The organism is Marinobacter sp. NSM (assembly GCF_052380025.1).
In the GTDB taxonomy this organism is placed as follows: domain Bacteria; phylum Pseudomonadota; class Gammaproteobacteria; order Pseudomonadales; family Oleiphilaceae; genus Marinobacter.
The window spans coordinates 396550-453037 of the sequence record NZ_JBQTCK010000002.1 but is presented as its reverse complement, the minus strand read 5'-3'; the positions used below and the strand labels follow the sequence as shown (position 1 = coordinate 453037).

53 protein-coding genes, 1 tRNA gene and 1 riboswitch (2 of these 55 running past the window's edge) are annotated in these 56488 nt (G+C 58.0%); of the genes, 30 read left to right on the top strand and 24 right to left on the bottom strand.

Annotation, left to right across the window (positions count from 1 at the left end; genetic code table 11):
• Together ACTZWX_RS06175 and ACTZWX_RS06170 are read right to left on the bottom strand one after the other, a co-directional pair.
• A protein-coding gene (locus tag ACTZWX_RS06175) for a D-arabinono-1,4-lactone oxidase (RefSeq protein WP_444713182.1) crosses the window boundary here: on the bottom strand, positions 1-762 show its 5' portion. The gene continues 657 nt to the left of window position 1, outside the view; 762 of the gene's 1419 nt are visible here — the first part of the coding sequence; it begins with the start codon at positions 760-762; the stop codon falls past the left edge of the window.
• Positions 763-774: 12 nt separating this feature from the next.
• Complete coding sequence (locus ACTZWX_RS06170; RefSeq protein ID WP_444713181.1) at positions 775-1158, bottom strand: c-type cytochrome; 384 nt, start codon at positions 1156-1158, stop codon at positions 775-777.
• A gap of 135 nt (positions 1159-1293) precedes the next feature.
• Here ACTZWX_RS06170 and ACTZWX_RS06165 point away from each other — a divergent pair, with 135 nt between their 5' ends.
• The 3 genes from ACTZWX_RS06165 to ACTZWX_RS06155 all read left to right on the top strand — a co-directional run bounded on the left by ACTZWX_RS06165 (position 1294) and on the right by ACTZWX_RS06155 (position 4210).
• Positions 1294-2517, top strand: a complete 1224-nt coding sequence (locus ACTZWX_RS06165; protein WP_444713180.1) for a diguanylate cyclase — start codon at positions 1294-1296, stop codon at positions 2515-2517.
• Positions 2518-2588: 71 nt separating this feature from the next.
• Entirely contained in the window at positions 2589-3875 is a 1287-nt protein-coding gene (locus tag ACTZWX_RS06160; RefSeq protein ID WP_230713238.1) for a serine hydrolase domain-containing protein, read from the top strand.
• 107 nt (positions 3876-3982) lie between these two features.
• Positions 3983-4210 carry a hypothetical protein gene (locus ACTZWX_RS06155; protein WP_444713179.1) on the top strand — a complete coding sequence of 76 codons (228 nt, stop codon included), beginning with the start codon at positions 3983-3985 and terminating at the stop codon, positions 4208-4210.
• Positions 4211-4212: 2 nt separating this feature from the next.
• Here ACTZWX_RS06155 and ACTZWX_RS06150 read toward each other — a convergent pair whose 3' ends face one another.
• A complete protein-coding gene (locus ACTZWX_RS06150; RefSeq protein ID WP_444713178.1) occupies positions 4213-5226 on the bottom strand; it encodes a hypothetical protein in 1014 nt (337 codons plus the stop codon).
• Positions 5227-5390: 164 nt separating this feature from the next.
• Between ACTZWX_RS06150 and ACTZWX_RS06145 the strand changes: the two genes are divergently transcribed.
• From ACTZWX_RS06145 to ACTZWX_RS06135, 3 genes are read left to right on the top strand one after another with little or no spacing between them, the layout of a single operon-like run.
• Positions 5391-8933, top strand: coding sequence for a 7TM diverse intracellular signaling domain-containing protein (locus tag ACTZWX_RS06145; protein ID WP_444713177.1), 3543 nt, complete (start codon positions 5391-5393; stop codon positions 8931-8933).
• Positions 8926-9471 (top strand): hypothetical protein, encoded by a 546-nt coding sequence (locus ACTZWX_RS06140; RefSeq protein ID WP_444713176.1) that lies wholly within the window; start codon positions 8926-8928, stop codon positions 9469-9471. The genes ACTZWX_RS06145 and ACTZWX_RS06140 overlap by 8 nt, the downstream gene beginning before the upstream one ends.
• A 28-nt stretch (positions 9472-9499) precedes the next feature.
• The gene (locus tag ACTZWX_RS06135; RefSeq protein WP_058092895.1) at positions 9500-9913 is read left to right on the top strand and encodes a response regulator; all 414 of its coding nucleotides are present in this window, start codon (positions 9500-9502) and stop codon (positions 9911-9913) included.
• Positions 9914-9938: 25 nt separating this feature from the next.
• Here the strand turns inward: ACTZWX_RS06135 and ACTZWX_RS06130 are convergent, their stop codons facing one another.
• Positions 9939-10211, bottom strand: a complete 273-nt coding sequence (locus tag ACTZWX_RS06130) for a hypothetical protein (protein WP_058092894.1) — start codon at positions 10209-10211, stop codon at positions 9939-9941.
• A gap of 570 nt (positions 10212-10781) precedes the next feature.
• Between ACTZWX_RS06130 and ACTZWX_RS06125 the strand changes: the two genes are divergently transcribed.
• The gene (locus ACTZWX_RS06125) at positions 10782-11018 is read left to right on the top strand and encodes a hypothetical protein (RefSeq protein WP_058092893.1); all 237 of its coding nucleotides are present in this window, start codon (positions 10782-10784) and stop codon (positions 11016-11018) included.
• Here the strand turns inward: ACTZWX_RS06125 and ACTZWX_RS06120 are convergent.
• Positions 10987-11499, bottom strand: coding sequence for a 3'-5' exonuclease (locus ACTZWX_RS06120; protein ID WP_072675793.1), 513 nt, complete (start codon positions 11497-11499; stop codon positions 10987-10989). The genes ACTZWX_RS06125 and ACTZWX_RS06120 overlap by 32 nt on opposite strands.
• 150 nt (positions 11500-11649) lie before the next feature.
• Between ACTZWX_RS06120 and queC the strand changes: the two genes are divergently transcribed.
• On the top strand, positions 11650-12315 hold the full coding sequence (gene queC / locus ACTZWX_RS06115) for a 7-cyano-7-deazaguanine synthase QueC (RefSeq protein WP_444713175.1): 666 nt from the start codon (positions 11650-11652) through the stop codon (positions 12313-12315).
• Positions 12315-12971 carry a 7-carboxy-7-deazaguanine synthase gene (gene queE / locus ACTZWX_RS06110; RefSeq protein WP_444713174.1) on the top strand — a complete coding sequence of 219 codons (657 nt, stop codon included), beginning with the start codon at positions 12315-12317 and terminating at the stop codon, positions 12969-12971. The genes queC and queE overlap by 1 nt, the downstream gene beginning before the upstream one ends.
• 43 nt (positions 12972-13014) lie before the next feature.
• Here queE and ACTZWX_RS06105 read toward each other — a convergent pair whose 3' ends face one another.
• From ACTZWX_RS06105 to ACTZWX_RS06090, 4 genes are all read right to left on the bottom strand, one after another.
• Positions 13015-14058, bottom strand: a complete 1044-nt coding sequence (locus ACTZWX_RS06105; protein WP_061331343.1) for an AraC family transcriptional regulator — start codon at positions 14056-14058, stop codon at positions 13015-13017.
• A gap of 144 nt (positions 14059-14202) precedes the next feature.
• On the bottom strand, positions 14203-15090 hold the full coding sequence (locus ACTZWX_RS06100; protein WP_444713173.1) for an alpha/beta fold hydrolase: 888 nt from the start codon (positions 15088-15090) through the stop codon (positions 14203-14205).
• Between the two features lie 106 nt (positions 15091-15196).
• Positions 15197-16963 (bottom strand): ExeM/NucH family extracellular endonuclease, encoded by a 1767-nt coding sequence (locus ACTZWX_RS06095; protein ID WP_444713172.1) that lies wholly within the window; start codon positions 16961-16963, stop codon positions 15197-15199.
• A gap of 9 nt (positions 16964-16972) precedes the next feature.
• Complete coding sequence (locus ACTZWX_RS06090; protein ID WP_444713171.1) at positions 16973-17875, bottom strand: helix-turn-helix transcriptional regulator; 903 nt, start codon at positions 17873-17875, stop codon at positions 16973-16975.
• Between the two features lie 249 nt (positions 17876-18124).
• On the opposite strand from ACTZWX_RS06090, the gene ACTZWX_RS06085 reads away from it, so the two are divergent.
• The 8 genes from ACTZWX_RS06085 to ACTZWX_RS06050 all read left to right on the top strand — a co-directional run bounded on the left by ACTZWX_RS06085 (position 18125) and on the right by ACTZWX_RS06050 (position 26408).
• Positions 18125-19408, top strand: coding sequence for an MFS transporter (locus ACTZWX_RS06085; protein ID WP_444713170.1), 1284 nt, complete (start codon positions 18125-18127; stop codon positions 19406-19408).
• Between the two features lie 162 nt (positions 19409-19570).
• A complete protein-coding gene (locus ACTZWX_RS06080) occupies positions 19571-19996 on the top strand; it encodes a MarR family transcriptional regulator (protein ID WP_058092884.1) in 426 nt (141 codons plus the stop codon).
• Between the two features lie 3 nt (positions 19997-19999).
• On the top strand, positions 20000-21391 hold the full coding sequence (locus ACTZWX_RS06075; protein WP_444713169.1) for an MDR family MFS transporter: 1392 nt from the start codon (positions 20000-20002) through the stop codon (positions 21389-21391).
• A gap of 46 nt (positions 21392-21437) precedes the next feature.
• A riboswitch (yybP-ykoY riboswitch) is annotated at positions 21438-21543 on the top strand.
• 84 nt (positions 21544-21627) lie between these two features.
• Positions 21628-22197 (top strand): TMEM165/GDT1 family protein, encoded by a 570-nt coding sequence (locus ACTZWX_RS06070; protein ID WP_444713168.1) that lies wholly within the window; start codon positions 21628-21630, stop codon positions 22195-22197.
• Between the two features lie 60 nt (positions 22198-22257).
• Entirely contained in the window at positions 22258-23298 is a 1041-nt protein-coding gene (locus ACTZWX_RS06065) for a L,D-transpeptidase family protein (RefSeq protein WP_444713167.1), read from the top strand.
• Between the two features lie 43 nt (positions 23299-23341).
• Positions 23342-24094 carry an SDR family oxidoreductase gene (locus ACTZWX_RS06060; protein ID WP_444713166.1) on the top strand — a complete coding sequence of 251 codons (753 nt, stop codon included), beginning with the start codon at positions 23342-23344 and terminating at the stop codon, positions 24092-24094.
• 37 nt (positions 24095-24131) lie between these two features.
• Positions 24132-25577 carry an NfeD family protein gene (locus ACTZWX_RS06055; protein WP_444713422.1) on the top strand — a complete coding sequence of 482 codons (1446 nt, stop codon included), beginning with the start codon at positions 24132-24134 and terminating at the stop codon, positions 25575-25577.
• Between the two features lie 42 nt (positions 25578-25619).
• Positions 25620-26408: a slipin family protein gene (locus ACTZWX_RS06050; RefSeq protein ID WP_152436995.1), complete on the top strand. Its 789-nt coding sequence runs from the start codon at positions 25620-25622 to the stop codon at positions 26406-26408.
• Between the two features lie 66 nt (positions 26409-26474).
• Here ACTZWX_RS06050 and ACTZWX_RS06045 read toward each other — a convergent pair whose 3' ends face one another.
• The 3 genes from ACTZWX_RS06045 to ACTZWX_RS06035 form a co-directional block, all read right to left on the bottom strand.
• On the bottom strand, positions 26475-26756 hold the full coding sequence (locus ACTZWX_RS06045; RefSeq protein WP_061331332.1) for an Lpp/OprI family alanine-zipper lipoprotein: 282 nt from the start codon (positions 26754-26756) through the stop codon (positions 26475-26477).
• Between the two features lie 209 nt (positions 26757-26965).
• Complete coding sequence (locus ACTZWX_RS06040; RefSeq protein ID WP_444713165.1) at positions 26966-27520, bottom strand: L,D-transpeptidase family protein; 555 nt, start codon at positions 27518-27520, stop codon at positions 26966-26968.
• 123 nt (positions 27521-27643) lie between these two features.
• Positions 27644-29356, bottom strand: a complete 1713-nt coding sequence (locus ACTZWX_RS06035; RefSeq protein ID WP_444713164.1) for a potassium/proton antiporter — start codon at positions 29354-29356, stop codon at positions 27644-27646.
• Positions 29357-29427: 71 nt separating this feature from the next.
• On the opposite strand from ACTZWX_RS06035, the gene ACTZWX_RS06030 reads away from it, so the two are divergent.
• A tRNA-Gly gene (locus tag ACTZWX_RS06030) sits at positions 29428-29501 on the top strand.
• A 189-nt stretch (positions 29502-29690) separates the two neighbouring features.
• Here the strand turns inward: ACTZWX_RS06030 and ACTZWX_RS06025 are convergent.
• Together ACTZWX_RS06025 and ACTZWX_RS06020 are read right to left on the bottom strand one after the other, a co-directional pair.
• Complete coding sequence (locus ACTZWX_RS06025) at positions 29691-32249, bottom strand: hypothetical protein (RefSeq protein WP_444713163.1); 2559 nt, start codon at positions 32247-32249, stop codon at positions 29691-29693.
• Positions 32250-32488: 239 nt separating this feature from the next.
• Positions 32489-33799, bottom strand: a complete 1311-nt coding sequence (locus ACTZWX_RS06020; RefSeq protein ID WP_106694192.1) for an NAD(P)/FAD-dependent oxidoreductase — start codon at positions 33797-33799, stop codon at positions 32489-32491.
• Between the two features lie 327 nt (positions 33800-34126).
• Here ACTZWX_RS06020 and ACTZWX_RS06015 point away from each other — a divergent pair, with 327 nt between their 5' ends.
• The 3 genes from ACTZWX_RS06015 (at position 34127) to ACTZWX_RS06005 (ending at position 36265) form a co-directional block, all read left to right on the top strand.
• Positions 34127-34750: a YbhB/YbcL family Raf kinase inhibitor-like protein gene (locus ACTZWX_RS06015; RefSeq protein WP_061331327.1), complete on the top strand. Its 624-nt coding sequence runs from the start codon at positions 34127-34129 to the stop codon at positions 34748-34750.
• Positions 34751-34885: 135 nt separating this feature from the next.
• Positions 34886-35737, top strand: coding sequence for a UDP-2,3-diacylglucosamine diphosphatase (locus ACTZWX_RS06010; RefSeq protein WP_444713162.1), 852 nt, complete (start codon positions 34886-34888; stop codon positions 35735-35737).
• Between the two features lie 78 nt (positions 35738-35815).
• The gene (locus tag ACTZWX_RS06005; protein WP_444713161.1) at positions 35816-36265 is read left to right on the top strand and encodes a DUF302 domain-containing protein; all 450 of its coding nucleotides are present in this window, start codon (positions 35816-35818) and stop codon (positions 36263-36265) included.
• On the opposite strand, the gene ACTZWX_RS06000 is transcribed toward ACTZWX_RS06005, so the two are convergent.
• The 5 genes from ACTZWX_RS06000 to ACTZWX_RS05980 form a co-directional block, all read right to left on the bottom strand.
• Positions 36262-36867, bottom strand: a complete 606-nt coding sequence (locus ACTZWX_RS06000) for a TetR/AcrR family transcriptional regulator (protein WP_444713160.1) — start codon at positions 36865-36867, stop codon at positions 36262-36264. The genes ACTZWX_RS06005 and ACTZWX_RS06000 overlap by 4 nt on opposite strands.
• A 173-nt stretch (positions 36868-37040) precedes the next feature.
• A complete protein-coding gene (locus tag ACTZWX_RS05995; RefSeq protein ID WP_444713159.1) occupies positions 37041-38222 on the bottom strand; it encodes an ADP-ribosylglycohydrolase family protein in 1182 nt (393 codons plus the stop codon).
• Positions 38223-38252: 30 nt separating this feature from the next.
• On the bottom strand, positions 38253-38924 hold the full coding sequence (locus ACTZWX_RS05990; RefSeq protein ID WP_444713158.1) for a TVP38/TMEM64 family protein: 672 nt from the start codon (positions 38922-38924) through the stop codon (positions 38253-38255).
• A 104-nt stretch (positions 38925-39028) separates the two neighbouring features.
• Positions 39029-39298, bottom strand: a complete 270-nt coding sequence (locus ACTZWX_RS05985) for a zf-HC2 domain-containing protein (RefSeq protein ID WP_444713157.1) — start codon at positions 39296-39298, stop codon at positions 39029-39031.
• On the bottom strand, positions 39292-39912 hold the full coding sequence (locus ACTZWX_RS05980; protein WP_444713156.1) for an RNA polymerase sigma factor: 621 nt from the start codon (positions 39910-39912) through the stop codon (positions 39292-39294). The genes ACTZWX_RS05985 and ACTZWX_RS05980 overlap by 7 nt, the downstream gene beginning before the upstream one ends.
• Positions 39913-40101: 189 nt before the next feature.
• Here ACTZWX_RS05980 and ACTZWX_RS05975 point away from each other — a divergent pair, with 189 nt between their 5' ends.
• The 8 genes from ACTZWX_RS05975 to ACTZWX_RS05940 all read left to right on the top strand — a co-directional run bounded on the left by ACTZWX_RS05975 (position 40102) and on the right by ACTZWX_RS05940 (position 50768).
• A complete protein-coding gene (locus tag ACTZWX_RS05975) occupies positions 40102-42291 on the top strand; it encodes an FAD-dependent oxidoreductase (RefSeq protein WP_444713155.1) in 2190 nt (729 codons plus the stop codon).
• Complete coding sequence (locus tag ACTZWX_RS05970; protein ID WP_444713154.1) at positions 42278-43249, top strand: radical SAM protein; 972 nt, start codon at positions 42278-42280, stop codon at positions 43247-43249. The genes ACTZWX_RS05975 and ACTZWX_RS05970 overlap by 14 nt, the downstream gene beginning before the upstream one ends.
• A gap of 287 nt (positions 43250-43536) precedes the next feature.
• Positions 43537-44940 (top strand): sodium:solute symporter family transporter, encoded by a 1404-nt coding sequence (locus ACTZWX_RS05965; protein WP_444713153.1) that lies wholly within the window; start codon positions 43537-43539, stop codon positions 44938-44940.
• 21 nt (positions 44941-44961) lie between these two features.
• The gene (locus ACTZWX_RS05960; protein ID WP_444713152.1) at positions 44962-45918 is read left to right on the top strand and encodes a hypothetical protein; all 957 of its coding nucleotides are present in this window, start codon (positions 44962-44964) and stop codon (positions 45916-45918) included.
• A 148-nt stretch (positions 45919-46066) separates the two neighbouring features.
• Positions 46067-46582: a diaminobutyrate acetyltransferase gene (ectA, locus tag ACTZWX_RS05955; RefSeq protein ID WP_444713151.1), complete on the top strand. Its 516-nt coding sequence runs from the start codon at positions 46067-46069 to the stop codon at positions 46580-46582.
• Between the two features lie 180 nt (positions 46583-46762).
• Positions 46763-48031, top strand: coding sequence for a diaminobutyrate--2-oxoglutarate transaminase (gene ectB / locus ACTZWX_RS05950; RefSeq protein ID WP_342631590.1), 1269 nt, complete (start codon positions 46763-46765; stop codon positions 48029-48031).
• Positions 48032-48081: 50 nt separating this feature from the next.
• Positions 48082-49533 (top strand): aspartate kinase, encoded by a 1452-nt coding sequence (locus tag ACTZWX_RS05945; protein ID WP_058092860.1) that lies wholly within the window; start codon positions 48082-48084, stop codon positions 49531-49533.
• A 242-nt stretch (positions 49534-49775) separates the two neighbouring features.
• Complete coding sequence (locus ACTZWX_RS05940) at positions 49776-50768, top strand: sigma-70 family RNA polymerase sigma factor (protein WP_444713150.1); 993 nt, start codon at positions 49776-49778, stop codon at positions 50766-50768.
• Between the two features lie 2 nt (positions 50769-50770).
• On the opposite strand, the gene ACTZWX_RS05935 is transcribed toward ACTZWX_RS05940, so the two are convergent.
• From ACTZWX_RS05935 to pdxH, 5 genes are read right to left on the bottom strand one after another with little or no spacing between them, the layout of a single operon-like run.
• Positions 50771-51226, bottom strand: a complete 456-nt coding sequence (locus tag ACTZWX_RS05935) for a DUF3429 domain-containing protein (RefSeq protein WP_444713149.1) — start codon at positions 51224-51226, stop codon at positions 50771-50773.
• Positions 51223-51528 carry a DUF6482 family protein gene (locus ACTZWX_RS05930; RefSeq protein ID WP_444713148.1) on the bottom strand — a complete coding sequence of 102 codons (306 nt, stop codon included), beginning with the start codon at positions 51526-51528 and terminating at the stop codon, positions 51223-51225. The genes ACTZWX_RS05935 and ACTZWX_RS05930 overlap by 4 nt, the downstream gene beginning before the upstream one ends.
• A gap of 57 nt (positions 51529-51585) precedes the next feature.
• Positions 51586-52170 carry a DNA-3-methyladenine glycosylase I gene (locus ACTZWX_RS05925; protein WP_444713147.1) on the bottom strand — a complete coding sequence of 195 codons (585 nt, stop codon included), beginning with the start codon at positions 52168-52170 and terminating at the stop codon, positions 51586-51588.
• A gap of 15 nt (positions 52171-52185) precedes the next feature.
• Positions 52186-52947 carry a 4'-phosphopantetheinyl transferase family protein gene (locus ACTZWX_RS05920; protein WP_444713146.1) on the bottom strand — a complete coding sequence of 254 codons (762 nt, stop codon included), beginning with the start codon at positions 52945-52947 and terminating at the stop codon, positions 52186-52188.
• The gene (gene pdxH, locus ACTZWX_RS05915; RefSeq protein WP_444713145.1) at positions 52916-53551 is read right to left on the bottom strand and encodes a pyridoxamine 5'-phosphate oxidase; all 636 of its coding nucleotides are present in this window, start codon (positions 53549-53551) and stop codon (positions 52916-52918) included. Before pdxH ends, ACTZWX_RS05920 begins: the two co-directional genes overlap by 32 nt.
• A gap of 177 nt (positions 53552-53728) precedes the next feature.
• On the opposite strand from pdxH, the gene ACTZWX_RS05910 reads away from it, so the two are divergent.
• Positions 53729-56488 carry the 5' portion of a DUF748 domain-containing protein gene (locus tag ACTZWX_RS05910; protein ID WP_444713144.1) on the top strand. Its footprint extends 63 nt past the window's final position, so 2760 of the gene's 2823 nt are visible here — the first part of the coding sequence; it begins with the start codon at positions 53729-53731; its stop codon lies beyond the right edge, outside the window.

Here is a 56488-nt window from a genome sequence, read left to right as displayed (position 1 = left end):
ATAAAACTCATGGTTGCGATGGCGGTCCGCGAGGGTATCCGCCGTTGCCAGAATGTCTTCCAGGGCCAGCCATTCGGTGGTTTTCCGGAGCCGGTACGGGCGGGTATTCTGCAGGGTAACGTCAGTCACAATGCCCAGGCAGCCCAGCCCCACCCTGGCTGCCTGGAACAGGTCCGGATGCCGGTCCTGGCTGCACTCGATCATCTCGCCATTGGCGGTGACCAGTGTCAGCGCCGTCACGTAGCCAGACAAGCACATCAGCTTGCTACCAGTGCCATGGGTTGCAGTGGCCAGAAGCCCCGCCAGGGATTGCTGGTCTATATCGGGCATGTTGAACAGGGCCTGGTCAATCGCATCCAGAGGTTGGCCCAGTTGCCCGAGCAGGGTGCCGGCGGCCACCTTGGCCTGGCACCGGCTGTCATCATGCTCCAGAACGCCGCTCAGGCGAGCCATGGACACCAGAATGCCGTCGGTGGGTACCAGGGCGGAGAACGAATGGCCAGACCCAACGGGGCGAACGGGCAGGTGTCGATGGCCTGGAGCGGCAAGGAGTTCCTGCAGCTCGGCGACGCTCCGGGGGGCAACACGCATGGCAGGAACCGACTGCTGGGAACCAGACCAGTTGCGCCAGGGCAAAGGGGACTTGCTGCCCCCGGCGTTGCTTTGTGCCTGTGCCGGCGCCTGCTGTGTTGCCTCCAGCGACAGGGAATGCCCGGCGATGGCGGTACTGACCAGCAATTGCAGAAAATGCCGTCGTTCCATATGACACCTACCTCAGGTTTCTGCCGGCCGCGCCATGAATTCGATGAGCGCCTGAAATTCTGCGGTGTCGCAGTCCATGCACAAGCCGTAGGGCGGCATACCACCCATGCCCGCCACCACGTTGTCCACCAGCCGGTGCATGCCTTTCTTCAGGCGGCTGTTCCAGGCTTCGCCGTCACCAGTCAGGGGGGCATCCGAAGTGCCCCGGCTGTGACAGGCCATGCAGGAGCGCTGATAGATGCCGGAAAGTTCAGGGTCTTGAGGACGGGCCGTTTCGGCATAGTCCCGGATGGCCTGTTCAGAGGGGCCGGAGGGTGAACAACCGGCAATGATCAAGGCAAGGCTGGTATTGACCAGCAGCCTGGCGTGAATAGGGTGCAGAGGGTGTTGAATCATTGTTTTTGCCCAAAACGAAACTATGTGTCACGTTTAGTTTTGTGGAAATGCCTGGAAAATGCAACCTTGCCTCGACTGAACGTGTGAAACTGTCTACTTTTCCTATAGGAAAGCCTCCAAGGCAAAAGGAAGAATATGCAGCCTGAACAACCAGAGCGAGGGAAAGAAACCGGCTGGAGTAGCAGTCAAAGCCCTATGCGCCGAGCCCTGTCGGCCACCCTTGTGTACCTGGTGGCAGGTATCATCTGGATTACGTTTTCCGACCGGATGGTGGAGATCTGGTTTGCGGATCCCCGGTCCCTGTCAGCCATTCAAACCTGGAAAGGGTTTCTGTTTGTCGTGGTCACCGCGCTGGTGTTATTCACCGTTATGCTGCGCTTGCTCAGCAAGGATCGTTTGTTGCTGTCGCTCCAGCTGGACCAGCGGCGGGCGCTGCGCCAGAGGGAGCAGCAACTGCGGGTATTGATGGATAACCTCCCGGGCATGGCCTATCGTTGCCGGAACGACGACAGCTGGACCATGTTGTTCGTGTCTGGCGGGTGTGAGCCGCTGACCGGTTATCTGCCCGACGACCTGATCAACAACAAGCTCGTCAGCTATGCCAGCCTGATGGACCCGGATGCAATCGAACAGGTGTCTGAAGAGGTCGCCATTGCGATGCGCAAAGGCCGGACTTTTTCCCTGGAGTACGCCATTACCCGCAAAGACGGCCGTAAGGTGTGGGTCTGGGAGCGTGGCTGCGGTGTCGAGCACGACGACGGCAGTGTTTTCCTGGAGGGGATAGTGCTGGATATCTCCGACCGCAAACAGCTGGAAACCGAACTGGAGGAGATGGCCACCCGGGATCCTCTGACCGGCCTGCTCAATCGGCGGGAGTTCTCCAGGGTGCTGGAGGAGGAGTTGGAGCGCGCCCGCCGCTATGAACGCCCGATGGCGCTGTTGTGGATTGATTTTGATCACTTCAAGGACATCAATGACAGCTGGGGCCACGTCGCCGGTGATACCGTGCTCTGTGCGGTGAGTGAGATCCTCACCGACCGGGTAAGAAGTGTCGATTCGGTCGGTCGGTTTGGTGGCGAGGAATTCGTTATTGTGCTGCCTGAAATGGATGTGGAGGGTGCCCGGGATACCGCCGAGCGTTTGCGCCAGCGGGTAGGTAACGCGCCTATACCGCTGGAGTCTGGCCACTCGGTGCCATTAACCATCAGCGTGGGTGTTGCGGTATATCCTGTTCATGGTCATACAGTGGACACACTTTGCCGTGCAGCGGACAAGGCGATGTATCAGGCCAAAATGCAGGGTCGCAACTGTGTGGCCATGGCGCAGCCGATCGAGCCGGTTCATAATGAAACCCGATAAAGGCTGAAATTTCGGCCCCAGCAAGTGTCCCGGGAGGGGCCAGTTCTCAATAACGATAAAAGGCGTCCGTTATGCATTCACTCGCCCGCCGTGCCCTGCACACCTGCGATATTCCGGAAGACCTGACCTCGGTCACGTTCCGCAATCGTGACACCGAACACCCGGATCGGGTTGGTTTACCGCAGGACGCCGTGGAATCAGTTTGGCGCAGTGTGGAGGGCTTGTACCGGACCGGTGTGCACCCGGGAATCCAGCTGTCGCTTCGTTACCGGGGCGAGCAGGTGCTGCATGGCGCCATGGGCCATACCCGGGGCAACGGTCCCCATGATCCCGCCGCTCTGCCCAGGCTGCCGATGACCACGGAGACCCCGATCTGCTATTTCTCCGCCTCCAAGGCGGTGACGGCGCTGTTGATGCACATGCTCGCAGAGCAGGGCCTGGTTAACCTGATGGACCCGGTTTCCTACTATTGCCCGGAGTTTGCCAAGAACGGAAAGCGCACCATCACCGTGCACCAGATCCTCTCGCACCGGGGCGGTATTCCGGCGATTCCCCGTGAGACCCCCATAGACGTGCTCTGGGAGCGTGACGAAATCTGGCGCCTGCTGTGCGCTGCCAAACCGGTCGAGGTGGACGGCGCGAAGGTGGCTTACCATGCTATTACCGGTGGTTTTGTGTTGCAGCGGGTGTTGGAGAAGGTTACTGGCGATACCATCGAAAATTACCTGGACCGGTATCTGCGCAAACCCATGGGTATGAAGTGGTTCACTTACGGAATCGCTCCGGAGAAGCTGCACGAACTGGCTACCAATTATGCAACCGGCCCGACCCCGATGTTCCCGCTGTCGTGGATCGTCAGCCGGGCCCTGGGCGGCGACATTCGCACGGTGGAGAAAGTCACCAACGACCCGCGCTTCCAAGAGGCAGTTATACCCGCCGGTAATCTCTGTGGCACCGCGGAGGAAATGGGCCGGTTCTTCCAGATGATGCTCAATGGCGGGGTCTGGAATGGTCAGCGAATTTGCAGTGAATTAACCGTCCGCCGTGCCATCCATCAGTTCGGTTCATTGCAGATAGACCGCACCATGATGATCCCCATGCGCTTCAGCGCTGGCATGATGCTGGGCGGTAACCCGGTAGGACTCTGGGGGCAGCAGAGCCGTTATGCCTTTGGCCATGTAGGTCTGATCAACAAGTTGTGTTGGGCGGACCCGGCCCGGGATATTTCCGTGAGCCTGCTCAACACCGGGTTTCCGATAGTGGGTCATCATTTACCGGCCCTGGCCAGATTTGTCTATACTGTGTGCAGGCAGTTCCCGGTGTTGCCGGAAAACAAGCGAAGGCTGGTGGCTGCCTGAGTCAGTAAAAGTGAAACCTTGTTCATTCTAATTGCACTTTGTCTGACAGTTCTGCAAAATCGGCATTCTGAAACGGATTATTCACCAGACTCAAAGGATGAGGCACCATGGAAAAGCCGGAACTCCCCCCGCCTGAACTTCAGCGCGTCAAGCTGGACCAGCACGACAGCGTACGCAGCCATGTGCAACAGCAGGTCTGCGACGAGGTCCAGCGCCTTGAGCGCCGTATCGAAACCCTTCGCCTGACCAAAGCCCCCCATGCGGCCATCATGATCTCCACCTACGAGCGTATGATCAGCCGGAAGAAAGGCTTTCTGCAGAACTGGGATCTGTGAGCCTATTTGCGGGTTGAGGCCGACGCCGCGCTCCAGTTGGCGATGGCCAGATCTTCGCTCTGGTTGACGCAGTTTTTGGGATTCTGCTTCGTTGCGTCGTCCTCTTCTGCACTGTCGTCCGGTACGCGGGCAGGCTCGCCATCCGAGGTGTAGATATGCACGGTATCCATGGCGTAGTTGATCTCCACCCGCAGGCAGTCTGGCGTCGTGTTATCGGCACCGTAACGGCTCAGGTCTATGACCGTCTGCTCGGTATTCTTGATGAACAGTGTGTCGAGTTGGGCGTCGGTTACAAAGGTTTGGCGTAGCTCGACGCCCCCGTGATTCCGGCTGACGTAGTCGGCGGTGGCGTATTCTGGCTGGTTGTAGCCATCGGCAACGAACTGCAAGGCGTCAAAGCGGGAACCGGCCAGCACACTCAGCAGCTCCGGCTGCTCTTCCCTGACGTCATCGGTGACGCTCCGGGCCACATACTGAATGGTCCGATAGACCTTTTCGGTAAGCTCACTGCCTTCGGGGCCCTCGGGCAGATATCGCCAATCGAGGGTCTGGTAGTTCCATTCGTAGTCGTTCAGGGGCTGGAGACTGAAGGACGCTGCCTGGTCGGTAAACCGGATACGGGCGCCGGCACTGCGGGTGTTGTAGTTGCCGGCCTGGGACAGTGCGATACGATCCCGGATATAGCGCCGGCCTTCATCAAAGTTGGTAATACCGCCCACGCTGATCACCTGGTTCATCAGGTCCAGCGGGTTACGCACCCGGGTATAGTCCTGGCCAGTGTCGTCTGGCTGTGCTCCGATAAAGATATCGATATGCCGCCGGACTTCTTCCACCGTAGCCAGATGGTCTTCGTTGTCGGCGTCATCGCCAGTGGGTTGTATGCCCTGGTAGAAATCGCTGAACCGGGTGAAGCTGAGGGTATCCGGTGCCTGCTCGGTGTTGGTCAGGTCAAAGGTTGAGAACACCAGGTCAACATTGGTTGCCGGGTTGAACGCGGAGGAACCGGTGCTTTCCATCCGACACCCCGACAGGGTAAGGACGGACAGGGAAACAGCAACAAAAAGGCAGGAATGTCTCATTTCAGGTGGCCCCGGGGTGCGAAAAAACGGGTGAAAGGCTAAAGTGACTTGTGCTGACAATAAACGATAAAGCACGCAGCTACCCGCGCGGAGATCACATTTTGCAGCAACGGTTTTCCGAAACGCTCAACCGGGTGCTCGTCGCCCTGTTGATGCTGGTTGTTGTTTCCCTGCCATCTCTGGTGCAGGCGAAAAGCGCCTGTCCTGCCGGGGCGGTGGTGCTGGATAGTACGACCAGCAGTGTGCGTAATCTCGATGGCTGTATCTGGTATCTGGAAGATGCCGGTCATGAACTGGTCATTGACGACATCCTGGCCATGCCGAAGGAGCAGTTCAGCCTGCACCGGGGGGGCGTGCTTAATTTCGGTTACACCGACTCGGCCTACTGGACCCGTTTTGATCTGACCACCCGCGGCAGCCAGGTTGCCAGCAACTGGATACTCGAGCTGGCGCTGCCACTGGTGGATGAAGTCTGGCTGTATGTGGTGCGTGACGGTCGGGTGGTTGAGCAGCGCCGTGCGGGCTACCTCGACAACTGGGACGACCGGGATCTGGCCGTGCCCAACCCGACCTTCCGCCTGCAGTTGGTGCCCGATGCCACCACCACCGTGTATCTGCGAACCACCACCACCAATACCTTCAGGTTGCCGGTAACACTCTGGCACCCGGACAGTTACATTGAGAAAGTGTCCATCGATGAAGCGGTCAGGGGGGTGCTGTTGGGAGCCATCCTTGCCATCCTCGCCTATAACCTGTTTGTTGCTGTGTCGGTCCGGGAACGAAGTAACATCTATTATGTGCTGTACCTGATTTGCGCGGCGGTGTTTATTGCCACCGAACAGGTGCACGGGGTTCAGTTGCTGGACAACCGGCCACCGATTCTGGACAAGGCCTATCTGCATTTTCAGATCATCCTGACCTGGTTCTTCGGGTTGCTGATGGCTCGTTCGCTGCTCGAGACCCAACAGCGTTCCCTGGACCTGGACCAGGTTATCCGCCTGTGTCTGTATTCGGTGGCGGCCACCTTCGTGTTGTCGTTCTTCATGCCCTACTCGGTGGCTATGGAATGGATTGTGGTGGGGTCCATTCTGTTGAGCCTGATCCTGATTGTGGTCAGTTACCTGTCGTGGCGCTATTACAACCCGGCGGCCCGGTCCTACTTCTTTGCCTGGACCATGGCGCTGATCGGTTTTGGGATCTATGCGCTGACGGTCATGGGGTATCTGCCCCTGAACACCTTCACTACCTATGCACCCCAGTTTGGGTTAGTGGCCCAGATCATTCTGTTTTCCTTTGCCCTTGCCGATCGCATCAAGCAGGTTCAGGGCGAAGCGCTGGCCTGGAACCAAAGGGCACTGGCCAATCTCCAGCGCTACCAGTCGCTGTTTGATAATGCCATTGAAGGGGTGTTCCAGATGTCGCCAGACCGCCGCTTTGTCACCGCCAATCCGGCGATGGCCGAGTTGTTGGGGTACAGCAGCAGCCGCGAATTGCTACAGGACAACCCGGACGTTCTGGAAACCTGCATCGCCGATGACCGGCTGCGGCGCCTGGTGGTAGAGCAACTGGAAGTCCGGGGCATGGTCAAGGGTATTGAGGCCCGCTATTTCACCCGCAGTGGTGTTGAACGTTGGGCCACCATCTCGTTGCATACGGCCTACGATCTGGATGGCGAGCCCCTGCACCTTGAAGGTACCTGCATTGATGCGACCGAGAGTCGCCAGCGCCAGCGAATCGAGCGGGAGCGTGAGCAGGAGCGCCTGGAGAAAGAGTTGGCCCGACACTCAGCCCAGGCCAAGAGCCAGTTTTTGGCCAACATGAGCCATGAAATCCGGACACCGCTGGCGGCCATTATCGGGTATGGCGAAACCCTGCTGGCCCCAGACCTTGATGAGCGGGAGAAACGCAGCAGCGCCGAGACCGTCGTACGCAGTGGCCGGCATCTGCTGGAGTTGATCAACGACATCCTTGACCACTCGAAGATCGATGCCAACAAGCTCGATGTCGATGTGGTACCGGTCATGCTGCCGGATTTGCTGGATGAGATTCGCGCCTTTTTCGAACCCCGGGCCCGGGAAAAGGGCCTGGAATTCACCATTATCTGCGACTTTCCCCTGCCCGAGCAGATTCTGACCGACCCAACCCGGTTTCGGCAGATCATCATTAACCTGTGTGGAAATGCGCTTAAATTCACCGAAAAAGGCACAATTTCTCTGATTTTGCGCTGTGACCGAAAAGCCGAAACCCTCTGTGCCCGGGTTGTGGACACCGGCATTGGCATGAAGCCGGAGCAACTGGAGCGGCTGTTTGATCCCTTCGCCCAGGGCAGCACGGCTATCTCCCGGCAATATGGCGGAACGGGGTTGGGACTCAGCATTTCCCGCCGGCTGGCCGAGTTGCTTGGCGGCAGTATCCGGGTATCCAGTACCTACGGTGAGGGCAGTGAGTTTGACGTCTGCATTCGCACCGGCGACCTTGCCGACGTTCATTTTCTGCGTGACGCCTCGGAGTTGAACCAGCGCCGACGGGGTATCGCCACGGTGTTGGCCCCCAGGCTCAAGGGCCGGATTCTGTGTGCTGAAGATAACGACGTGAATCGGCGCCTGGTATCCATGCTGGTAGACAGAACCGGTGCCGAACTGGTGCACGTCAGTAACGGGGCCGAAGCGCTGGAATTGGCTAGCCGGGAGCGTTTTGACCTGATTCTGATGGACATCCAGATGCCGGTGATGAACGGCCGGGATGCCACCCAGGCATTGAGAGAAGCCGGGGTAAATACCCCAATCATCGCCCTGACAGCCAACGTAATGACGGAAGACATTGCCGAGTACCGGCTGGCGGGCTGTAATGAGCATCTGGCCAAGCCCATCGACAAACAACGCTTCTACGAGGTGCTGGCGCGGTACCTGACGGTTTGCCCTGAAGACTATCAGGGCGATACTCGCCAGTACTCGGGTAAGGTGCTGGTTGCCGAAGACAACGACGACAATCGTTTACTGGTTGAGAGGATGTTGCGGCGCTTTGGTGTTGAGCCAGTTCCGGTCGCCAGTGGCGATCTGGCCGTCCGGCTTGCGCTGGCCGACACCGTGCATCTGGTCCTGATGGATCGCCATATGCCGGAAATGGACGGTGTAGCCGCCACCCGCCTGCTGCGCCAGGCCGGGTTCCGCCGCCCGATCATTGCCTTCACGGCCGGGGATCAGACAGAGAACGATGCTCTGCTGGCGGCGGGCTGTGATGGGGTGCTGAACAAACCGATCGACCAGTCGCATTTGCAGGCCATTCTGGAACGGTACCTGGTGGCGTCACCGGCCTCAGCGGTCACTTCCGATGATCTGGCACACCTGGTGCCCCGTTTTCTGGGCGGGCTTGAGGGTCGGCGGGAACGCATGCGTTTGGCATTCCGGGCCAGGGATGCGAGCGCACTGCAGATGGAAAGCCACCAGATCAAAGGCACGGCCGGTGCCATGGGCTACCCCTTGATGACGCGCCAGGCGACCAGCCTGGAAAACCGATTGAGGGAAAATCCGCCGGATTGGGCGCGAATCGGCAAGGAGCTGAGAACTCTGGACGAGATGATTGAACGGGCGCTGCAGGGAGCGCCAGATGAGCGGGAAACAACACAGGAACAGGCCAATGACTGAAAACCGACAGCAACAGGAACAGTATTCCCTCAGCATGATGTATGGTACTTACGCCGACGTTCTGTTCGTGCTGTTTCCGTTTCTGGTGATTGCCATGCAGCGGTTGTGGGATGGCAATCTTTACCAGACGCTGATGCGCCCGGACCTGAGCATCGCGGCAGCGATACTGGCGGGTCTGGCCATTGGCAAATTTGTGCTTGGCCTGGTGACCAATCGAGAGCTTGGGCGTTACAAAGAGCGTATTGTGTTCTTTATTGCCTTGACGTTGTTGGTGGTGCTGGGCCCGGCGATTATCCTGATACTGAGTATCACAGCCAACGCAAAGGTCCCGGGATTTGTGGCGTTTGTGCAGCCGGTCTTGTTGATTGTGGCCATTTCGCTCTACACCACGGCGGTGAGTATCGCCAATATTCTGGTGCGTACCAACCAGGGGCAGTCAGGGGCGGAGGTGTCTGAAGCCACGTCGCAGTCGAAAGATGGTCGTCCCCGGCCCGCGCCCCTGGATTTGCCCAGACGAACCGGCAACGATGGCTACTGATCGGTGCGGATAATACAGGAGACAAGGGATGACGGATCTGAGAATACTGGTAGTGGAAGATGAGCCCGTGATGCGGGAACGGCTCGCGGAAATGCTCTACAAGGCGGGCGCCACACAAGTGGCTGAATGCCCCGATGCGGCCTCGGCCCGGGCGGCTTTCGATGCCAGCGAGTACCATATTGTTCTGCTGGATCTGGGTTTGCCAGATGGGGATGGCCATGAGCTAATGACGCGGTTCAAGCAGATTCGGGAGGATCAGCATATCGTGCTGGTCACCGCCGATGACTCCATTGAGAGCATTCAGCGGGCAATCAGTGCCGGCGCCAATGGCTATGTGGTCAAGCCCTACTCCCAGGAAAAAATTCACGATGTGGTGAATAACTACGCCATCGTGCATGGCGGCGATATGGCGATGATGCAGGGGCTGAACCGGCGCCACTGACCGGTTCAGCGCATCGTCAATGCAATCAGGCGACCTGGCGGGCAATCCAGGAGTTATAACGGGTGGCCAGGGCACGCACGTAACGCGCTTCGGATCCATCCAGATTGCTCAGAACCCCTTTGAAAATCCAGCCTCGTTCATACAGGCCCAGCACCCGCTGTTCGTCATCCAGATTGACACGCTGATTCAGTTTCTTGCAAATCGCATCCAGCAGCGGCAGCTTTTCCGGGCGCTTGATCGGAGCCTGACGATTGCTGATCGGCTGATTGGCTGCACGGGTTGTCGGATGTCTTCTCATGATGTTCTCCTTGTCGTTCTGCGGCTGCAAAAACAAAAAACCCCGGGGCCTGAGGCAACCGGGGTTTGGCAGAGAAGCTGCCCCGGTCGCCGCAATGGCTCCCGGGACTGACCGAAAGCCGTTAGATGTCTTTCACCATGGCACGCACAGACTGCCCCTGACGGCAACCGGTGGCGGAGTAAGCGGTGGTCTTGGTAATCATCCTGGTCATATCAGCTCTTTGGATTCGGTTCACTTACCAGTGTATAGGCAATTGGCCGGTTTGCAATAGCCCCGGTGATTCGGCAAACCCGTACAGACGTGGCGAAGGCCGATCAGGATAATTCGCAGCGTCACGTGTTTTACGTTGTGCAATCCGCGGTATCTCCGTATCAGGTATCGAATGGATCTCTCCTTTCTACGCAGCCGAATTGGCTGCGTTTTTTTTGCCCGGAGATTGGCTGGCCAGAGTGGTTTCGGTTAGTTCGTAGCCGGTAGTCCGTACAGCCTCTTGAGGTCATTTTTGCGATAATTCGTACGCTAACTTAATGCCCTGAATTATCTGAAACCCAGAGGTTGAAACCGAAGAAAATGCCCGACGAACCCGGATCTGCCCGTAACAAATTCCGTTCCGATTTCATGGTTGAGCTTGCGTTGATTGTCGCTGTGGCCGTTTATCTGATGATGGCCCAGGGGCAGGCAGTTGGAGAAAATCTGTCGTTCACCGTGGTGGGTGCGGCTCTGATGGCCCTGGCCACCTACTGGACGCTTCACACCGTCCGTGACGGCCTGGAAGTTATTGCACTGCGGCTTCGCCCTGGCAAATAACCCGCTCCCAGGTTTTGTGCAGGATCAGCGCGTCGTTGGCGGCTCGGTGAACCGGAAGTCCCAGGTCGGCAATGACTTGCTGGCGGGTGCCCGACCACTGCCGCACCTGGGCCGGGTTCAGCAGCATGGACACCGATTCCAGCTGGAACTCCGGGGTTTCGCCGGCGGCCCGGAACAGCCGGTGCAGCCAGAAGCTGTCAAACGTCCAAGCGTCGCAGAAGATCTGCTCCGGCAACAGCCTGTTCAGCGCCCGGGCCACTTCCCCTACCGGTGTGCCTTCTTGCTCCAGCCGTGCACGGGAAATGCCGTGTATGGTTTCCGCGCTCTCAGACCAGTCCTGCCAAAGCACGTGCGGCCGAATCAGCCAGCTGTGCAAGCTGCCATCGGGCATGCACACGCCAACTTCGATCGGATAACTTGCGATCAGATCGAGACTGGATGCTTCGAAGTCGATGAATGCCGGGCTGCTGTCTGAGTTCATTGAATCGTTGCTGGCTGTTTGTCGTTTTCCATCGAGTTTACCCCTGATCTTCCCATGACGCGAACCCAAGCGGCTCTGGCGCTGTTACAATATAGCCATGGTTTGTAAAAGCCCAATGACAAATCCCCTTCTATTCCTGGTGAATACCCCATGACTGACACCGTTGTCGTTATCTATTCCGGGGGCATGGACTCCTTTACCCTGCTCCATCTTGCCCGGGCCCGTGGCTATAAAGTGCATGCACTGTCGTTTAATTACGGTCAGCGCCATGTACGGGAGTTGGAGGCGGCCGCTGCGGTGTGTCAGGCGGAGGCGATTCCCCACAAGGTGATTGATATCCGCGCCATGAGTGAGGTGATGGCGGGGTCCTCACTGACCTCAGACATTGCCGTGCCGGAGGGGCACTATCAGGAAGACAGCATGAAGTCGACGGTGGTACCCAACCGCAACATGATCCTGCTGTCGCTGGCCACCGGCTATGCCGTCACGGCCGGTGCACAGGCGGTCTGGTTTGGTGCCCATGGCGGCGATCATGCTATTTACCCGGACTGCCGGCCGGAATTTATCGGAAAAATGGATGCGGTGTGCCGGGTGGCCAATTACCAGCCGGTGGCGGTTGAGGCACCTTTTATGGCGCTGGACAAGGGCGAGATTCTGGGCGAGGGGTTGAAGCTGGGCCTGGACTACAGCCAGACCTGGACCTGTTACAACGGCCGGGAGCTGTCCTGCGGCCGCTGCGGTTCCTGCGTTGAACGCCTCGAGGCGTTTGCCGCTCATGGCCTGAAAGACCCCCTGGCTTATGAGAGTCACGCCTGATGTACCGGGTAAAGGAAGCGTTTTACACCCTGCAGGGGGAAGGTGCCCAGGCGGGCCGGGCAGCGGTATTCTGCCGGTTCAGTAAATGCAATCTGTGGACCGGACGGGAGAAGGATCGGGCGGCGGCTGTCTGTCACTTCTGCGATACCGATTTTGTCGGTACCGACGGCCAGAATGGCGGGCGTTTCGAGACTGCCGTGGAGCTGGCTGAACATATTCGTAAGCTTTGGCCCGACGCCCCGGGCCGGCCCTACGTGGTCTGCACCGGTGGGGAACCCCTGCTGCAGTTGGACAAACCATTGATTGATGCCTTCCACGCGGCGGGTTTCGAGGTGGGGGTGGAAACCAACGGTACCCTGCCGGCGCCGGAGGGAATCGACTGGCTGTGTGTCAGCCCGAAGGCCGACGCCGAGGTGGTTATTACCCAATGTGATGAGCTGAAACTGGTGTATCCCCAGCCTCTGGCCCAGCCGGAACGGTTTTTGGGAATTCGGGCCAGGCACTATTTCCTGTCACCAATGGCCTCGCCGTCTGTACCGGATCAGGGGGATGACCCGGTCAAACGCAGCAACACCCAAAAAGCCACCGAGTATTGCCTCGCGCATCCGCGATGGCGCCTGACCCTGCAAATGCACAAGATTCTGGGCATTGACTGACAGACTGCCCGGGTGAACCCCGCAGGCACTCTCCGGTTATTCTTCAGGCCGTTCGGCGCAGGGCCGTTTCACGGGTGCGGAAATGGCTGGGGCTCAGGCCGGTCCAACGCTTGAAGGCCCGGGTAAAGTTGGCTGCATCGGCATAGCCAAGAGCATCCGCAATCTGGCTCAGGTTCATGCCGGTGTTCTCCAGAAGTTCCTTGGCCCGTTCAAGGCGAACCTGATCCACCAGTTGCTGGAAGCTGGCCTCTTCTTCCTGAAGGCGGCGTTTCAGGGTGCGCTCGGACACAAACAGAGTAGCGGCTACCCGCGCCAGTTTTGGAGGAAACGGATGACTGGTCTCGATGACCCGTCGAACCCGGCAGGCAAAGCCGGCATCTTCCTTCAATTGTTTGAGGGCTTCTTCGCATTGCGCCCGTGAACTGGCGGCAAGCTGGTCGTCGCTGAATCGCACCGGCAGGCAAAGCTGGCTGACGGGCACGATAAGCGCGTTCTCGGTTGCGCCATACTCCACCGGCACCCCGATACGATTGCGAAAGCGGTGGAAGTGGTTGGGCTCTGGCCCGCGCCGAAGCACCCGTGTGCCGGGTACCAGGGTGCCGGTCAACTGAGCGCCCATGGTTACGCAGCCAAACAGAACCGCATCCAGCACAAATCCCTGCAGTGGCCCCAGTTCGATGTCGCAGGTCACGTTGTACCAGGCGTTCTGCCCGGATACCCGTTTCTGAACTTTCAGGTGGGGCGCTCGCAGCGTCAGGTAGCGGGTCATCAGCTCCAGTGCCTCTTCCAGGGTTCGGCTGCTCATGACCGCCGTTCCCAGGGCGCCGTGCAGGGGGAGCTTGAGCTCCCGGGCGAGCATGATGCCAAGGCCCGGCTCACCACTCTCAATAATGGCGCGGGTGACAAACTCGCTGGCCTGGGCCTGGCTGACTCTTACTTCCGTTGAGTTCAGGCGGGTGGGGTCAAGACCGACCCGAAGAATGAGATCCCTTTCGTCCACTCCAATGGTATGCAGCAATTCGGCCAGGGTATGCAGGTAGATGGCCGGCATGCCCAGATCCTGTGCAGTAGAAACTGAGACGCGCATGGGTTTCCTCGTCAGCGACTGTTCTTGTTATGTAAGGGTGTTCAGTATTGCTGATTATGACCGTTTGCCCGGGCCAGCCCCATGACTTGATTGACGGGTCAATGGGCCAGAGAGGCCAATTCGGTACCTCTCCGGTCAGTCATTTCAATGGCTATGGCGCCGGATGAAGGTTTCCAGAACCTTGGCGGAACGGCCAGGATTTTCCAGCATGGGCAGGTGGCCGACGCCCCGGAATACATGCACATCGGCGTCTGGTGTGGCAGTTCTGAACCAGTTTACGCAACGGGTCGGGGTGATAACGTCTTTCTCGCCCCACTGCACCTGCAGCGGTGGTGTGCCCGGGCCGAGATACCGGGCCGGGGCAAGGGCGTCAGCGAGCATGTCGTTGAATATGTGTCTCAGCGCTTGTCGGCGGTTCAGAAGGTCCGGGCCCAGTAATCCGGCCATGGCGAGCCCGGGTAACGTTGGTTTGCCGGTGCCCACACTGTTGAACATCCGGTAGACCCCGGCCCAGTCCTGGGGAATCAGGATGGCATCGCGATCAGACTCAAAGGGAGCATCAATATCCACATCCGCATGTTCCGGGATGCCGGCACTGTTAAGCAGTGTCAGTGACCGGGGAGGCTGTTCCAGCTTATGGGCCAGAATCGACGCAATGGCGCCTCCCATGGAGCTGCCGGCAATGTGAAGGTTATCTGTTGCGTAGCCGGATAGCCACTCACTCAGCCGTTGGGCTTGGCTTTCGTAGCGGTAGCAGGCGTCAGCATGGTACTGGCTCTCACCCAGTCCGGGTACGTCTGGAACCAGCAGGTGCCAGTCTACAGGGAGTTTCTGCATCCAGAAGGCCCAGTTTTCCTTCATCGCTGCAAAGCCATGTATCAACACCAGGGTTGGTCGCCCGGGTGCCGGTTTGCCACGTTCCAGAAACACCATGCGATGGCCGTCTACAATGGCTTCCTGCCGTTGTGCGCGCAGCAGCCAGCGTTGTCCGGTGCGGGCGACCGGCCATAGGTTCGGGGTCGGGACTTTCATGGATACGACAACCTCTTGATGGTAAATCCGAATTCCAGTTTACCGCCCCTGTTGTGGGGTGCTATTGCCTGCCCGCCCCGATCTGGCGTCGGTGCGGCAACCGGGTTCAAGGCGATGGCAGCCGGATATCCGTAATCACCGGGTTGTGATCCGACGAGCGCCAGGGGCCGCTGACCGGTATCCGAGGTGGCTGGTCGTAGCCCAGGGCCCCGGGTTCATCGGCGTTGATGTTCCACGTTTGGGCGTGGGTGACATGGGGCATCAGGCTGGCTGACGCCAGGGCGTAATCCAGTGTGCCTTTTTCTCCCCGGTATCGATAACTGTGGTTTGGACAGTGGTCCGGTTGGCAGGGATGGAAATGGTGCACCAGGCTGGTAAAGCCCTGCCGATAAAGCACCTGCACCGGGTCTTCCTGGGCGTAGCTGTTGAGGTCGCCGGTGATCAAGGTGCCGGCGAGTGTGGCCGGTGCCGGAAGTGAGCCAAGCCAGTCGAGCATGGTTTCGGTAGCCTGGCTGCGGCGATGATTGAAACAGCCCTGGCCGTCTTTCTGATCGGAATCTTTGCCGCTGGCATTCCGACAGGACTTCGATTTCAGGTGCGTCACTACGATGCGAACAACCTGGTCGCCATGCCGGGCCTGGAACATCTGGGCCAGGGGCGGCCTGCCCATGGGCTCTGACGGCTGTCGACTGGCTTCGCCAACAGGGGTTGCCCGGTCTGTCCGGTATAACAGGGCGCTGCGAATGGCGTCGGAGCCGTCATCGCCGGGTGTCGCCACAAAACGCCACTCGGCGCCAAGCTGCGCGGCCAGTTCAGCAACGGCACTGTCTGGGCCATAACCGTCGTTTTCAAGTTCGGTGACTGCCAGTATGTCCGGGTCTGGTAAGGTGAGAGCTGCCACCAGCCGCTGGCTCTGGTCCTGGAAGGCGGCCAGACTCTCTGCCCCCCGGGCAGTCGGAAAGCCTGCACCCTGGCCGTTACCGTTGAAGTAGTTCTCCAGGTTCAGGGTGACGACCCGCAGGTGGACGCCATCGGACCTTCCGGGTGGTTGCGGGCGCTCGTTGCTGGCTTTGAAGACAGGTTGCCTGTCTGGCTGGACGCGCCACTGGCCAAAGCGAAAATCGAGAACGCCCTGCAGTTGCGAGACGGTATCGCCGGCGCGTACCGTATTCCGCCCATCAAGCCCGCCCGGTGGCCATGGCACGGGATCAGGATTGCGCACGGCCAGGCCATCGTCCAGAAACACACGGTGTTGATGGTTGTTGCGGGCCTGCCTGACGGCTGCTGGCCCCGGTGCCAGATATTCCGTCGGGATGACTTGATCCTCGGCGGCCAGAGTAAGTTCGCCGTAAAGGGCAAGGTTGTAGTGATCAATAACCGTCAGCGGGGCGGCAAAGCGAACCCGCATGTTCTCAAGACTTTCCGGTGGTTGTGACCAGGGCAGTGACACCTCGATGGGCCGGGGCATCTTGCCCTCGCCGCAGACTGTCAGCTTGCCGACATCCACCAGTTCCGTCAGACCATGATATTCCTTGACGATCCCTGTCAGTCGCAGGCGCTGGCCGGGCTTGCCCGCTGCCTGGCGTGTGTAGATGAACAGGGCTTCGGAGGTGGCCGGGTTCTGGTCCGTTTCAGCGTCAGCCTGTTGCAGGTAGAAACCACCAAAACCACCTTTGTGGCGACTGTCCTGGGTGAGGATGCCTTCGACGGTGACGGTTTGCCCGACCATGAGCGAAGCGGAGCCGCTACCCTGAATGGTGTGGATGGCAGTGGCCGGCGCGCCACATGCCTCGGCCACTGCCTGCGTCGGGACGCAGAGCGTGGTAGCCAGGCCGAGGGCGGCGTTGAGCAGAAGTCTGGAAAGTGTCGTCACCGGGCCAGTCTAGCAGAGACCGGCCACCGCTTTGAGTGCCCGTTCGCGCTTGCTGCCAAAGCCAAGCTGGTCCGGATTGGCCAGTTCCAGCTGCTGCACCAGTGGGTCCGGGTGGCTATTGTCAAAGGTAATTCCGAGCCGGGACAGGACATAAGGCGCCAACGCTGCGCGGGTTTCAATGCTGAGGCAGCCCTGTTCCATACCGTAGTCGTTGGCAATGATCTGTTGTTGCGCCTCGGTCAGGCGCTGATCAGGTGCGACCTCCAGGGTGACCAGGCGTTGCCAGTCTTCATCCTGCTGTGCGGCGTGCCTGGATTTCTGCCTGAGTGCCTCCGGCTGGCCCTGAAAACGGCTCAGGGCGAAATCCCGGAATTCCCGGTTGGCATTGCACCAGGCCCGCACATGCCAGCTGTTACCCGTGCATACCAGTGAATGCGGCTCCAGCACGCTGTCGGCGGCTTCCGGTCGGCTCAGGGACACGTAACTGGCCTTGAGTTGGCGGTGATAACGGGTAGCGTTAACCACGGCCCGCATGGTTTCCGGGGCGATGCGCCGGGACGGTTCCGGGATGACGGCGTTGCCCGGCAGACCAAGCTCCAGGTCAGAAAACGTGTCGCTCAGGCTCTGTTGCCGTGCAAGCAGGTCTTGATACTCGCTAACCTGGCCCCGGGTCACCACCGGTTTGAAACCGGCTGCCGGCACATAGCCCTTCAGGTGCCGGTCGTAAACCAGGTTGCCGGGAGCCAGTTCCCGCAAGTAGGTGTTGATATCCTTTGATGCCTGCTGGCGACCAATGCCGAAACTGTGGCAGATGTGGTTGGTGGTCAGGCGTCCTTCCCACAAGGCGATGATTTCAATCAGTCGATAGCGAAGCAGTAAATCCCAGCGAATGGGCCAGTCCGTTTTCTTCATAACCAGGCGCTCACGGTCCGAGTAAGTAGCTTGATGTTTATGTTACCCGCTACGGCTATCAGGTTCTGTTACGGCCCATTAATGTAAAACATTGTCAAATGCCGCGCCACTACTGGGTTCGAGGTCTCGGCAACTGCTTAGTGGAGTCGTCTGTCGATGGCTGGTTAAATACACACCAGCAGACAACCCATAACGTTGCTATCTTTTCTTTACTGTCACCCTGATGTAACCCAATACCCGGAGCCACTCATGACCCGAATGGTCACCTCCCTTTCGGCGCTGATCCTCAGCATTGTGTTGTTGGTCAGCGGCAATGCCTTTCTGATGACGCTGCTGGGTATTCGCCTGAGTATCGAAGAAGTCTCACCCAATGTCATTGGCTGGGTGCTGGTGTGCTATTCCATCGGTTTTGTCCTTGGCACCCTGTATGTCCACAAGATTATTGGCAGGGTTGGCCATATCCGCGCTTTTGCGGCATTTGCTGCCATGGCTGCCGTGGTGTCGCTGATGTATCCGATGGCGGTGTCGATGATTTTCTGGGCGGTCCTTCGGGTGCTGTCCGGCTTCACCATCGCCGGTGTGCTGGTGGTGATTGAAAGCTGGTTTTCCAGCCGTGCCACTAACGCCAACCGGGGTGCGCTGTTTGCCGTTTACCAGATTGTTTTCTACTTGTCGGCCGCCGGTGGCCAGTTGATTGTCAACGTGGGGGACCCGGGCAGTTTCCTGCCGTTTTCGCTGGCGGCCATCCTGCTGACTCTCGCCCTGATTCCTCTGGCTCTCACTCGAATGGAAGCGCCGGCGATTGAGCAGGTGCACCGGATGTCGATCTTCAAACTCGGGCGGGAATCATTTTCCGGTGTCGCTGGCGCGCTGATCAGCGGTGTCATGATTGGCGGCTTCTATGCACTGGGGCCGGTATACGCCACGTTAGTGGGGCTGGACGTGGCCAGAACTTCGACCTTCATGGCCAGCGCCATCATTGCTGCCATGTTGTTGGCATGGCCATTGGGCCGGGTGTGTGATCGATTTGACCGGCGCCGGGTGATGTTCTGGGTGGCGCTGATTGCTTCTGCTTCGGCCGTTGGGGTTGGCGTTTTCGGGGCGGCAAGCCTGGCGTTGCTCACCATTCTGGTAGGGCTTTTTACCGGTCTGTCGGCCACTCTTTACCCAATCGCGGTGGCCATCACCAACGACCGCATGGACAGCAACCGGATTGTCGCCGCCAGTGCCACGCTGTTGCTGAGCTACGGTATTGGCAGCGTGATCGGGCCGATCACCATGGCGGAGTTAATCAACATCATGGGGCCCTCCGGCCTGTTCTATGGCAATGCCGGCTTCCTGGTGTTGCTGGCAGTGATCACCAGTTACCGGATCAGCCACACGGACGACGTGCCGGTGGAGCAGCAGGAGCACTTTGTCCCGGCCATGCCGGAGGCGTCTCCGGTGCTTTCCGAGCTGGACCCGCGTAACACCGAGTTCCACGAATCTCCGGAAGTGGAGGAAATGCAGGAAGAGTTGCGTCAGGCTGGCTGACGCGCCTTTCGGTTTTCCCCAATTATATTTTCACCCTGATATCTGTTTTTATTTCAATGGTTAGCTTACTATTGGTGAATTTCCAATAAGGTAAGTGTTTTGTCGGTTATCGGGGTGGCGTTTGCTTGTCCCATGCCGGATCACCATCAGGAGTGTTTAACCATGAGAGATCAATTCCCGTTTGCCGTTGCCCGGGTTACCCGCCGCTGGCGCAAGATGCTGGATGAGCGGTTGAAAGACCTGGGGGTCACGCAGGCTCGCTGGAGCACCATGGTGTATCTGCAGCAGGGCGGTGAAGGCCTTACCCAGCGCGAACTGGCCAGTCTGATGGCCATTGAAAATCCTACCCTGGTCAGGTTGCTTGATAGCCTGGAGCAGCAGGAGTTGATTGAGCGGCGCCCCTGTCCGAATGATCGGCGCGCTCGCCGGTTGCATCTGACCAAGGCCGGTGCCGAGTTCATGGATGAGCTCTCCGAGCGGGCCGCTGTGTTGCGTGAAGAGATGCTGGAGGGCGTGACTGACAAGGAAATCGAATGCGCGCTCAAGGTGTTCCACAAAATTATGGATAACGCCGAGAAGCAGAAGTAACGCTTGATCGATAATTCTGTCGAGGGCCTGACCGCCCGTTACGGCGAACGCTGGCGCTGGCTGGCCGTTGCTACGGTTGTCCTTGGCACCATGGCCACGGTGCTTAGCGCCACGGTGGTGAATGTTGCGCTCCATGACATCATGATGGAGTTCGGCATTCGCCAGGGCCAGGTGCACTGGCTGGCCACCGGATTCATCGCCGCCATGACCACCACCATGCTGGCGTCCGCCTGGCTGCTGGACCGGTTTGGTGTGCGCCTGACCCTGGGTGTTGCCATGGCGGTGTTCACCGTCATCTCCCTTGTCGGCGGCTTTGCCGAGTCTCCTGAACAGCTGATTGCGGCCAGAATAGGCCAGGGTGCCATGGCCGGGTTGATGCAACCCATGGGCATGTACCTGGTGTTCCGGATTTTTCCGGCAGACAGGCGTGGTCAGGCCATGGGCATTTATGGCATGGGGGTGATTCTGGCACCGGCGTTGGGCCCTGTGCTGGGTGGCTTTCTGGTGGACCAGTTCAACTGGCGCTATGTGATGTTTGCACCGGCACCGGTCACCCTTCTGGGTGTCTGGATGGCCTGGCGGTTCCTGCCGCTGCCCCGCTCCCGCCCTGCGCCTTATCCCTTTGACCTGCCCGGTTTGTTACTGCTTGGGGCAACCATCGCCCTGACCCTGGATACCCTGACCCGAATGCAGGCCTGGCCAGGCCAGGAGCTGCGAATCGTGATGCAATGGGCGTTGGCCCTTGGCCTTTTGTTGGCCTTTGTCTTTCGGGAACGCACGGCGAAGCATCCCCTGGTTAACCTGCTACTGTTGCGCCAACCGGTGTTTCTGTTCGCCACGCTGGGCGCCATGGCGCTTGGGCTGGCGCTGTTTGGCTCAACCTACCTGATTCCCCTGTTTGTGCAGACCACGCTGGGCTTCTCGGCGACGGAGGCGGGTCTGCTGATGCTGCCCGCCGGGGTGGTGCTGGGCATTGTTTTTCCGTTGTCGGGCCGGCTGGCAGACAAACGCAGCGCCCGCAGCCTGGTGCTGTTTGGAATCGGGGTGTTCGCCTTGTCCGCCGTCCTGTTTGCTCTGACCGGCCAGTACGCTGGTTTTGGCTGGCTGGTACTCTGGGCAGTGCTGGGCCGGATCGGGATTGGCTTTATGCTGCCGGCCCTGTCCACCGGTGCGCTTAATCCACTGCCCAAGGAACAGCTGGGCGCCGGGTCCAGCACCATCAATTTCGCCCGCCAACTCGGGGGTGCCCTGGGGGTAAATGTGGTGGCACTGACCATCGAGTTCGGTGAACATCAGGGCAGTGTGCCTACCGCGGCTGCGTTCGAGGCGGCCTGGTGGCTGGTTGCGGTGTTTGTGGCGTTGGCTGCCGTGCCGGTCTGGAAAATGCGGGTGTAAGGTAGCCAGTTGCCATTTCCGGCGGGATTCATTAGCATGTGCCCAACTTCGGGGGAGTAGCCTTCGCTTCTGGGTAACAGGAGCGGACGGTAGTCAACATACTTGGAGCTCATTCTCCATGGCTACCGTGTTCCGTGATTGATCGCGGAATTGGCAAGACCTGAGGCAGATCACCTCCACTGGGCGGAAGGTGAGCTGTCTCATGTTTGACGATTTCCGCCCTGAGGTCTCTTCGAATGGATGCGTTCCTCGCTTCAACCCTTGCCGTGGCCATTGCCGAAATTGGCGACAAAACCCAGCTCCTGTCTCTTTTTCTGGTTGCCCGATACGCAAAGCGTACTCCTATCATTCTTGGTATTCTGGTTGCGACCGTGCTCAATCACGCGCTCTCAGCGTGGCTGGGGGCCTGGGTGGCCAGCTGGATTCCGTCCCAGTGGTTGCCCTGGATTCTCGCAGTGAGCTTTGTCGCCATCGCCCTGTGGTTGCTGATACCGGATAAAGACGACAGTGCCGAATCTCGGTTTCTCGGCATGGGCGCCTTCTGGGCGACTACGGTAATGTTCTTCCTGGCGGAGATAGGCGATAAAACCCAGGTGGCTACGGTGGTCCTGGCGGCGAGGTATACGGAAATGTTATGGGTTATCATCGGCACGACGGTGGGTATGCTCCTGGCCAATATTCCGGTGATCCTGGCAGGGCGCTGGCTAATGGAGCGACTGCCGCTGGCGACGGCCAGGATCAGTGCCAGCGTATTGTTTGTGGTGCTGGCGGTGGTAACGGTCTGGACCACCCTGGTGAACTCCTGACGCGGAACCGTGTCTTTCAGAGCAGAGGCCCGGAATGAATGTTTATGGGAACTGGTTGATATGTGGTTGAAAAAATGTGTCGCCGTTCTGGTGTGCCTGATGTCCCTGGCGTCAGCTGTCAATGCTGCGCCGAACCAAAAGCCGTCAGACACTGCAACGGTTCAAAACGATCGTTCGCCACGGGTACCAACGTTCGCTCTTAACGGCGATCTGGCGGGGGAGCTGCAGGTGTTCACGACCCGCTATGAGGATACCTTTGCTGCTATTGGCCATGATGAGGCTCTGGGGTATCTGGAGCTGGTCAAGGCCAATCCGGGTGTTGACCCCTGGTTACCGGGAGACGGCACGACCATTACTCTGCCGCGTATGTACTTGCTGCCCGATGCACGCCGGGAAGGCATCGTGATTAACCTGGCCGAGTATCGGCTCTATTATTTCACCAACGATGGCGTTCAGGTGTATCCGGTGGGCATTGGGCGTGAAGAAAATCCGTCACCGCTGACCGACGCAGAGGTAACCATGCCTCTGGAATCGCCTGCGTGGTATCCGCCGGCCAGTATCCGGGCATCCTATGAGGCCCGTGGAGAGTATCTACCGCGTATGATCCCGCCCGGCCCGGACAATCCGCTTGGCACTCATGCTCTGATGCTGAGCGAGAAAGGCTATCTGATTCACGGAACCAACAAGCGTTTCGGTATCGGCTTGCCGGTCAGTGCCGGCTGTTTCCGCATGTATAACGAAGACATTTCCCGGTTTGTCTATCAGGTTCAGAAAGGCACGCCGGTCCAGATTATTCGCGAACCTGTCAAGCTAGGCTTGTCTGGCGGCGAGGTGTGGCTTGAAGTGCACCGGCCCCATGAAGATTACTCGCCCGAGGATCGCGAACAGCTGTGGCGTGTAACGCTGGAAAAACTCGAAGCCTTCCGCCAGCAACACCCAGACGTGGAAGTCCAGCGCCGGTCCATCGAACTGGTGGTGGATCAGGCCGATGGCATTCCCACCATGGTCGGTGAGCGACTGACCCGGGTGGCTTCTGATAAGGGGCCGACGGAAAGCAATCCGGAAGAGCCTGCAGAGCCGGAGCAAAAGCTGTACTTTTGACCCCGGCGCCGCAACCAATAAAAACCAAACGGCAGGAGTATTCATGAGTCGTACTATACTGATTACCGGAGCCAGTTCCGGACTGGGTGAAGGCATGGCCCGGGAGTTTGCTGCCCGGGGTGATCACCTTGCCCTGTGTGCCCGTCGTACCGAGCGGCTGGACCAGCTCCGGGCCGAGCTGGAGGGCACCTATCCGGGAGTGAAGATCAGTGTGCGGGCCCTGGATGTGAATGATCACGCACAAGTGGCCGAGGTTTTTCAGGCTTTCCGGGAGGAGTTTGGTCCGCTCGACAGGATCATTGTCAATGCCGGCATTGGCAAGGGGCAGCCGCTGGGCACCGGGCGCTTTGATGCCAATCGGCAGACCGCAGAAACCAATTTTGTTTCCGCCCTGGCCCAGATAGAAGCCGCCATGGAGATTTTCCGGGCACAGAACCATGGTCACCTGGTTGCCGTATCATCGGTAACGGCCGTTCGGGGAATGCCTGGAAACGTCACCACCTATGCAGCGACCAAGGCCGGATTGGCGGCACTTTGCGAGGGATTGCGTGTCGAACTGAAAAAGCGCCGGTCTCCCATTCGCGTGACCACGCTCTATCCGGGGTATATCCGGACTGAGATCAACGAAAAGGTCAAGAACACGCCTTTCATCGTGGACGCGAAGACCGGATGCCGGGCCATGGTCCGTGCCATTGAGTCCGGCAAGGCCGAGCGTTTTGTGCCAGGTTGGCCCTGGACGCCCATAAGTTTCATACTGGGGCGACTGCCGGAGTCCTTACTGGCCCGAATATTCTGATCACTCTGCCTGGGAGATCGCCATGACGCCAAACCCGATGCAACGTCAGAACCTTCGCTTGCCCCTTTGGTCCATGATTTTTTTCCTGGGAGGGCTGCTGGGACTGATCGGGGCTTCCTGGCAGGCGATTGCCCAGCAGGACACGCCGAGAACGGCACTGGTATTGACGGTCGAGGGTGCTATCGGCCCGGCTACCATGGATTATGTCACCCGTGGCATCAGGCGGGCCGAGCAGGAGAATGCTGGCCTGGTCATTCTGGAAATGGATACACCGGGTGGCCTGATGGATTCCATGCGGGAAATCATCAAAACCATCCTCGCCTCCGAGGTGCCGGTGGCAACCTACGTGTCACCCCAAGGCGCCCGCGCCGCCAGTGCCGGCACCTTCATCCTCTATGGCAGTCATATTGCGGCTATGGCGCCCGCCACCAACCTGGGTTCGGCAACGCCGGTTCAGATGGGCGGCCTGCCAGGCTCGCCAGAGCAGGAACCGGAGCAGCCCGCCGGGGACAACGACGCTTCCGAGACCAGTGCCGACGACTCGGCTGGCGAACCGCAGAAACGCCGGGGCGACACCGCCATGGAGCGTAAGGTTCTGGAGGATGCCGTCAGTTATATTCGTGGCCTGGCTGAGCGTCGTGGTCGGAATGCCGACTGGGCGGAAGAGGCCGTTCGCGAAGCCGTCAACCTTGGCGCAACCGAGGCGCTGGAACTGAATGTTATCGATGTCGTGGCGCCCAATCTCCGCGAATTGCTGGAAGCCATCGACGGTCGCACCGTGCAGATGGCTACAGGCGAGCGGGAGCTGGTCACGGCGGACCTGGAACTGGTCCGTTCAGAACCGGATTGGCGAACCCGGTTACTGTCGGTAATCACCGATCCGAACGTCGCCTATTTCCTGATGATCATCGGTTTCTACGGCATCATCTTCGAACTGTCGAATCCCGGTGCCGTGTTCCCCGGGGTGATCGGTGCCATCTGTCTGATACTCGCATTGTTTGCATTTCAGGTGTTGTCGGTGAATTACGCCGGCCTTGCCTTGATTCTGTTGGGACTGGCGTTCATCGTGGGGGAAGCCTTCATACCTAGTTTCGGCATTCTCGGTGTCGGTGGCATAGTCGCCTTTGTCACGGGATCGGTGATTCTGATGGATGGCAGCCACACGGATATCTCATTGCCCACCGTTGGCGGCACGGCTGTTGTGGCGGGCGGGTTTATTCTCTGGACGGTTACCCGCTTCATCGGTTTGCGACGCCGTACGCCGGTCAGTGGCAGCGAACACATGGCTGAGGAAAAAGGCGTGGCACTGGACGACTTTGAATCCTCTTATGACGGCTACAAGGGCCATGTCCGAGTCAGCGGGGAGCGTTGGAATGCCCGTTGTCCGCATCAGATCACCAAGGGCACGCAGGTGCAGGTAAACGGTATGGATGGGCTGACCCTTCTAGTTGAAGCCAGGCCTGATTCTGATCAAGGTCATTGAACGCGCAATTCGTAATAACCAACGGCAAATCAAGGAGGCCGTATGAACCTGGGTGACATTATTCCCTATATTGCACCGACTGTGGTGCTGCTTCTGATTCTCGGTTCCGCCATCAAGATCCTGCCGGAATACGAGCGCGGTGTGGTGTTTTTCCTGGGCCGCTTTCAGGGTGTCAAAGGCCCCGGCCTGATCATCGTCATCCCCGGAATTCAGCAAATTGTCCGGGTGGATCTGCGGGTGATCACCCTGGATGTCCCAAGCCAGGATGTTATTTCCAAAGACAACGTGACGGTAAGAGTCAATGCAGTGTTGTACTTCCGCGTGGTTGACCCCGAGAAAGCGATTATCCGGGTCGAAGACTATGGCGCTGCTACCAGCCAGTTGGCGCAAACAACCTTGCGCTCTGTGCTCGGCAAACACGACCTGGACGAAATGTTGTCTGAACGAGACAAGCTGAATTCGGATATTCAGGAAATCATTGATTCCCAGACCGAGGATTGGGGTATCAAGGTAGCCAATGTGGAAATCAAACACGTTGACCTGAATGAGTCGATGATTCGTGCGATTGCCCGTCAGGCTGAGGCTGAGCGCGAGCGTCGCGCCAAGATCATTCACGCCGAGGGTGAATTGCAGGCATCCAAGAAGCTGGTAGAGGCTGCAGAAGTCATGTCGGCCAACTCCGGAGCCATGCAGTTACGTTACCTGCAGACACTGGCGGACATGAGCAACAATAACTCCTCCACCATCGTGTTCCCGCTGCCGATGGATATGATCAAGAACTTTTTGGATAATCAGTCGGGCAATAAAGGGCCGGATAAGCTGAAGCAGTAATATTCAGGTTTTCAAACGAGCACAAAAAAGACCGGTTGAACCGGCCTTTTTTGCTAAACGGCAGCCTTACTTCTGGCTGGCACGCTCGAGCATGCGCTTGGCGCGCTCGTTCGCTTCGTCAGCGGACTTCTGAGCAGCACGGGCAGCAGCCAGGGCTTCTTCAGCAGTCTGCTGAGCAGTGCGAGCGGAGCTTGCAGCGCTGTTAGCAGTGTTCAGAGCGTTGTTAGCAGTTTGCTCGGCGGAGCTTGCAGTTGCATTGGCTTCGTCGATAGCGCCCTGCTCAGTGGTGGCACAACCTGCAGTCAGAGCAGCGGCCATTGCAAACCCGGCGATCGTCAGTTTACGCATGGTAAATCCCCTTATTGGTCGTTTTATTTCCTGTGATCCAGAAGTCATTAAGACGACTTCCTGTCAGCTAAGCCCGATAGGCGTTGACTACCGGAGTCGTCAAACAGTGTAAAACACTCAGAGACAAAATGTTAACTAAGGATACGTAAATTTTCTTAGGCTATGACAACAACTTAATACTCCCGTCATGAACGGGGTGGGTTCTGTGGTCAGGGAAGAATCTGAATGGGGGTGCCGTTGTCGACCAGTGCCCAGATCTCATCCATCTCTTCATTGGTGACCGCAATACAGCCTTCGGTCCAGTCCAGGCCGGTATACGCGAAGGCAAGGTCGCCCGCTTCGTTGGGCAGTCCGTGGATCATGATGCTGCCGCCGGGATTAAGCCCCCAGGCTTCGGCCAGCTCCCGGTCACGGGCGTTAGGGTAGGATATATGGATGGACTTGTAGAAATCGCTGTTCGCGTTGCGCCAATCGAGAATGTAATCCCCTTCTGGCGTTCGTTTGTCACCCTCATACAGCTTGTGTCCTATCGGATTGCCTCCCAATGAAATCCGATAGCTGCGCACCTTGTGCTCACCGCTCAACAGATAAAGCCTGCGCTCACTTTTGCGCACCAGAACCTTGGTGATGTTCAGGTGCTCTTCAAGCGTAGGTTCGCTGCCGGGCATGGCCATGCGGGTATCAGCCCGGGCCAGCAACTCCGAGCTACTGGCCATGGCGGGCAATACGACAAGCATTAGTGATAGAAAAACTCTGAAGATCATGATGCTGGCACAGGTCGCTGGATGGTTAAACTTTGTTCACGAGTGTTTATAACATAGCCAGCAGGAGGATTGATAAGGGGTTTTGTTACGGTTTTTGGTTTTCCTGCACAAACCGGACGGGCGTCACGCATCCATTTTCAGGCCAACCTTGGTTACCCGGTCGGCTTCGGTGGCCCGGGCCACGAGCGTGACTGGCCCCAATATGACGGTGTCGCCAACGACCGGATGCCCCTTGGTGCGTTTGGCGAAACACTCGGCCAGCGACAACTCCGGAGGCAACTCGTCGAATTCGATACCATAGACCTGTTCCACATCGCCGAGCAAGGCATCTCCGTTCAGCACGAAGTCGCCGAAGAAGGCTCGTTCTGCCAGGTGTTTCGGAGCTTGCCGCCCGCTCAGTGCCTTGCCGAGATCGGGCAGAACCGACGGCGTGGCGAACATCGCCAACATATCGCCGGCGGTCACTTCGAGGTCCTTGGTGGGCTGAAGGCACGTGCGGTCGCGAAACACCCCGGCTACGGCGGTGTTCTCCGGCAGGCGCAGCTGGCCAAGGGCTCTGGGCTTGTCCCAACCCTTGCCCCGGAGTGGAAACAGCATCAGCTCATGGTCGCCAGCGGCAGGCGCATCCAGTGGTAGCCGACGGTAGGGATCTTCGCCAGCGGGAACTTCAAGCCGCAACTTGCGGGCGAGAGGTGCCATGGTGGTGCCCTGCACAATCAGCGACACCAGAACGATAAAGAACGCCGCATGGAACACCAGTTGCGCATCCGGCAGGTCGGCAATGATCGGGAACAACGCCAAGACAATGGGCACCGCGCCTCGCAGGCCCACCCAGCTGATAAAGCCCAGCTCCCGCCGGTTGAAGCCGAATGGCCAGAGTGTGATCAGCACGGTTAATGGCCGAATAACAAAGATAAGTGCCAGGGCCAGCACCAAACCGGCACCTGCCAGGGGGATCAGGTCTGATGGGCTCACCAGCAGGCCGAGCATCAGGAACAGGCAGAGCTGTGCCAGCCAGGCCATGCCGTCGTGCACCTGAAGAATCATTGGCATCATCCGGACATGGCGGTTTCCGATAACCACACCGCACAGGTAAATGGCGAGGAATCCGCTGCCACCGATAGCGTTGGTGGCAGAAAACACCGAAATGCCGGCCGCGCCCACCAGCAGGGGGTACAGCGCGGGGGTCAGACGCATCCGATTGGCCAGTTCCACCACCAGAAAGCCACCCAGAACGCCGGCTGCAGCGCCGATGCCGAACTGTTGTACCAGCATGATCAGGCCCGAGAGAACGGACCCCTGCTCATGTTGGCCAATCAAGGTCACCAGCATCAGGGTGAGAAAAATGGCCATCGGGTCGTTACTGCCAGACTCGATCTCAAGGGTGGCACTGACCCGCTCGTTCAGGTGCAGGCCCCGGCCCTGCAGCAGAGAAAAGACAGCGGCGGCATCGGTTGAGGAAATAATGGCCCCGATCAACAAAGCCATCATCCAATGCAAATCGAATACCCACCATGCCACGATGGCCGCGCCACCCGCGGTCAGGGCAACGCCAAGGGTGGCAAGTACCAGGGCTGGCCGCAGACCTACCCGGAAGGTCTCTACCCGGGTGCGCATTCCGCCATCCAGCAGGATAACAGCCAGTGAAAGATTGGCGATAAGAAAAGCCAGCTCAAAGTTATTGAACTGGATGCCGCCCGGTCCGTCTTCGCCCATCATCATGCCGACAGCCAGAAAAACCAGCAGCACCGGCATGCCGACCCTGCTTGAAAGCGGGCTGAGAACGATGCTGAATACAAGCATCAAGGCGCCAATCAGAGTAAACGTGGGATCCATCAGACTCCTGACCAAAGGGACTTGCCCGGACGCTGGTCCGGGCCTATATTGCTGTGGCAATCATTATGCAGGCGGGCGTAGCTCAATGGTAGAGCAGAGGCTTCCCAAGCCTACGACGTGGGTTCGATTCCCATCGCCCGCTCCACTTTCTTTCAAGTGGAGGCAGATGTGGCCGGGAGAGATCATAAGGTCTTCCCCCATCCATTGGTCCGAGTGCCACTTAGTAGTAGCGTTCGACAATCTGAAGGTGCAGTTAACCGCGACCAGCTGATACAGAGAGGTCCTGAACCAACTGATCACTGATAACTCGGGCTGGACAATCGTCTGGCCTTGATTAGTACAAATACACCGCTCCACTGCTGGACAAGCCAAACATTCCGGGCTGAAGTTGGATGCCATTAACGCCTTCGGAAAAGCTGGCTTCTCGGGGAGAACCGACAGCCAGAATATCCGCATCTCCCGAAAGAGAAATGGCTCTACCAAACCTCCATTCCGCCATTGTATTGGAAGCTTTCACGTAGGCTCTTTGTTCCCAGCTGCCAGTATTTCGGCTAAAGAGATATGCAGCCCCCGCAAATGTTGCGGAATTATCATTTGCGTTTCCATTAATGCCCCTTGAAACGCCATCTTCTTCCGGGGCACCTACTGCGAGATAATTGCCATCGCTGGAAAGGGCAACACTAGTGCCGAAGCGGTCCGCGCTGTCTGCATTAGACGCTTTGATATATGCTTGTTGCAACCACGTGCCACTATCGTGAGTGAAAATGTAAACTGCCCCACTGCGGCTACTAGTATTATCATTTTCTTCACCATTGATGCCGGTCGCGCTACTACTTTCAGATGGTGCACCAACAGCTACCGTATTTCCATCGGCAGAAATCGCGACAGCTTGTCCAAATCTATCATCACCTCCGGTATTAGATGCCTTGAGATAGGCCTCCTGTGACCAAGTGTCGTTGTTTCGTGAAAATAGGTAGGCGGCGCCGCTTTCAATAGAGCTGTTGTCAGAAGCATCACCATTTACACCGGTCGCGTTACTGTCTTCGCCCTCTGCACTGGCAACTAGCCTGTCACCGTTATCAGATAGGGCGACAGAGAATCCAAATCTATCGTTCTGGTTTGTGTTGGAAGCCTTAATATACGCTTCTTGGGCCCAGTTGCCGCCACTTTTACTGAACACATACACAGCACCTGTGTTAAACGTCGAGTTATCGGCTTCATTCCCATTAATGCCGGTGGCGTTACTGTCCTCTCCAATTGCGCCTACAGCAAGCGTTTGTGCGTCACCGGAAAGGGCCACGCTGTAGCCAAACGCATCACTTGAATCTGTATTGGATGCTTTGATGTAGGCTTCAAAACCCCAAGCCTCGGCGCTTCGTGAATATACATACACTGCACCACTGTTGGGGCTGGAAGTGTCACTGCTATCACCATCGATCCCAGTAGCAGAACTGCCTTCGTTTATCGCTCCAACGGCCAGCACATCTCCGTTTGCTGACAATGCAACGCTAAAACCAAAATTCGCATTAGCGTTGGGGTTCAGCGCTTTGATGTAGGCCTGTTGCGCCCACAAACCATCAGATTTCGAGAAAACATAGACTGCACCGCTATTTCTGACGGCGGTGGGTGCAATATCAGGGTTGTCAGAATTGTCGCTTTGATCTCCATTGACCAAAACTGCACTGCTGTCCTCAAATGGAGCGGAAACGGCCAATGTAAGCCCATCAGCCGAGATAGCAAGACTGGAACCGAATTCGTCTAGCGTAGATGTGTTTGAGGCTTTAACAAAACCCACTGCCTCCGCCAAGTTGCTGGAAACTGAGCTATCAGCGAAATCAACACATGCGTTTACGACACAAGACTGCAAGATGTAACTAGCATTAACTCGCTCGGGCAAAAATACCTCAAGATCGAACTCTGTGGTGTCGGCGGGGATGACAGCAATTTCGCTGTAGCCTGATATGCCGTCCGGATTTTCCAGAAGCCGATACTCCGTCTCGCCCGAAGCGTCGTCCCAATTGAAGCGTAAGGTCTTCGTTTGAATCGGGGTGATCGTCAGTTCAGCCCGGCTGAACGACACCGTTACAGAGCAGTCAGCTGTTACCGCTCCCGTGGTGTATGTGGCACCTGACAGTGAACCTTCGCAGCCGGTAATCGCCGCGATCTTAAAGCCACTTCCCGGTGAGACTGTGAACGCAGCTTGGGAGCCTTCGTCAACTCTGGTGCTGGCTGGAGTGATGCTGCCATTTTCACCTGCCGAGGCTGTTACTTCGAATGTTCTTATAAATGTTGCGTTGATTGTACAGTTTTCGTTGATCGGGTTCGTGACATAAAGGTTGCCCTCCAAGCGACCACCGCAACCGGTGGCTGACACCAGTCGGTAATCTGGGTCCGCTGTCAGTGTGAAGCTAGCGGTATTACCGGCAATTACCGTTGTAGCTGCCGGACTGAAGGCGCCACCTGTACTTGCGTTGGTATTAATAGAATAAGTGACAGGTGCAGGAGGATTATCATTGTCAGTGCCGGGATCCGTATTGGTACCTTCATCGTCCTCGACGATGGGCCTGAATGTTGCCACTACCTTACAATCTCCGTTGACGGCCCTCGTACTGTAGGTGGTACCTTCAAGCGAACCATCACAGCCCTCCACCGATGCAATCTCATGTCCTTCATCCGCGGTTAATTCAAACCGAACAATGGCGTCGCTTAGCACACTGATGCGTTCAGGACTGATCGACCCATTTCCTCTCGCCTCCCCGAAGACGCGGTACATTGTTATATCGTCAGAAAACAAACATCCGGAGATCAGTAATGAACAGCAAACAAGCAAAACCCATTTGCCAGGTACACGCCAGCAGCGAAACGTACGTCCAGAGGTAAATTTGAAACTCATGTTCGTCTTCTCCACTTAACACAATATGATGGCAAGCACTTCGGCTCATCGTATGATGATTGCAACAAAAAAAGGATAGGCCAAAAAGGTGTGATGCGCTCCCCGTATGTTGTCGCTTCAAAATGACTTCGGGGCAGGCCTCACGGTATTCGATGGGTGTTGCGTTTCGTCAAATATTTGATAAGCCGAGCTGGCATAGACAGACTGAGCCACTCGGCTTGGGAGCGGACATGCGGCGCTCAATGCAACTTCAGGCGAGGATGCATCGCTCGGCTGATCTTGTCCATCAGCCAGATAATGCCCGTGCGCAGGAACCCGTGCAGAGCAACCTGATGCATCCGGTACAGGGATACATAAAACAGCCTGGCCACCTTCCCTTCAATGTACATGCTTCGGCCAGACAGGTTGCCCATCAGGTTGCCGACAGTGGTGTAACGGCTGAAATTGATCAGTGAGCCATGGTCATTGTAGACAAAGGCCACTGGGTCTTTGCCTTCCAGGCGGTTGCACAGGGTCTTGAACAGGGCATCGGCCTGCTGATGGGCGGCCTGGGCCCGTGGTGGCACGGGATGGTCGGAATCGGGCTGCGGGCAGGCTGCGCAATCACCGAAGGCAAAGATGTCGGTATCCCGTGTGGTTTCGAGGGTTTGCTTCACCAACAGCTGATTGCTGCGATTGGTTTCCAGGCCGCCGAGTTCCGCCAGAAACGGGGGAGCCTTGATGCCTGCGGCCCAGATGGTCATTTCGGATGGCAATTCGGTGCCGTCTTTCATGACCAGGCTGTTTTCGCGCACTTCGCTGACTGGCTGCCCGGTCAGTACTTTCACCTTCTGGCGTTCCAGTTCACGGGTGGCTGCCGCTGACAGGCGCCCGGGCAGGGCAGGCAAAATCCGGTCTGCCGCTTCGATCACGCTGATGGAAACATCCGAGGACTGCAGGTGGTTCATGCCGTATACCGGCAATTCCCTGGATGCCAGTCGCAGCTCGGCAGCCAGCTCCACACCCGTGGCGCCAGCACCGATGATACTGATGTTCAGAGTATGGGGTTTGCCCTGATTGGCCTCGTGGTTCTTGCGCAGGAAGGCGTTGAGCATCAGGTTATGGAATCGCCTTGCTTGCCTTAGGCTGTCGAGAAACAGGCAGTGTTCCTGGGCGCCGGGTGTGCCGAAATCATTGGCTGTACTGCCCACAGCAATCACCAGCGTGTCGTATTGAATCCGACGCTCAGGCACCACCTCATGGCCTTCTTCGTCCAGGAACGGCGCAATGATGATTTCCTTGGCCGCCCGATCAAGGCCGTTCATGCGCCCCAGCTGAAATTCATAGTGATGTTTCCGTGCGTGGGCCCGGTAATTGATTTCGTTGGCACTGGCGTCCAGTGAGCCGGAGGCCACTTCGTGCAGCAGAGGTTTCCAGACGTGGGTCAGGCCGGCGTCGACCAGGGAGATGCGAGCCTTGTTTTTCTTGCCGAGTTTGTTGCCGAGGCTGGTGACCAGTTCCAGGCCTCCGGCGCCACCGCCGACGACAACAATGTGATGCAGGTTTTCCATAACAGTCAGACCTTCAGAAGATGAGAGCCAAGCGCTCTCGCGGGAAAACGCTTGGCTGTCTGCTCTGATCAGTCTGACCTGTTAACACAAAAGGTAGGCTGCTAACGCCACTATACTAACGTTGACGGCCCGGGATGACAATTGGACAGAAGTGTTGCCTGGCAGGTGCTTTGGCTTACACCTGAACGTAGAAGTCGTGTTTTCTGCCGCTGGTTTGCTAATCTGGACAAAGACCTGACGTGGTTGATAAAACCGGAATACCGGCCGGTCCCGTATCATTCGGCGATGGCTGAATTAATCAAAAGCCGCTCGACAGGAGAGACGATCGTGAAACTAGAGGTTCGTGGTGTAGAAGAGGGACAACCCATTCCAGAGAAGTTTGCCTTTGGGGTTTTCAGCGAGCAGGACCACATGAGCTTTGGCCCCAACCGAAACCCCGAGTTGGTCTGGTCTGGGGCACCGGAGGGTACGAAGAGTTTTGTGGTGATGATGTTTGACCCGGACGTGCCCAGCGTAGCCGATGATGTAAATCAGGAAGGCAAAACGGTGCCCGCCGACCTGCCCCGGGTGGATTTCTTCCACTGGTTGCTGACAGACATTCCAGCCAATATCGGCCGCATCCCGGAAGGCGAGGACAGTGACGGCGTGTTGCCCAAGGGCAAGGACCATGGGCCGGGTCCGATTGGCGTTCGGGGCGTGAATAATTACACCCAGTTCCTTGCCGGCAACCCGGACATGGCGGGCACCTATGCCGGATATGACGGCCCCTGCCCGCCCTGGAACGACGAGATCATCCACCACTACCATTTTGAAGTGCACGCGCTGGATGTCGAAAGCCTGGGGCTGGAGGGTGAATTTGACGGCAACGATGTACGCCAGGCCATGGCCGGGCACGTGCTGGCCAGTGCCCGGGTGACCGGCACTTACACCCTGAATCCGGACCTGCGTTAATGCCGTCGGTTGCGGGGCTGATGGTTTAGCGCCCGGCTTCATAAAACTGACTTGCCATTGTCACCCGGGTGTCACCGGAGCTTGCCAAGGTTGTTACAGGAAACCGAAGGCAGGCCTGACACCACGGGAGGCAACATGCGAGCGTATCGCAGCGTATTCATTTCCGATGTTCATCTGGGCACGGCCGATTGCCAGGCTGAGTACCTGCTGGATTTCCTCAATAACGTTCGCTGCCAGACGCTGTATCTGGTTGGCGACATTATCGACCTGATCGCCATGCAGCGCCGGGCCCACTTCCCGGACAGTCATCGGCAGGTTATCCACAAGCTGCTGGAGCTCGCCGCCACGGGTACCCGGGTGGTTTACATTCCCGGTAATCACGACGAGTTTTTCCGGCGCTTCTGCGGTCAGACCTTCTCCGGCATCGAGTTACAGTACAAGGCAGTGCACACCACCGCCGACGGTCGTCAGTTTCTGGTCTGCCATGGTGACCAGTTCGACCAGGTGGTGCGATGCAGCCCGCTGATGCTGTTGGTAGGAGACCGCGCCCACGGCCTGTTGCTGCGGCTAAACCGTTGGTTCAACGCCCTGCGTCGGCTTCAGGGCAAGCCCTACTGGTCGCTGGCGGCCTGGATCAAAAGCCGGATCGGTAAGGCCAGAACCTTTATCCGGCGATTCGAGCTGGCGGCGCTGACGGCTGCAGAGAAAGGTCACTACCACGGGTTCATCTGTGGCCACATCCACTCGGCCGGCTTTCTACGCAGTGAGGATGGTCTTTATTGCAACGATGGCGACTGGGTGGAGCACTGCACCGCGCTGGTTGAGCAGGCCGATGGCAAATTGGAGCTTTTGCACTGGTCAGAAACGCCCGTGACGTTGAGCCGGGAGCCCGAACAGCCGAGTCCGGAACTGGCGGGCGATACGAGGCCAGTGATCGATGCCTTGCCGGCGGCGTTTCTGGAGCAGTTCAACGGTCCGGCTCGATAACTGGCCGATCATTGGCTGGTGAACGGGCGCCCGGTGAACTAACTTGTCAGGGCAGGTTCACCCCGTAAGGAGCCCTCTATGATTTCACGAGCTGCTGCACTGCTCTGTCTGATGCTGATCAGTTTGATGGTCTCGGCTGCTGAAGGCTTGGTCACTATGCAAAGCCCTCACTCTGCAGGCGTTACCATGGATAATCTTGAAGCCATTGTGGAAGAGAAAGGCCTGAAGGTGTTCGCCCGAATTGACCACGCCAAAGGTGCGGAGAGTGTGGGTGAGTCGCTCATGCCAACCGAGCTGCTGATCTTTGGCAACCCTCAGGGCGGCACCCCTTTTATGCAGTGCGCCCAGACAGTTGGCATTGATCTGCCACTGAAAGCGTTGGTCTGGGAGGACGATAGCGGTCAGGTTTGGCTCGGATACAACGATCCCCAGTACCTGGCTGACCGCCACGGGGCAGCAGACTGCCCGGTGGTCAAGAATCTCTTCGGGGCTCTCGAGAGCATGACCAAAGCCGCTATTGCCCCTTAATTACTTACCTTGTAGCTATCCAGAATGGCCGCCATGTCGTCGCCGAGCTGCTCAAGCTCGGTGGCCGTCAGGTTGCGCTCGGCCATGGAACGCAGCCCCATAATCTGGCTCTGAAGGAGTCGCGCCAGCCGTCGGCTGTCTGTGTGGCTAACAATTTCTCCCCGTTTTATTGCGCTCTCCAGTAGTTCTGCAAACGAGCTTTCAATGGCTGCAAGTACACTCTGAGCCTGTGAATACAGAACCGGGTTGGTGTTACTGGCCTCCAGCAGGGTTTTGACAACCAGGCAGGCCCGTGCCGGAGCACAGTCAGCATCGGCGCAACTGCCGGCGATCTTCCGCAGATACGCCTGCAACCCTTCAACAATGCTGTCATAACCCGCCATGTGTTCAGACAGGCCGGCACCGCCCTGTTGTGCATAACGGGCCAGGGCTTCGGAAAACAAACCGTCTTTACTGCCAAACGTGGCGTAAATGCTGCCCGGGCGCATATCGAGCGCCTGTTCTATCTGCTTCATCGAACTGCCGTGATACCCCTTGTGCCAGAACAGGTTCACGGCGCTGGCAAGAGCTGCATCCCGGTCATAGCTTGGAGGTCTTGGCATAACAACACCACCTTTTTTGGGATTTGAATGTTCGCTCAATTATAACTTTAATGAATGCTCAAATGCAGGCGAACAGAAAGATTTCCTGGAGGCAGGTTACGATAACCGTCATCCAATGGAAGCGATCATGACCCTGTCACCGGCCCCTTCAGATCTATGGGCGTTTTACAGATTTAACTTTGTGTGCAATCTATCAAGGCTTCTGCATTTTTAGTAATGACTGCAGCATTGGTCACACGGGCAAGCCAGCTCAGAGGTATACCCCGCTCCCCGCCAACGCCGTGAATGGCCGCCATGGCCGGCCCGATAATCCAGGCCCGGCCGCAGGAATCGCCGCCGCAGAGAATGTTGGCTCGCACGGCCTCGGTATAGCTGTTGGCGTGCGCGAGAATGTGGAAGATCACCGGCATGGCTTCGTGCAGGTAGCAGGTTCGGCCGTGGCGATCACCGGCCCCGACGGCATCCAGGCCCTGTCCGGATCTTGCCCTGATGAGACTGTCCGGGTCCGGCGCTAGTGACGTGGCGGCCTCCAGTGCCACCGGCATGACCTGACCTTGATAGAGCTTGTCCAGTAACGTTGCCGCGCACTTGGCCCAAGCCACCGCGTCATCGTTGTGATTGGTTGCCCGTGCCGCCATTTCTGTTTGCTTAAGTAGGTCATCACTACCGCAATAACAGGCCACCAGAGGTGGCAGCTTCGAGACAGCGGGTAGTTGCATGTCGTCAGCACCACTCTCAAGAATCAGATGCTGATCGATGGTTTCGGCAATGTGAACACCGGCGTCTTGAATGTCCGGTTCCTGATAGGTGAGGCTGATGGCTTTGCGCACGGGCGCTGCCAGTTGATCGCCGCTCAGATAGCGAGTGTAGGGCAGCACCTTCTGCACCAGTATCCGCTGCTGTTGGTCCGTCAGCCTGGCATTGGTGGTTGAACGGGCCTGCTCAATCGCGTTCTGCTCGATGTCGTTAAGGTTGGCCAGGGTTAACCGGGTCGGGTTGTCGATGTAGCCCTGCCATTGGCCGCCAGGCCCAAAAAATTGGCGAAACTGGCGCTGGTAATGGCGAACGTTGAGTTCGCCATTATTGGCCAGAAGGCTCTTGGTTAGCACGCCTGTTGCTGCGCCGTAGTGGCTGACGTCACCGATCTGTTTGCCCTCGTGGGCGAAATATCCGAAGCCACCGGTGTAGTAGTCGGCTTTGGGTGGCAGGAACTCCGGGCTCTGGCCACCGATTTCCTCAATGCGTTTGCTGTCATAGAGCCAGTGCAGGCCGAGGCTGGCGGCATCTGCCACCCAGCCTCCAGCCAGGGCATTGACCCGCCGAAAACGATCTGCAGAGGTCATCAACGTGCTCATAATCAGGCTCCTTTCGATGCGCTTTTGTTGTTATCGATTCAGTTGTAGCCATCGGGCAAAACGTGAGTTCGGGTGGCGGCTGATCGACCACGGCAGCCATGTCATGACGATCAGGATTGCCATGCCGGCTATTACTGTTAATACGGGGTTCAGCTTGAATGTATTTCCAAGCCCTGCGAACACCACCGTCATTGGCAGCATGCCGACCAGGGTTGCGATGGCAAAGCGCCAGGCCTTGATGGCAGTCACGCCAGCGGCGTAACTGATCAGGGCAAACGAAAACACAGGAATCAGCCTGGTCAGCAGAATCGCGATGGTCAGAAAACGCTGAGATCCGTCCCTGGCCAGCACCGGGTTGTCCGGAAAGCGGTTGCTGATGGCCTCCCGGCCCAGGCATCGGGCAATCCAGAAGGCGATCATAGCCCCCAATAACGCCCCGAACGCCGCTATAGCCGTACCCCAGAGAATGCCAAAGGCGAGCCCTGCCGTCGCGCTGACGGGCAAGGTTGGAATGGGCCCGACCACCACAGCAATGATCATCAATAGCATCAGAAGAAGCGGGCCAGCTGAGCCTTGGCTGCCAAGCCAGGCCGACAGCGCATTGGGTGAGAGCTGTTCGGGCATACCAAGGCCTTGCAGCAGCCACCAGGAGGCTGCCAGTGCAACGAGAACCACGACGAGAATTGTGATTCTGAACATCATTTAACAGCCTCATAAGAAAGCAGTTGGTTGGCTCCGGGATCCGAGGGGCTGAATGTTGCAGTGAGAGCGTGGCGTATCAGCACATGTGGATCATACCACCACGATTAAGGTGTGTCGTTCGAGTTGCCTGAGTCACTGGGGCGCGCCCTCAGCGCTTTTGCCACCCGCTCATCAATTCGCCGCAGAAAGGCCTCGTCGACCCGCCCCGAGGAGTGGGCGCTCAGCAGATTGCTGCTCGCGCGCAAGTTACCGATAAAGGTTCTGCAGTCTTTGCACATCATCAGATGCATTTTTACGGTCAGATTTTGCCGGCCGCTGAGTTCCCCATCAATGAAGTCACTGGCGATTTCGGCCAGGTCCCTGCACATTAACATTCGCCCGTCTCCTGGAAGGTCTCCACCATGAGAAAGACCTTCTGCCTCGCCCGATGTAACAGTACACGCAGGTTAGAGGCACTGACATCCAGGATGTTACAGACATCATCGGATTTGTGCTGGTGGGCTTCATAGAGCATCAGGGCTGAGCGCTGAGTTTCCGGCAGGGCAGACAAATGTTTGTCCAGGCAATCGCTGAGGGCACCGTTTTCCATCAGATTGTCGGCTGATTCATGGAACTGAAGCTTTGGGGGCAGGTCCCAACTGCCTTTGGCATTGAAACGGTCGGCCAGTTCCGGTTCCAGGCTTTCCGAGAAATCCGTGGCCACTTCGCGATTGCTTGAGCGCAGTTTGTTTTTGCACCGATTGGCAACGATGCGGTGCAGCCAGGTTTTCAGGCCAGAACGGCCCTCAAACTTCTGGATAGCATCAATCACGGTTACCCAGCAGTCCTGGACAATCTCTTCGGCGCTGGAGTGGTCCAGATAAAACCGGGCCACCGCCAGCATACCCGGTGAGTATTCACGCACTGCCCGGTGATAGGCCGTTGCGTCGCCCCGCTTGAGGTCGTCGATCAGTGATGTTTCAACTTCAGGGCGTGCCGCTGTGTCCATGGGTTTCCGTCCCTTGTCGCTGTCAGTATGGCTGTTTGTCTTAATATAGTGTTTCGGAATCGGCAAAAGTTCCGGTATTCTGTAACGAGTGCTCAAAAATAATAGTTCAGGGGGCGTGTAACATCCAGCCGGTGATCGTGTCTTGGCTATAACAGCGTATTGGCTTATTCAATTCTTACAGGCATGGATATGAATCGCAGCAAGCTTCTACTTCTTCTGATTATCGCCGTCATCGTGGGGATCTTCCTCGGATTCGACGGCCACAAACTTCTTACTCTGGAAAACCTCCAGTCGCACCAGATTGCCATCGGGCAGTGGATTGACCAGAATCTGGTACTGGCCGTCACGGGTTACGCGGTTATCTATGTGGTTGTGACCGCCCTGTCTCTGCCCGGAGCCACCATCATGACCCTGGCCGGTGGTGCCTTCTTCGGCAACCTTTACGGTTTGGCGGCGGTCTCCATTGCGTCGACCGTGGGCGCATCCCTGGCCTTTCTGGTTGCCCGGTTCCTGATGCGGGATACCCTGCGTAAGCGCTACGCAGAAACGGTGGCCAAAATGGACCGCGGCATTGAGAAAGACGGCGCGTTCTATCTGGCCACCCTGCGTCTGGTGCCAGTGTTCCCCTTCTTCCTGATCAATCTGGCCATGGGCCTGACTGCCATGAAGCTGCGTACCTATGCCCTGGTGAGTTGGATTGCTATGCTGCCCGGCACCTTTGTGTACGTGAATGCGGGCACCCAGCTGGGTCAGATCCAGTCCACAGGTGACATTCTCTCCGCCAACCTGTTGTTGTCCTTCGCCCTGCTGGGCCTGTTCCCGCTGATCGCCAAGTTTGTGGTGGGGGTCATTCGCCGCCGCAAGGTGTATGCCGGCTGGCAGAAGCCGGATCATTTTGATTATAACCTGCTGGTTATCGGTGGCGGTTCCGCAGGCTTGGTCTCCGCCTATATCGCAGCGGCCGTGAAAGCCAAAGTGGCGCTGATTGAAAAACACAAAATGGGTGGCGACTGTCTGAACACCGGCTGTGTGCCCTCCAAGGCCCTGATACGCAGCGCCAAGGCAGCCGACACCCTGCGCCATGCTAATCGTTACGGGCTGGAGTCGGTGCCGGTGAAAGGCTCGTTCAAGAGCATTATGAACCGGGTCAAGGATGTTATCGCGAAAGTAGAGCCCCATGATTCCCCGGAACGCTATCGGAAGCTCGGTGTGGACTGCATTTCCGGCGAGGCGAGTTTCGTGTCGCCCTGGGAGCTGGAGGTAAAACACAATGATGGCCGCACCGAACGCCTCACTGCCCGCAGCATCATCGTCGCCACCGGTGGCAAACCTGCGGTACCGCCCATTCCCGGGCTGAACGACATGCAGCCGCTGACCTCCGATAATTTGTGGGAACTGGAGGAGCAACCGCAGCGCCTGCTGGTACTGGGTGGTGGACCCATTGGCTCGGAGTTGGCGCACGCGTTTGCCAGGCTTGGCTGCCAGGTGACTCAGGTGGAGAAAGGTGAGCGATTGCTGGCCAAAGAGGATGCTGATGTCTCGGAACTGGTGCTCAAACAGTTTGAATCCGACGGAATTGATGTCCGGTTGAAACATTCCGCTGCCGAGTTCCGTATAGAGGATGAAGAGAAGGTCGCTTATTGCGATTATGAAGGTGAGACAATACGGATTCCCTTTGATCAGGTTTTGGTGGCGGTCGGGCGCGCGGCGAACACCACCGGCCTCAATCTGGAAGGTATTGGCGTAGACACGCTGCCGAACGGAACCGTACCGGTGGAAGACGATATGAGCCTGCGTTACCCCAATGTGTTTGCCTGCGGCGACGTGGCCGGTCCGTACCAGTTCACCCATGCGGCGGCCCATCAGGCCTGGTATGCGGCGGTGAACGGTCTGTTTGGCCAGTTCAAACGGTTCAAGGTGGATTACCGGGTGATGCCCTGGGTCACGTTTACCTCTCCGGAAGTGGCCCGCGTAGGGTTAAGCGAGGCAGAGGCGCAGGAACAGGGCGTTGCCTACGAGGTTACCCGCTATGGCTTGGATGACCTGGACCGGGCCATCGCCGAGAGCGAAGACTATGGCTTTATCAAGGTGCTGACACCGCCGGGCAAAGACAAGATTCTGGGGGCCGTTGTGGTCGGCTCCCATGCCGGGGAGATCCTTGCGGAATTCACCCTCGCCATGAAGCATGGCTTGGGCTTGAACAAGATTCTGGGCACTATTCACCCCTACCCGACCTGGAATGAGTCGGCCAAGTACGCAGCTGGTGAATGGAAGCGTGCCCATGCGCCCGAGGGCGTTCTGAAACTGTTGGAAAAACTGCACGGCTGGCGCCGCGGCAAAAATACTAAAGCATTGAGGAGCAGCTATGCCCCTGACTGAAACCCGACCGGCACGTAGCAAGCGCATTGAGGCCGTGGAAGTCCTGGAGCCCAGGGCATTCGACAGCTGGACCCACACCCGCAACGGTGACCCCCGGGGTTACATCGATGGGGACAAGCTGAAAGAGCTGTGGATTCACACCGGCACCGCCTGCAACCTGGCCTGCCCGTTCTGCCTTGAGGGCTCCCACCCCGGCGATGGCCGTATCCCGGGCATGAAGCTCAGTGATGTAAAACCGTTCATCCACGAAGCCATCGACATGGGCGTGGAGCAGTTTTCCTTCACCGGGGGCGAGCCGTTCGTGATCCGGGATTTTGTGAATATCCTCGACTACGCCAGCCAGCACCGGCCCTGTTTCGTGCTGACCAACGCCACCGAGCCGCTGCATAAACGCCAACACCAGGTGTTGCCGTTACTGGACAACCCCTACCCGATTCACTTCCGGGTCAGCCTGGATTTCCCGGATCGTGCCCGGCACGACAAGGACCGCGGCGAAGGCAGCTTTGACCATGCGTTGGAAGGTATCCAATGGTTGATCGAACAGGGTTTCAAGGTATCGATCGCCCGCCAGACCGACGCCGGCGAACACCCGGTGGAGGTGGAAGCCGCGTTCCGTGAGATTTTCCGTCAGTGGAACATTCCGGAGAACCTGGCGTTTACCGCATTTCCGGACCTGGGTACACCGGGTTCCGAAGACGGCAGCCCGGAGATCACCGAGACCTGCATGGAGAAATACCCGACCAAAGAGACTCGCGCCCATTTCATGTGTACCTATACGCGCATGCTGGTGAAGAAGGGTGAGCAGGTTCGGGTGTATGCCTGCACGCTTGTGGATGACGACCCGCAGTACGACCTGGGCGGCACGCTGGCGGAGAGCATGGACGAGCGGATTATGTTGCGGCATCACCGGTGTTTCTCCTGTTACCGGTTTGGGGCTAGTTGTTCGGCGCCTGGCTGACTCGCTGTTTTGGGATTCTGAGGTTCTGGAACTTCAGAGTTGCGGCCGTTGGGTATGGGGATGCCCTCCAAAACAAAAGTCGTGGATTTTTTAATGGTTTTGGAGGGCATCCCCATACCCAACGGCCTTGTCGGACTCGGTCGGTGTATCAGACGGCTGTTAATAAAGTTGGGGTCAGCGAGAGGCGGAGGTGGGTTCCAAAACTATTAGAAAATCCACGATTTTCGTTTTGGAACCCACCTCCGCCTCTTGATGGCCTACTCCCATAAAGAGAATCGGAATAAAAAATGAACTTTACTGAAGCCTCCCTGTTTTGGGGATTTCTGCTGGTGTACGGCGTGGTTATGTACGTGCTGTCGCCCAAGAGCAAGAACGCGAATTCGTTTTACAAGGGCGCGGATGACCACGGCAACCCGGTGGGCCAGTGGTCGCTCACGGCGAGTATCTTTATCAGCTGGATCTTTGCCAAATCGGTGACCAACGCCGCCAACCTGGGCGCCGCTTATGGCGTGGTCGGTGGCCTGGCTTACGCTAGTTACTGGTTGTCGATTCCGGTGGCGGGTTATGTGATCTACCTGATCCGTACCCAGACCGGGGCCAGGAGCCTGCAGGATTTCCTAACCTCCCGGTTTGGTCGGTTCGCAGCGCTGGCGTTTGCGGCGGCGATCCTCATCCGGTTGTATAACGAAGTCTGGAGTAACACCGCCGTGGTCGGTGGCTATTTCGGCTTGCCCGGGGAGTGGGAATACTACGCCGCGGCGATGCTGTTTACTGTTTTTACCCTGGCTTACAGCCTCAAGGGCGGGCTTCGGTCTTCTATCTTTACCGATGTGATTCAGGCCTTCGTGTTTATGTTCTTCGTCGGGGCGGTGTTGTTCCTGATTATTCCGGCTAACGATACCAGCGCGCTGCTGACCAACGGCGAGTTCCGCCTGAACGCCGGCTTCGATCTGTTGCTGGTGGCTTTGCTGCAGCTATTCAGTTACCCGTTTCATGACCCGGTGCTGACCGACCGGGGCTTTGTGAACAAGGAAAAGACCATGCTCAAGAGCTTCGTGGTGGCGGGTCTTCTTGGCTTTGTGGCGGTATTTATTTTCAGTCTGGTGGGGGTGCATGCCCGCTTGAACGGTATTGAAGCCATGGGCAATGCGCCAGCGGCGGTTGGCCAGTCTCTTGGTCTGGCAGCACTGTTCTTTATGAGTGTGGTGATGATGACCTCGGCCGGTTCAACACTGGATTCCACCTTTAGCTCGTTGGCGAAGTCCCTGGCAGTAGACCTGCCTCGCTTGGCCCGTCGCGCCAAGGACAAGCTGCCGAGTGTTCGGGTGGGTGCGGTGGTGATGATTGTATTCGCCTTGCTCGGTAACTTACCGATGTTCGCCGGCACCGACATTCTCAAGGCTACGACTATCTCCGGCACCATGGTGATGGGCCTGGCGCCGGTCTTCCTGTTCTATGGCTTTACCCAGTGGTCGCCCTGGAGCTTTCACCTTAGTTTCTGGACGGGGCTCGGGTTGGGTATTCTGCTGGCGGCGGGCCTGATTCCCTCCAGCTGGGCGATTGGTGATGGTGCGTACGCCATGTTGCTGGGTGTGAATGCCTACGGTTTTCTGATCTGTACGGCGTGTTTCTTCCTGCCTTTGCTGCTGCGGCGCCTGGCCGGAAAGTCTGTGGTTGCTGAGGGCGCGTGATAAAACCGGAGGGATCAGGCAATGCCTGACACAGAAGGACGCAGCTGCCCGCTGGCTTACCGCTACCGGCCGGAAGCGCTTTGCGGGGAGCCCTCCCATGCCTCCGAGAGTGTGCTGTACATCGTCGGCGGGCTGTACGGAAACCCCTTTGCCCTGGACGAAATCGAGGCCATGGCGCAGGCGGAGGAGCGCCATGGCCACCGGGTTAAACTGGTGTTCAATGGCGATTTTAACTGGTTCAACGCCGACGACACTCTGTTCCGGGAGATCAACAGCCGGGTTCTGGACCATACCGCGATTCTGGGCAATGTGGATTATGAGTTATCGCTTCCCAACGCCGGAGCGGGCTGTGGTTGTGCCTATCCGGAGTACGTGGATCAGGGTGTGGTGGCGCGTTCGAACCAGATGATGGAACGCCTGCAGGCGCTGGCGGACCAACACCCCGATATCCAAAAGAAACTCTCGCTATTGCCAAGATACCGCTGCCTGATCTTTGGAGGCCTAAAGATTTTGGTGTTGCATGGTGACCCTGAGTCGCTGGCGGGCTGGGGGTTGTCCCATGAAGCATTCACCGCCGGTAACGACCGGCAGTTGGTAAGGTGGTTTCGCGCCACCGGTGCCGATGTGATCGCGTGCACTCACACTTGCCTGCCGGTTATCTGGTCTGGAGAAGTGGATGGGCGCCCCTGCCTGGTGACCAATAACGGCGCGGCGGGGATGGGTAATCTGCGCTCTGACCCACGCGGCTTGATTACCCGTATTGGCTTTACGAGCCCCTTCTCTGAGCCTGTGGCGGGCTTGGCGCGGCCCGGTTTGCATGTTTCCCTGATGCCTGTGGCTTACGATGTGAATGCCTGGCTGTCACAGTTTGACCGGCTGTGGCCGGAAGGCACGCCGGCGGCAGTGTCTTATCGGGGCCGCCTGGCGGGTGGAACCAGTCTGGGTCCTGGCAATGTGGTTTTTTCTTCCATTCCGTAACCAGTCTGTCACTGGCGAATGCTTCAATTCGGTCTATTCTGAAAGAATCGAGCCCGGGTCGTTCTTGGTGGCTGCTGGGGGTCGACTTGAAATATATTTTGTGGTCTATATAATTCAACTCTAACTTTTGAAGCGAATTGATCACGTTATGACATCAGAAGGATCGAATACCAGCGCCATCGCCTTGCGCAAACCCACCAAGGATGATGGCTACAGGCTCCACCAGCTGGTAGCGGAATGCCCGCCGCTGGACCCCAACTCGATTTACTGCAACCTGTTGCAGTGCAGCCACTTTGCCGAGACCGGCGTGGCCGCGGAGAAGGAAGGCGATCTGGTCGGCTTTATCTCCGGATACATCCCTCCCCAACAGCCCGAGAGCGTGTTTGTCTGGCAGGTGGCGGTTCACGAGAAAGGTCGTGGACAGGGCCTCGCCAAGCGGATGCTGAAGGAAATTGTGGGTCGCGAAGCGTGCAAGAACGTCACGCATCTGGAAACCACGATTACCGAAGACAATGAGGCCTCCTGGGCGCTGTTCCGCTCTTTTGCACGTGATCTGGGAGCCGAGCTCACCTATCACGAGCACTTCGAGAAAGAGACCCACTTTGGCGGCAAGCACGATTCCGAGTTCCTGCTGCGCATCGGGCCTTTCACGAAACCTGTCTGAGAGCCCTGATTCACAGCCAGTGAATCGCCGTTCGCGAATCTGAAACAGCCGGCAGGCCACCCGGGGTGGGCCTGCCTCAAGGCTGACATCAACGCACGGTGGGCCTGTTGCGACCGACACGTTTTACTAGCAGGCGCCCCGCGCATTTACCTCGAACCTGACATGCTAAGAGGCAAGACAATGGAAATTTTCAAGTCCACTGAATCTGAAGTACGCGTTTATTCCCGTGCCTTTCCGGTTATTTTCAACCGCGCCAAGAACGCGCATCTGTACACCGAGGACGGCAAGCAGTACCTGGACTTCCTGGCCGGTGCCGGTTCCCTGAACTACGGCCACAACAACGACATCCTGAAGAAAGCCCTGCTTGAGTACATCGAGGCAGACGGTGTCAGCCAGGGTCTGGACCTGTTCACCACCGCCAAGCACGATTTCATGGAAGCGTACAAAAAGTACATCCTGGATCCCCGTGGCCTGGACTACAAGATGCAGTTCACCGGCCCCACCGGTACCAACTGTGTGGAAGCGGCGATGAAGCTGGCGCGCAAGGTGAAGGGCCGTACCAACATCATTTCCTTCACCAACGGCTTCCACGGTGTGACCACCGGTGCGGTTGCCGCAACCGGTAACGAACATCACCGGGGTGGAGTCGGTATTCCCCTTGGCCACGTCGACTTCATGTTCTACGACGGCTATCTGGGTGAAGACGTTGATACCCTGACCATTATGGATAAAGTGCTATCAGACAGCTCTTCTGGCGTTGAATTGCCAGCGGCGGTCATCGTTGAGGCCGTTCAGGGAGAAGGCGGCCTGAATGCTGCGCGTGCCGAGTGGCTGAAAGGCTTGTCCGAGCTTTGCAAAAAGCACGACATTCTGCTGATTGTAGACGACATCCAGGCCGGTAACGGCCGTACCGGTGAGTTCTTCAGCTTTGAGTTTGCCGGCATCAAGCCGGACATCGTGACGGTGTCCAAGTCCCTGAGTGGCTACGGACTGCCGATGGCGCTGGTGCTGTTCAAGCCGGAGCTGGACGTGTGGGAATCCGGTGAGCACAACGGTACCTTCCGTGGTAACAACATGGCCTTCGTGACCGCCCGTGCCGCCGTTGAAACCTACTGGAAGGACGATGCCTTCGCCAATGAGGTAAAAGCCAAGACCAAGGTGCTGGGTGATGCCCTGCAGGCGATCTGCGACAAGTACCCCGGTGAGTTCAAGATGAAAGGCCGTGGCCTGATGCGTGGTATTGAAGCCAAACATGCGGACCTGACTGGCCCGATCACCAAGCGAGCATTCCAGAAAGGCCTGATCATCGAAACCAGTGGTCCGAACGACGAAGTCATCAAGTGCCTGATGCCTCTGACCACCAGCGAGGACGATCTGCGCCTGGGTGCGAGCATCCTGGCCGAGAGTGTTGATGAAATCATGCAGGAAGGTGTCAGCGAGGCGTCGTAAGACGCCCGCCATCCCACACTTACATTCCGCAGGATAGCAAAGGCGACAACATGACTACGGCACAACACACCGTCGAGAAAATCGGCGGTACGTCCATGAGTAACTACGAGGCCGTTCGCGACAACATCATTATTGCCAAGCGCAAGAAGAGCGACCTCTATCAGCGTATTTTCGTGGTCTCCGCATACGGTGGCGTGACCAACGAGCTGCTGGAACACAAGAAAACCGGCGAGCCGGGTGTCTATGCCCTGTTTGCCGATGCCGAATCGGACTGGGCCTGGGGCGACGACCTCACCAAACTGATCCAGTTCCTGACTGACATCAACGGCGAACTGTTCGAAGACCCGATGCTCAAGCAACAGGCCGACCAGTTCATTACCGACCGCATTGAAGGGGTTCGTGGCTGTCTGATTGACCTCCAGCGCCTGTGTTCCTATGGTCAGTTCCAGCTGGAAGAGCACCTGCTCACGGTCCGGGAAATGCTCGCCGGTATCGGCGAAGCCCACAGTGCCTTCAACACGGCGTTGAAGCTGCAGCAGGAAGGCATCAACGCTCGTTTTGTGGATCTGACCGGCTGGCGCGACAGCGAGTTGCTGCCGCTGGACGAGAAGCTCAAGCAGGCGTTCGACAACGTAGATCTGACTCGCGAGCTGCCGATTGTCACCGGTTATGCCCAGTGCAAGGAAGGCTTGATGCGCACCTTCGACCGGGGTTACAGCGAGATGACTTTCAGCCGGGTGGCGGTGATCACCAATGCCCGTGAAGCCATTATTCACAAGGAATACCACCTGAGTTCTGCTGACCCCAATATCGTGGGCGAAGAGAAAGTGGTCCCCCTGGGGCGCACCAACTACGACGTTGCCGACCAGCTGGCCAACCTGGGGATGGAGGCCATCCACCCCCGCGCCGGTAAGGGCCTGCGCCAGAATGAGATTCCACTGCGGGTGATGAACACCTTCGAGCCCGAGCACACTGGCACGCTGATCACCGGCGATTACGTCAGTGAAAAGCCGCAGGTGGAAATCGTGGCCGGCGCCAAGGGCGTGTTCGCCATCGAAGTGTTCGATCAGGACATGCAGGGCGAGCCGGGCTCCGACCGCCGTATTCTGGATGTGCTGAATCGCTTCAAAGTGCGCTTCATGTCCAAGGACACCAACGCCAACACCATTACCCATTATGTGGACACCACGCTCAAGCATGTGAAGCGTGTGGTCAAGGCGCTGGAGGAAGAATTCCCCAATGCCGAGATCAGTACCCGCAAAGTGGCCCTGGTGTCTGCCATCGGCAGTGATATGAAGGTGCCGGGTATCCTGGCACGCTCTGTAAAATCGCTGGCGGACCAGGATATCAGCGTTCTGGCGATTCACCAGTGTATGCGCCAGGTGGATATCCAGTTTGTGATTGAAGAGGACCACTACAACCAGGCGATTGTGGCCCTGCACGGTGCTCTGATTGAACCCCACAATCACGAGTACGCCATTGTGGCGGCTTCAACCACCTGAAGAATTACCCGCCGGCAAAACCGGTCGCTTTGCCGGTGGGTAATGGAGGACGTCTTGCCTCCTGATCGGGCGCCCGGTCGGCCGTTTTGCCCGGTGTTTTTCACCGGGTAAGTAACATGGCCGGGCGTGACCGATCTCCTCACTTCCCCGCTCGTTTGTATCGGTTTTCCACGCCTTCCAGGGCAATCTGCCCGCCCGACCTCACCGTATATTCGACAAAGTTTCAACGGGTACCTTAGCCAATGCAGATACATGATCGGCAGGGACCGTCTCCGACTCTTCCCCACGATGGTGAAAGGGATTCCCTGGTAGGGTTGTACTTCAGGGATGCGTCCCGACATGAACTTCTCAGTGATGATGCGGAGCGCCGCCTGGCGCGGCAGCTGATTCGCAGTTTAAGGGTGATCAGCCAGGAACTCTGTTTGCCCGATGACACACCACAAACCCTTCGGGAAGTGGTTGGTAGCCTGGGCGACGCCTGTGCCTTCTCCAGCCGCTGTCGCCGGGCCTATCACCTGGCCATGGCCTGCCGGCGCCGGCTGATACAGTGCAACCTGAGGTTGGCGGTGCACATCGCCCGCCGTTACAGCCAGCACGGTATCCCCATGTCAGACCTGGTCCAGGACGCCAATGTGGGTTTGATCAAGGCGGTTGAACGATACGACCCGGCTAAGGGTTTTCGTTTTTCAACCTATGCTTACTGGTGGATCAGCGAGGAGGTGCGCCGTTGCCTGCAGCGTGGCGTGCGGGTAGTGCACACACCGGAGAACGTCGTCGAGGAAATACGTCAGCTCCAGAAAACCTCCATGCGATTACACCAGGCCCTGGGGCGCACGCCATCGCAGACCGAGCTGGCCAAAGCCATGGAGGCCTCGCCCTCGCGGATCGGCGAACTGAGAGCGCTGGCCGCCCGGGAAGTGTCCACCGATGTGCCTTTGCTTGAAGATGGTACCATTACCCTGGGCGACAGCCTCGCCAGTGGCGAAACCATGTCTCCGGACCATCCATTGCGGCAGCGGGACCGACAGATTACCTTGCAGGCCATGATGGGTCAGTTGACTGAGCGGGAGAGGGATATTCTGTCCCGACGCTACGGGCTGGGTGTATCCGAACCGGAGACACTGCAAACCCTGTCGGATCAGTTGGGAATCAGCCGTGAGCGGGTAAGACAGATAGAGAAGACCGCGATAAAGAAACTGCAACAGTGGTTTTCGGAGCCGAACAACGGTGCCTGACCTCAGGCACCGTGACCAAGATAGAACCATACGCCGACGGTCACCTGGCAGGCCAGTACCACGGTAGTCAGCACCAGGCGCAGTCGCAGATACCATACCGGCCAGTAGGGCCGCATCCAGCGAGCGTCGACGATGTACAGCAGCAGGTAGGCGGTGGTGTACAGGGCAATCTTGTGGGGCGTTTGTAATAGCAGCCCTACGCCGGCGGCGACGAAAAACAATTGGCTGAGCAACATCGACACCAGTGGTGACTGGGGGTAGGCCCGGTTCTCCAATTGCAGTGCGATGGTCCAGTAAATGCCGGCCATGAACGCGAGAATGCCCGCACTGTACGCGTAGAACCAGCTCAGGATGATGATGCTTTTCCCCGGCATCGCAAACAGGCCGGCGGTTCCTGCAAGAAACGGTATCAGGCCGGCTATGCCGACCAGGATGGCGAGACGGGCAACTGCAATCACGACCGTTGCCTCTGAACCTGTATCCGCATGGGTTCAATTTCTGTTGGCTCCATACCCACCATTTCATGGTAGGCGGACGGGTGAACAATCTGGGTTTCACGCACGTCCAGATCGCTCAGGGTGTCCTGCAGTTGCCAGGCGCTACGAAACAGGCGTGTTTGCCCTTTGTCGTCAGACAACAGCATCAGGCCATCTGGCCCGTGCAGTCTGGCCATATAATGCTGGCCTTCCAGTGAAATGATCTCCAGCAGTTCAATAACCGGCTGCTCGAGATTCATGAGTTGGTTGAGGGTGATGCGCACGGATTGGCTCCCGAAGTGGTGTTACCCAGGGATTTACGTGCAACCGCTCCGGTAAGATCATTGTGACATCTCAAAGCAGGCCTGATAGGCCGGGCATTGAACCAGATGATCATTCACCATGCCCGTGGCCTGCATGAAGGCGTAGACAATGGTCGGGCCAACGAACGTGAAGCCTGCTTTCTTCAGGGCCCTGGACATGGCCTCGGATTCTTTGGTGATCGCCGGAACTTTCTCGAAACGCTGCCAGGTGTTCTGGATTGGCTGGTGATCAACGAACTGCCAGAGGAACGAGGAAAAGCCAATGCCCTGTTCCTGCAGTTCAAGGTAGCGTCGGGCATTGTTGATCACCGAACGTACTTTTAGTCGATTACGGATGATGCCCGGGTTCTGCAGCAGGCGTTGCTGGTCTTGCTCGGTAAAGCGGGCGACGGTTTCCGGATCAAAGTCGGCATAGGCGTCGCGATAGCTCTGTTGCTTTCGCAGGATGGTGATCCAGCTCAAACCTGCCTGCTGGCCGTCCAGGCACAGCTTTTCAAACAGCGCCTGGTCATCGTGCTCCGGGCGGCCCCAGACGGTGTCGTGGTAATGCACGTAGAGTGGGTCGGTGCCACACCAGGGGCAGCGTTCGCTATCTTGGGTCATAACAGTGAGTCCCGGTTATCGCTTTGACCGGATGACCCTGTGGAATATGGGTTCCCAACTTGCTTCCTGGGTGCCCGCCAGCGACAGGTTGTAGTCATCCGGGGGTGGTTCCAGCAGGGTGATGCCGGGCCAACTGCCCGGACCGCCCTGATCCCTGCCTCGATAGACCAACGTTACCAGAAAACCCTCCACGTAGAAGCAACTGGCCAGCCAGGTCTGGTCGGGCTGATCGCCATAGAGCTCAAACTGGTTGCGAACTTCAAGGGTCTGCAGGTTACCGGCAATGCCACGATCGGTTGCCTTGAGCCAGGCTTCTTTCAGTGTCCATACTTTTAGGAAATTGAAGGGGTCATCGGCGCGAAACAGCCACTCCTGTTCGATGGGGGAGAACCAGCGTCTGGCAACGGCGACCCAATCCGGCTTGCGTTGGCTTGGCTCAATGTCGATGCCCAACTGACTGGTGTTGGTGGCCACCGCGCAGAGCCCCTGGCTGTGGCTCAATGACAGATACTGGCCTTCTGGGTTGACTGTGCGTTTCGGGCGCCCGTTTACCGGCAGGCAGTGTTCCGGTGCCAGGCCGCTGGTTTGCGCAAGGCTTTGCCTGAGCAGCCAGCGGCTGGTCAGGAACTCCTGACGGCGAGTACCCACCAGCTGAGCCAGTGTTTCAGCCTCGAAATCGGTCATCCAGGCCGGAGCCTCAGGAACATCCCGGTTGATCTGGTGGCACAGCCAGATGCTGGGCCGATCAGGGTTGGAGTCGTTGGATGGTCCAGCCATTGCCCTCTCTCACGTATTCAAAACGGTCGTGAAGTCGGCTTGGCCGCCCCTGCCAGAACTCAATGTGTTCCGGCACCACCCGATAGCCGCCCCAGAAGCTGGGTAAGGGTATTTCACCGGAGCTGAACTTGCGTTTCATCTCCGCCACCTTCTGTTCCAGCAGCCCCCTTGAGGTAATGGCCTTGCTCTGTTCAGAAACCCAGGCGCCAAGCTGGCTGCCGCGGGGTCTGGAGGCGAAGTACCTGACGGATTCCGCCTTACTGACTTTCTCTACTTTTCCCTGAATGCGTACCTGGCGGTTCAGACCAATCCAGGGGAACAGCAACGCAGCCCTTGGGTTTTCGTCCAGTTCTCTGGCCTTGCGGCTGCCGTAGTTGGTGTAGAAAACAAAGCCTTGGCTATCAAAGTATTTCAGTAGCACGGTGCGCAAGTCCGGCATCTGGTCAGAGCCGGTGGTGGCAAGTGACATGGCGTTGGGTTCCAGAATCCCGGCATTGCGGGCATCGTTAAACCAGGCCTGGAACTGGGCTACCGGATCGTCATTCAGGTGTTCCCTGTCCAGCCCCTCACTTTCAAAATCCCGACGCATATCGCCGATGTCCATTCACCTCTCCTCGTCTTGCTGCGTAACCCGCTAAGTGTCTACAGGTACGGCATTCAAGCATAACGGGTTCACGTTGGCGTGTCAGCGGCTGACAAAGGACTGTCGGGCGGACTATCCTAGTGTCAGGCAGGGGGTGCAGGCAGCCCCGTGTGTTCGCCCTCGATCAAGGAGAGTTTCGTGGCCCGGAGTCGTTCCCCTAGTCGTTTGCCCAGCAACCTGGCTATTGCAGCGGTCGTTCTGTTTGGCTTGTACGCCCTCGCAGGCTTTTTGGCTTTGCCCTGGTGGCTCGAAAAGACTTTGCCGGAACAGCTGGACCAGCAGATGGGCTGGCAGGCTGAGTTGTCGGACGTTCAGGTAAACCCCTTCACCCTGACCCTGGATATAACGGGGTTGTCTGCGGACGACCTTGCCGGTGAAAAAGTGGTCGGGTTTGATCGCCTGTTTGTAAATCTGGGTTTCTTTCCTCTGTTCCGGGGGATCGTCCATTTCCAGGACATTCGCCTGCAGGAGCCGCACATCCGGCTGGATCTGTTGGATGACTACAGCATCAACTTTGCCCGCGACTGGCAGGCCTCCCGGCCAGATGAGCCTGCACAGGAGCCCGCAGCCGAAGCAGAGGATGAGGCAGGCGCGATACCCAAGCTGTACTTCCAGCACCTGGCGATCGATGGCGGCGAGTTGCTGTTCCGGGATTTCAGTCAGGCGGAGCCGGCAGAGTTCCGTGTTACCCCGCTTGACCTGTCCATCAACGAGCTGGCCACCTGGCCACGGGAGACCGGTGGCAGTCAGTATTCAGTGATCGCTGCCCTGGGTGACCAGACCATTGAGTGGGACGGCGAGCTGAGCGTTACACCACTGTACTCCGAGGGCCGTCTGAAAGTGTCTGAGTTGCGCCATGACACCCTGGCGCATTTTCTGTCGCCGTATCTGCCGTGGCAGTTACGGGATGGCAATGTGACCATCGAGTCCCATTATCAGTTGGCGGGCGGTGAGCGGTTTGAGTTGATCACTTCCCGGGGCAAGCTGACGGTTCAGAACCTTGCCCTGGCCCTGGATGCCGGGGATGAGGAACCGGCCTTGACCACTTCCGGTATTCAGGTTGACGGTATCAGTTTTGATCTGACTGCCGGAGAAGCCCTTGTGGGTATGGTCACAGTCGATCAACCCTTTATGGCCGCCGCCCGCAACAACGAGGGCCAGATTGACTGGCTGGCAACTATGCCAGAAGCCACTGCCGATAAAGGCCAGGGCGAGCAACCGGACACCGGCGTACCGGCGTTTCGCTGGTCGGTTCAGGGTTTTGAGCTGACTGACGGGCGGGTGCGCTGGCGGGATCAGGTGCCACAGAAAGCCGCGGAGCTGGAACTGGTGGATCTGGACATAACCGTGGGCGGTTTATCGGATCGCCTGGGTGAACCGGTCAGCTACCGGCTTAGTTCAGCGCTTGCCAGTGGTGGTCGTGTCGCCGCCAACGGCCAGTTGACACCGGCGCCGTTCACGCTGGAGGCGGCAGTATCCGGTTCCGATCTTGTGCTTGCGGTGATTGAGCCATACCTTCAGCAAGCGGCCAACCTGGCGTTGGCCAGCGGTGAGTTGAGTTTTGATGGCAACCTGGACCTGGACAGCCAGGACGATCCGATGACCGGTACGTTCAGCGGCACCGGCGAGGTCGCAAACCTGGATTTAAGGCTGCCTGATGGCGAGGCTTCCATGTTGGCCTGGCGTACCCTGCGCCTGGCGCCTATCGAATTCAATGTTTACCCGCCCAGGCTGGAAATCGGCACGGTAACCCTGGCACGGCCCTCGCTGAACGTTGTTCGCTCACTTGATGGCGTACACAATCTGGCCCGGATCGTTCGCGGGCAGCCCGATACCGGTCGTGAGCCTGCATCAGCGCAACCGACCGGCCCCGAAGCCAGCTCCGGCGAACCAGAGTTTGTTTTCCGGATCAATGAACTGGTGGTTGAAGACGGGGCCGTCGGTTATTCCGATCGCACACTGGAGCCGCCGTTCAGTACCAACTTTGATAACCTCACCGGTGCGGTCAGCGGCATCAGTAATGTGCCGCCACAGCAAGGACGGGTGAACCTCAAGGGCCGGCTCGCAGGCGTTGCCCCCGTCACCTTTGAAGGCACGCTGGGCGCATTGGGCACCGAGGGCACCAGCGACATTCGCCTGGCCATGGAGGATCTGGCGTTGCCGGTATTGTCACCCTACTTCGGCCGATACCTGGGCTACGCCGTCGACTCGGGCAAGCTCAAAATGAATCTGGACTATGAATTCACCGGCACCCGTCTGAAAGCCTCAAATCGGCTGGTGCTGGACCGTATGGAACTGGGTCAGGCCGTACCGAGTGATGAGGCCATCAGCGCGCCGGTCAAGCTCGGCCTCGCGCTGCTGACCGACCGCCGTGGCGTCATTGAGGTCGACTTGCCGGTGCAGGGTGATATTGCCGATCCGGAATTTCGGGTCGGCCAGATCGTCATGCGCGCCTTTGTGAACCTGCTGGTGAAAGCCGCTGCATCCCCCTTCAGCATGTTGGGCTCCCTGGCGGATCTGGCGGGCTTCAGTAGTGAAGACCTGGGCGAGGTCAGTTTTGTGCCGGGTAGCGTTGAGTTGGCAGAGGGTGAGGCTGCCAAACTGTCGGCCCTGGCAAAGGCTTTGAGAGAGCGCCCTGAGCTGGTGCTGAACGTTCGCGGCGGCGTGAATCCGGAAGCTGACGCTCTGGCGCTACTGCGCGCCCGGATGGAAGCCCGGGGTGAGGAACTGAACGACGAAGCCTGGGCCCAGGCACAACAAGCCTGGCGTGAGGGTGAGCGCCCGCTGCCGCCAGAGGCCCTGGGGCAACTGGCTACCAACCGCGGGCTGGCGGTACGCCGCCTGCTGCAGGAAACCCATGAAGTAGACCCGGCCCAGCTGTTCACCCTGGAGCCGTCC

Bases quoted from the DNA above. Each gene is read 5' to 3' on its own strand.
- ACTZWX_RS06170 (WP_444713181.1), bottom strand. From the start codon at position 1,158: ATGATTCAACACCCTCTGCACCCTATTCACGCCAGGCTGCTGGTCAAT.
- ACTZWX_RS06165 (WP_444713180.1), top strand. From the start codon at position 1,294: ATGCAGCCTGAACAACCAGAGCGAGGGAAAGAAACCGGCTGGAGTAGC.
- ACTZWX_RS06160 (WP_230713238.1), top strand. From the start codon at position 2,589: ATGCATTCACTCGCCCGCCGTGCCCTGCACACCTGCGATATTCCGGAA.
- ACTZWX_RS06155 (WP_444713179.1), top strand. From the start codon at position 3,983: ATGGAAAAGCCGGAACTCCCCCCGCCTGAACTTCAGCGCGTCAAGCTG.
- ACTZWX_RS06150 (WP_444713178.1), bottom strand. From the start codon at position 5,226: ATGGAAAGCACCGGTTCCTCCGCGTTCAACCCGGCAACCAATGTTGAC.
- ACTZWX_RS06140 (WP_444713176.1), top strand. From the start codon at position 8,926: ATGACTGAAAACCGACAGCAACAGGAACAGTATTCCCTCAGCATGATG.
- ACTZWX_RS06135 (WP_058092895.1), top strand. From the start codon at position 9,500: ATGACGGATCTGAGAATACTGGTAGTGGAAGATGAGCCCGTGATGCGG.
- ACTZWX_RS06130 (WP_058092894.1), bottom strand. From the start codon at position 10,211: ATGAGAAGACATCCGACAACCCGTGCAGCCAATCAGCCGATCAGCAAT.
- ACTZWX_RS06125 (WP_058092893.1), top strand. From the start codon at position 10,782: ATGCCCGACGAACCCGGATCTGCCCGTAACAAATTCCGTTCCGATTTC.
- ACTZWX_RS06120 (WP_072675793.1), bottom strand. From the start codon at position 11,499: ATGAACTCAGACAGCAGCCCGGCATTCATCGACTTCGAAGCATCCAGT.
- queC (WP_444713175.1), top strand. From the start codon at position 11,650: ATGACTGACACCGTTGTCGTTATCTATTCCGGGGGCATGGACTCCTTT.
- queE (WP_444713174.1), top strand. From the start codon at position 12,315: ATGTACCGGGTAAAGGAAGCGTTTTACACCCTGCAGGGGGAAGGTGCC.
- ACTZWX_RS06105 (WP_061331343.1), bottom strand. From the start codon at position 14,058: ATGCGCGTCTCAGTTTCTACTGCACAGGATCTGGGCATGCCGGCCATC.
- ACTZWX_RS06100 (WP_444713173.1), bottom strand. From the start codon at position 15,090: ATGAAAGTCCCGACCCCGAACCTATGGCCGGTCGCCCGCACCGGACAA.
- ACTZWX_RS06090 (WP_444713171.1), bottom strand. From the start codon at position 17,875: ATGAAGAAAACGGACTGGCCCATTCGCTGGGATTTACTGCTTCGCTAT.
- ACTZWX_RS06085 (WP_444713170.1), top strand. From the start codon at position 18,125: ATGACCCGAATGGTCACCTCCCTTTCGGCGCTGATCCTCAGCATTGTG.
- ACTZWX_RS06080 (WP_058092884.1), top strand. From the start codon at position 19,571: ATGAGAGATCAATTCCCGTTTGCCGTTGCCCGGGTTACCCGCCGCTGG.
- ACTZWX_RS06070 (WP_444713168.1), top strand. From the start codon at position 21,628: ATGGATGCGTTCCTCGCTTCAACCCTTGCCGTGGCCATTGCCGAAATT.
- ACTZWX_RS06065 (WP_444713167.1), top strand. From the start codon at position 22,258: ATGTGGTTGAAAAAATGTGTCGCCGTTCTGGTGTGCCTGATGTCCCTG.
- ACTZWX_RS06060 (WP_444713166.1), top strand. From the start codon at position 23,342: ATGAGTCGTACTATACTGATTACCGGAGCCAGTTCCGGACTGGGTGAA.
- ACTZWX_RS06055 (WP_444713422.1), top strand. From the start codon at position 24,132: ATGCAACGTCAGAACCTTCGCTTGCCCCTTTGGTCCATGATTTTTTTC.
- ACTZWX_RS06050 (WP_152436995.1), top strand. From the start codon at position 25,620: ATGAACCTGGGTGACATTATTCCCTATATTGCACCGACTGTGGTGCTG.
- ACTZWX_RS06045 (WP_061331332.1), bottom strand. From the start codon at position 26,756: ATGCGTAAACTGACGATCGCCGGGTTTGCAATGGCCGCTGCTCTGACT.
- ACTZWX_RS06040 (WP_444713165.1), bottom strand. From the start codon at position 27,520: ATGATCTTCAGAGTTTTTCTATCACTAATGCTTGTCGTATTGCCCGCC.
- ACTZWX_RS06035 (WP_444713164.1), bottom strand. From the start codon at position 29,356: ATGGATCCCACGTTTACTCTGATTGGCGCCTTGATGCTTGTATTCAGC.
- ACTZWX_RS06025 (WP_444713163.1), bottom strand. From the start codon at position 32,249: ATGAGTTTCAAATTTACCTCTGGACGTACGTTTCGCTGCTGGCGTGTA.
- ACTZWX_RS06020 (WP_106694192.1), bottom strand. From the start codon at position 33,799: ATGGAAAACCTGCATCACATTGTTGTCGTCGGCGGTGGCGCCGGAGGC.
- ACTZWX_RS06010 (WP_444713162.1), top strand. From the start codon at position 34,886: ATGCGAGCGTATCGCAGCGTATTCATTTCCGATGTTCATCTGGGCACG.
- ACTZWX_RS06005 (WP_444713161.1), top strand. From the start codon at position 35,816: ATGATTTCACGAGCTGCTGCACTGCTCTGTCTGATGCTGATCAGTTTG.
- ACTZWX_RS06000 (WP_444713160.1), bottom strand. From the start codon at position 36,867: ATGCCAAGACCTCCAAGCTATGACCGGGATGCAGCTCTTGCCAGCGCC.
- ACTZWX_RS05995 (WP_444713159.1), bottom strand. From the start codon at position 38,222: ATGAGCACGTTGATGACCTCTGCAGATCGTTTTCGGCGGGTCAATGCC.
- ACTZWX_RS05990 (WP_444713158.1), bottom strand. From the start codon at position 38,924: ATGATGTTCAGAATCACAATTCTCGTCGTGGTTCTCGTTGCACTGGCA.
- ACTZWX_RS05985 (WP_444713157.1), bottom strand. From the start codon at position 39,298: ATGTTAATGTGCAGGGACCTGGCCGAAATCGCCAGTGACTTCATTGAT.
- ACTZWX_RS05980 (WP_444713156.1), bottom strand. From the start codon at position 39,912: ATGGACACAGCGGCACGCCCTGAAGTTGAAACATCACTGATCGACGAC.
- ACTZWX_RS05975 (WP_444713155.1), top strand. From the start codon at position 40,102: ATGAATCGCAGCAAGCTTCTACTTCTTCTGATTATCGCCGTCATCGTG.
- ACTZWX_RS05970 (WP_444713154.1), top strand. From the start codon at position 42,278: ATGCCCCTGACTGAAACCCGACCGGCACGTAGCAAGCGCATTGAGGCC.
- ACTZWX_RS05965 (WP_444713153.1), top strand. From the start codon at position 43,537: ATGAACTTTACTGAAGCCTCCCTGTTTTGGGGATTTCTGCTGGTGTAC.
- ACTZWX_RS05960 (WP_444713152.1), top strand. From the start codon at position 44,962: ATGCCTGACACAGAAGGACGCAGCTGCCCGCTGGCTTACCGCTACCGG.
- ectA (WP_444713151.1), top strand. From the start codon at position 46,067: ATGACATCAGAAGGATCGAATACCAGCGCCATCGCCTTGCGCAAACCC.
- ectB (WP_342631590.1), top strand. From the start codon at position 46,763: ATGGAAATTTTCAAGTCCACTGAATCTGAAGTACGCGTTTATTCCCGT.
- ACTZWX_RS05945 (WP_058092860.1), top strand. From the start codon at position 48,082: ATGACTACGGCACAACACACCGTCGAGAAAATCGGCGGTACGTCCATG.
- ACTZWX_RS05940 (WP_444713150.1), top strand. From the start codon at position 49,776: ATGCAGATACATGATCGGCAGGGACCGTCTCCGACTCTTCCCCACGAT.
- ACTZWX_RS05925 (WP_444713147.1), bottom strand. From the start codon at position 52,170: ATGACCCAAGATAGCGAACGCTGCCCCTGGTGTGGCACCGACCCACTC.
- ACTZWX_RS05920 (WP_444713146.1), bottom strand. From the start codon at position 52,947: ATGGCTGGACCATCCAACGACTCCAACCCTGATCGGCCCAGCATCTGG.
- pdxH (WP_444713145.1), bottom strand. From the start codon at position 53,551: ATGGACATCGGCGATATGCGTCGGGATTTTGAAAGTGAGGGGCTGGAC.